Source organism: Mariniphaga anaerophila (assembly GCF_900129025.1).
Lineage (GTDB): Bacteria > Bacteroidota > Bacteroidia > Bacteroidales > Prolixibacteraceae > Mariniphaga > Mariniphaga anaerophila.
In genome coordinates, this window is the sequence record NZ_FQUM01000013.1 from 1 (window position 1) to 57,671 (window position 57,671).

General features: G+C 36.7%; 28 protein-coding genes and 2 pseudogenes (1 of these 30 running past the window's edge). All 30 read left to right on the forward strand.

Going from position 1 to position 57,671, the window contains the following annotated elements; all coding sequences use genetic code 11:
- The coding region (locus tag BUB08_RS18065; protein ID WP_139249790.1) for a transposase at window positions 1–606 on the forward strand (606 nt) is incomplete at its 5' end.
- Window positions 607–677: 71 nt separating this feature from the next.
- On the forward strand, window positions 678–2,780 hold the full coding sequence (locus BUB08_RS18070) for a hypothetical protein (RefSeq protein ID WP_217651654.1): 2,103 nt from the start codon (window positions 678–680) through the stop codon (window positions 2,778–2,780).
- Window positions 2,781–2,994: 214 nt separating this feature from the next.
- Entirely contained in the window at window positions 2,995–5,313 is a 2,319-nt protein-coding gene (locus tag BUB08_RS18075; protein WP_083570853.1) for a discoidin domain-containing protein, read from the forward strand.
- Between the two features lies 1 nt (window position 5,314).
- A complete protein-coding gene (locus BUB08_RS18080; RefSeq protein ID WP_073003330.1) occupies window positions 5,315–6,862 on the forward strand; it encodes an arylsulfatase in 1,548 nt (515 codons plus the stop codon).
- Window positions 6,863–6,887: 25 nt separating this feature from the next.
- Window positions 6,888–8,330, forward strand: a complete 1,443-nt coding sequence (locus BUB08_RS18085) for a sulfatase-like hydrolase/transferase (protein ID WP_073003331.1) — start codon at window positions 6,888–6,890, stop codon at window positions 8,328–8,330.
- A gap of 175 nt (window positions 8,331–8,505) precedes the next feature.
- The gene (locus BUB08_RS18090) at window positions 8,506–9,042 is read left to right on the forward strand and encodes an RNA polymerase sigma-70 factor (protein WP_073003332.1); all 537 of its coding nucleotides are present in this window, start codon (window positions 8,506–8,508) and stop codon (window positions 9,040–9,042) included.
- A gap of 51 nt (window positions 9,043–9,093) precedes the next feature.
- Window positions 9,094–9,435 (forward strand): annotated as a pseudogene (locus BUB08_RS18095) (transposase); the annotation flags it as partial.
- A gap of 86 nt (window positions 9,436–9,521) precedes the next feature.
- Entirely contained in the window at window positions 9,522–12,032 is a 2,511-nt protein-coding gene (locus tag BUB08_RS18100; protein WP_073003333.1) for an outer membrane protein assembly factor BamD, read from the forward strand.
- A 272-nt stretch (window positions 12,033–12,304) separates the two neighbouring features.
- Complete coding sequence (locus tag BUB08_RS18105) at window positions 12,305–15,394, forward strand: SusC/RagA family TonB-linked outer membrane protein (RefSeq protein WP_073003334.1); 3,090 nt, start codon at window positions 12,305–12,307, stop codon at window positions 15,392–15,394.
- A 19-nt stretch (window positions 15,395–15,413) separates the two neighbouring features.
- Window positions 15,414–17,216: a RagB/SusD family nutrient uptake outer membrane protein gene (locus BUB08_RS18110; RefSeq protein ID WP_083570854.1), complete on the forward strand. Its 1,803-nt coding sequence runs from the start codon at window positions 15,414–15,416 to the stop codon at window positions 17,214–17,216.
- 17 nt (window positions 17,217–17,233) lie between these two features.
- Complete coding sequence (locus BUB08_RS18115; RefSeq protein WP_073003336.1) at window positions 17,234–18,739, forward strand: DNRLRE domain-containing protein; 1,506 nt, start codon at window positions 17,234–17,236, stop codon at window positions 18,737–18,739.
- 226 nt (window positions 18,740–18,965) lie between these two features.
- Window positions 18,966–20,915, forward strand: a complete 1,950-nt coding sequence (locus BUB08_RS18120) for an alpha-L-arabinofuranosidase C-terminal domain-containing protein (protein WP_073003337.1) — start codon at window positions 18,966–18,968, stop codon at window positions 20,913–20,915.
- A gap of 26 nt (window positions 20,916–20,941) precedes the next feature.
- On the forward strand, window positions 20,942–24,139 hold the full coding sequence (locus tag BUB08_RS18125) for a beta-galactosidase, LacZ type (protein ID WP_073003338.1): 3,198 nt from the start codon (window positions 20,942–20,944) through the stop codon (window positions 24,137–24,139).
- Between the two features lie 88 nt (window positions 24,140–24,227).
- Window positions 24,228–26,858, forward strand: coding sequence for a glycosyl hydrolase 115 family protein (locus BUB08_RS18130; protein WP_073003339.1), 2,631 nt, complete (start codon window positions 24,228–24,230; stop codon window positions 26,856–26,858).
- Window positions 26,859–26,871: 13 nt separating this feature from the next.
- Complete coding sequence (locus BUB08_RS18135) at window positions 26,872–29,181, forward strand: GH92 family glycosyl hydrolase (RefSeq protein ID WP_073003340.1); 2,310 nt, start codon at window positions 26,872–26,874, stop codon at window positions 29,179–29,181.
- 296 nt (window positions 29,182–29,477) lie between these two features.
- A complete protein-coding gene (locus tag BUB08_RS18140; RefSeq protein ID WP_073003341.1) occupies window positions 29,478–32,828 on the forward strand; it encodes a glycoside hydrolase family 2 protein in 3,351 nt (1,116 codons plus the stop codon).
- Between the two features lies 1 nt (window position 32,829).
- Window positions 32,830–34,143, forward strand: a complete 1,314-nt coding sequence (locus BUB08_RS18145) for a glycoside hydrolase family 99 protein (RefSeq protein WP_073003342.1) — start codon at window positions 32,830–32,832, stop codon at window positions 34,141–34,143.
- Between the two features lie 745 nt (window positions 34,144–34,888).
- Window positions 34,889–35,095 carry an IS66 family insertion sequence element accessory protein TnpA gene (tnpA, locus tag BUB08_RS18150; RefSeq protein ID WP_073003343.1) on the forward strand — a complete coding sequence of 69 codons (207 nt, stop codon included), beginning with the start codon at window positions 34,889–34,891 and terminating at the stop codon, window positions 35,093–35,095.
- Window positions 35,096–35,169: 74 nt separating this feature from the next.
- Complete coding sequence (gene tnpA / locus BUB08_RS18155; RefSeq protein WP_073003344.1) at window positions 35,170–35,523, forward strand: IS66 family insertion sequence element accessory protein TnpA; 354 nt, start codon at window positions 35,170–35,172, stop codon at window positions 35,521–35,523.
- Window positions 35,516–35,866 carry an IS66 family insertion sequence element accessory protein TnpB gene (tnpB, locus tag BUB08_RS18160; protein WP_073003345.1) on the forward strand — a complete coding sequence of 117 codons (351 nt, stop codon included), beginning with the start codon at window positions 35,516–35,518 and terminating at the stop codon, window positions 35,864–35,866. Before tnpA (BUB08_RS18155) ends, tnpB (BUB08_RS18160) begins: the two co-directional genes overlap by 8 nt.
- 78 nt (window positions 35,867–35,944) lie before the next feature.
- The gene (gene tnpC, locus BUB08_RS18165) at window positions 35,945–37,582 is read left to right on the forward strand and encodes an IS66 family transposase (RefSeq protein WP_073003346.1); all 1,638 of its coding nucleotides are present in this window, start codon (window positions 35,945–35,947) and stop codon (window positions 37,580–37,582) included.
- Window positions 37,583–37,829: 247 nt separating this feature from the next.
- On the forward strand, window positions 37,830–38,180 hold the full coding sequence (tnpB, locus tag BUB08_RS18170; RefSeq protein WP_073003347.1) for an IS66 family insertion sequence element accessory protein TnpB: 351 nt from the start codon (window positions 37,830–37,832) through the stop codon (window positions 38,178–38,180).
- A 69-nt stretch (window positions 38,181–38,249) separates the two neighbouring features.
- Window positions 38,250–39,887: an IS66 family transposase gene (gene tnpC, locus BUB08_RS18175; protein WP_073003348.1), complete on the forward strand. Its 1,638-nt coding sequence runs from the start codon at window positions 38,250–38,252 to the stop codon at window positions 39,885–39,887.
- A 781-nt stretch (window positions 39,888–40,668) separates the two neighbouring features.
- The gene (locus BUB08_RS18180) at window positions 40,669–43,818 is read left to right on the forward strand and encodes a beta-L-arabinofuranosidase domain-containing protein (protein WP_217651655.1); all 3,150 of its coding nucleotides are present in this window, start codon (window positions 40,669–40,671) and stop codon (window positions 43,816–43,818) included.
- Between the two features lie 48 nt (window positions 43,819–43,866).
- Window positions 43,867–45,840, forward strand: a complete 1,974-nt coding sequence (locus BUB08_RS18185; protein ID WP_217651656.1) for a glycoside hydrolase family 97 protein — start codon at window positions 43,867–43,869, stop codon at window positions 45,838–45,840.
- Window positions 45,841–45,966: 126 nt separating this feature from the next.
- Window positions 45,967–49,992 carry a hybrid sensor histidine kinase/response regulator transcription factor gene (locus BUB08_RS18190; RefSeq protein WP_073003350.1) on the forward strand — a complete coding sequence of 1,342 codons (4,026 nt, stop codon included), beginning with the start codon at window positions 45,967–45,969 and terminating at the stop codon, window positions 49,990–49,992.
- A 146-nt stretch (window positions 49,993–50,138) separates the two neighbouring features.
- A pseudogene (locus BUB08_RS18195) lies at window positions 50,139–51,178 on the forward strand (IS5 family transposase).
- A 402-nt stretch (window positions 51,179–51,580) separates the two neighbouring features.
- A complete protein-coding gene (locus tag BUB08_RS18200) occupies window positions 51,581–54,541 on the forward strand; it encodes a SusC/RagA family TonB-linked outer membrane protein (protein WP_073003351.1) in 2,961 nt (986 codons plus the stop codon).
- A 30-nt stretch (window positions 54,542–54,571) separates the two neighbouring features.
- On the forward strand, window positions 54,572–56,167 hold the full coding sequence (locus BUB08_RS18205) for a RagB/SusD family nutrient uptake outer membrane protein (protein WP_073003352.1): 1,596 nt from the start codon (window positions 54,572–54,574) through the stop codon (window positions 56,165–56,167).
- 164 nt (window positions 56,168–56,331) lie between these two features.
- Window positions 56,332–57,671, forward strand: the start of a protein-coding gene (locus tag BUB08_RS18210) for a DUF6055 domain-containing protein (RefSeq protein WP_073003353.1). Its footprint extends 2,596 nt past the window's final position; 1,340 of the gene's 3,936 nt are visible here — the first part of the coding sequence; its start codon is at window positions 56,332–56,334; its stop codon lies beyond the right edge, outside the window.

Consider the following 57,671-nt stretch of genomic DNA (forward strand, 5'->3'; position numbering starts at 1 on the left):
AAAGGGGTTGGGCGTATTCCCAAAGGAGATGGCAAAAAGAAAGGTGGGCTAAAAGTCCACACGCTTATCGATGTAGTGCAATCTGTAGGTCGGTTCGTAAAAATAACGGCAGCAAAAGTACTCTGTGACGCGGTTATTGAACTCACCTATCATCCCGAAGATGAGAATGGGGAAAGACAATTGAAGGTTTTCAAAAAAATCCGTTTGCGTAAGGTTTGCTACCAAGATGAAAAGAACAGGTACTTTGAATTTTTGACCAATAATTTTGAGATTAGTGCAGAAGAAGTAGCCTTTCTTTATAAAAAACGTTGGGGTATAGAATTGCTTTTCAATAAAATGAAGCAAAACTTCCAGTTGCATTATTTCTATGAAGAAAACGAAAATGTAATACGCTCACAGGTTCGGTGTACATTAATTGCTCAATTATTAATGACTGTTATTCAAAAAATAGCACAAACCAAGAAGGCATTTTCAGTAGTAGCTTCATTAGTAAGGATACACCCGATAAGTATGCTCGATATGGTAGAAATGCTTAGAAGTACCAACCGGGCATATAAAGTTCAGGTTGGCGAACCTCCGGGTCAACTGCAATTAAAGTTAATATAAATGGGGTCTGTTTCGAGAATGAAATAAAAGTGCCTATTAAATAGGCTTTTGAAACAATAAAAATTAATAAAATGAAATACTTAAAATTTGTAGTGATTTGTGTATTAGGCATGATATTTTGGAGAGCTGAGGCACAAAACGATATTGATTCTAAGACGAAAAGTGCTCCTCCCAAAACTTATTTAAAAGATAAGCGAGAATCTCCTATATTGGTAAACCAGATGGGATATAATCTCGGCGAAGGTAAACGGTTTGTAATGTGGGGTATTCCGGATGGTACTGATTTTGGTATCTATCTTGCCAATGATTCAGTTAATAATTCTGCAAATCCGTTATTTACAGGAAAAACTTCTGAATTTTCTGGAGACTTTAGTGATTTTAATCCTTCTCCATCGGCGCACGAATACATTATAAAGATTGCGGGTAAAGGCTATTCTGTACCATTCTGGATAGCAGACAAATTGTTCGAGACCAGGTCATCTAAGTTGGCTTATGAATATTTTATTGATGCAAGAGGAGGTGAGGATCCCAAAATGAGTCCTGCTTGCATTACCGGAGGTGGTCCATCTCGAGATGGTGGAGGCCAAACACTTGAAGCATTATTTGAGGTATTATTGTATTCTGCCAATCCTGCATTGTTTAATAAGTGGACGACAGAATTGAGAGGAATGGATACACCGGATTTAATTGATTTAATCCTGTGGCACGGAGAATTTGCTTATAATGCTGTATTTCACCGGGGAGGTTCCAGCAGTCACCACGTTAAACACAGAGATTATAACACGGTTCGTGTCTTTGGCTATGAAGGAGAGGAGGTTCAGGAGTTCGATTATCAGAATTATCTGGATCAGCTTGCTGCTATTTGTGCTGCTTATAATCCTTTTTTAAAGCCCTATTTGGACGAAGATACTTATAGTAAATACCGGAATCTATGCTTGGAGCGCTGGGAAACATTTGACAGGCATAAAGAGGTAAGGTATTGGGTTGTAAGTAAGAAATGGATTGATAAAGGAAGAAATGAGTTTAACGAACAGGGAAGTGCTTTTGGGCAAGGATTGTTTCGAAATACGATGATGTATTTATGCGAGAAGAATGAACCCAATGGTCACCCAGAAAGATTTTTTAAATATGCTCAGAACTGTGCCCAGGATATCATAGAAAATTGGGATTTTAATAATGAATGGCATATGTGGGCATTAAGGAATGCCGAACATATCACGCCGCAGGCTTTAGGTTATTTCGTTTTAGTGTCTCCAACAGAGGTGCCAGGCGCTATTGAAAAATTAGATGAATATAGAAAATATGTGCTTACCAGAACAGATAATCCCTGGAAATACCGAACACATAATGATAAAGAATGGGCTCATCCTAAAAGTAAAGAATTAGGAACAGTACCAGGTTTAGCGGGGTCATTCTTTGTTACGGGGCATTTGTTAAACGATCAATTTATGAGAGGTTTAGGATGGGCACAAATAGATTTTATATTTGGATTAAATCCTGCTGGTGCACATTTAAGTCATAAAGATAAAGTTAGAGTAAGTAGGAACGGTTATTGGCCGGGGGTAGAAAATGGATGGCCTTTTCATCAAGCACATGGTACGGGAGAATTAGGAAACGTAAGAGGTTGTTTAGATGGCTCTCCGCACAATGGATGTTTCCCATATAATCCGGAAGCATTATATGATAAGAGCGTAAATACATGGTATCATACAGAAGGTTGGCCAGTTTCAAACCGACCAGTTTTATCGGCAATTGCTTTTGCTGAATTGGGTTCAACTCAATTAAAAATATTTGATAATGGTTATGAAAAAGAAATTGAGAAAGTTTCAGTAGAAAAAATGCTTGGCGATTTAGGACCGGGTGTTACAGAAAAGGAATGGATTGATAAAGTAAATGTTGGTGATATTGTCACTATCGAATTGCAAGCTCCTTTGAATGTTGATTGGAATAAAAGAGATGCAGGGTGGGTAGATGTGAAGGTTAATCAATCTGCGCCGTTTAAAGTTCAGGTGTTCGAAACAGGTGTAAATACGGGAATATTCACAGGTAAGCTAAAGCTTGATTATCCTAAGAAATCAAAAATAACAGTATCATATGGATATTTAGGATTTGAAAAAGAGCGTATACTAAAGCTACCTGCCAAAAGGGTCAAAGATGATTTCGACATTTTCTAATTATATTGGTATTGTTCCTTTTAACAAAGCTTGTTCATGGCAATTGCCTTTATAACAAATTAATATCTTTTAAGGCTAACTCTCTTTGAATTTGAACACGACAAGGTGAATGTATGGCAACCTGCCTTTTTTGCCAATTGGCGTAAAGCCGATGCTCAGGATAGTCGAGCAGATACGATTAATTCCGATACTATAAAAACAATAAAACTACAAAATGAAAAACTTAAGAACCAAACTTATAACCACATTTTTTATAATGGTTACCGCGATTCCCCTTTCTTTTTGTCAGGAGATTACCATAAACATCGACGAAAAACAACAGCAATTTTACGGTGGTGGTGGAACGTTTGACAACTGGAATTACCTGTGGCTAAGTATGAGTCCGGATAACCGGGATAAAGCAGCCAAAATGATTGCAGGCGATCTAAATATAGACTACGCCAAAATCTATATTAACGGCACTCCTGAAACCGTTGAGAAATCGTACGACGATTTTGTTAGCATTGTTAACGATGTGAAGACGTACAAGCCAAATATTAAAATTCAAGTGAGTTGTAATGACTTTCCGGATAATCTGGAAGAACAGGATAATGAAGGGCAACCTCAAAAAGGGAAATACGACCCAAATATTGCCAATATTTACCAGAAAATTGCAGATTACTATTTTGCGATTTTGAAAGGATTTTCGGACCGGGGCCTGGTTGTTGATGAACTGGATTTATTAAATGAAGCCGGGGGGATTAGCAATGATAATGCCATTTACTACGGCAGATTATTTTCCGAGGCTATTCCACTGTTAAAGGAAAAGTTGAATGATGCCATTCAAAATCCCTCTGGTATTATAATGCCTAAGGTTGCAGGGATAAGTAACTGGAGCGTTGGTGGAACAGTAAAATGGTTTAACGAATGGAAAACAAAACTTCCGGGAGCTTATGAAAACCTTGATATTGTAACAACGCATGGTTACAGTCTTGGGTGGATTGAGGATGAGTACACAGCGATTTACGATTATATTGAGGGCAAGCCTTTTCAGAATAATGAGCAGACCGGAAAATTGCAGGATGGTGATGGATTAAAAGAAATATTCGGGAACGAGGAGCCTGATTATATAGGAGATGTATCGATAGCTTTGCGAATTAGCGATGCGGTTAATGGCGGTGTAAACCACTTTTTTTGTTTCAATATGAATAATAGCTCGGGGAACAATGCTGCATTGCTTGGAACTCCTAATGGTGGTCAGCCGTTTAAATCAAAAATATACGATGGCTATAAACAGCTCACTTCCCTGCAACCCGATTCGTCGTTTGTGGTCGGAAAAAAATTAAGCGCAACATTTGGTAATCGGGTATTATGTTTACGAAAGGAAACGCAAGATACCGTTTACCTGCACTATACAAACATTACAGCGACACCAGAGTTGGTAACAATTGATGTTGCTGGTGCTCCAGCAACAAATGGTATAAAAAGTTTTGATGTCTGGGTAAGCAACGAAAAGCATGATGGTGAAAATACTTTAAGGCAGACCTACAATAAAGCTGTTGAGCAAATTAAGTTTAATGCTTCTCCATTCAGCGTGAATTCGTTAAAAATTGCCATACACGAAGAGGGAAGTGAAACTACATTGGCCGATCAAACCATTGATTTTTCCTCTATTCCAGACCAGGAAGTGGGTGCAGAACTGGTCTTAACTGCCTTTTCAAGTTCAGGTTTGCCAGTTGAGTTTTTTGTTAGTTCCGGGCAGGCAAGTATCGAGAATAATACCTTAAGTATTGATGGTGCCGGCGAAATAACGGTTGTTGCCCAACAAGCAGGAAATAACGAATACTTTGCGGCAAAGGATGTTTACCAAACCTTTTCATCAAAAAGTATATCAAAAAATATTGCATTGAATAAAACAGTTACGGTAAGTTCAATTTATAAAACCGATACGGGTTACACAGGCGATAAAGCGGTTGATGGGGATAAAACAAGCAACTCAAGCCGATGGTTATCCGATAAAAACGGAGATTATCCACATTGGATTGAAGTTGATTTTGGTGAAGAGTATGCAATCAATTCCATGGCCTTTTTTGTGGGGCATAGTGGTTATAACAAACCTATAGCGAATTTTGAGTTTCAACGTTGGGATGGCTCGGAATGGGTGAAAATCTTTGATGAAACCGGCAATGAACAAGCAGAATATAGCAAAACTTACGAACCGATAAAAACTTCGAAAGTGCGTTTGTACATGACAGCAGGAAATAACCCGGTGCGGATGTTTGAAATAGAGGTTTATGGTTCAGAGGTGGTGACCGGGATTCATGAACATCGATTCGAGCGTTCATTTAAAGTTTTCCCTAATCCGGCAAGTGATCAATTAAATGTTGAACTCGAGCAATTTAAATCTGTCTCGGTTTATTCGCTGTCAGGATTAGAACTGATAACTTCCGAGGTTAAAACAATTAATTTGGCCGGTTTTAGTAAGGGCGTTTATATTGTGAAGGTGCGAAATAATAAAGGAGAAGTTTTTCAACAAAAAATAAATTTACTATAAAATGAAACGTGTAATATATTTAAATTTACTGGTTTTAATTATTTTGCTTACAGCTTGTACTTCAAGGACAAAAATTGAAAAGCCCAACATCATAGTAATTCTTGTTGACGATATGGGCTATTCTGACCTTGGATGTACAGGTTCGGAGATAGAAACCCCAAATCTTGATAAAATGGCCTCGGAGGGTGTATTGTTTACCAACTTTTACAATGCCTCTCGTTGCTGCCCAACAAGAGCAAGTATACTTACCGGACAATACCAGTGGGACGCAGGAATGGGACATATGGATTACACCAGGTCAACGATTCCCGAATACCAGGGGTATTTAAATAAACAAAGTGTAACCATTGCCGAGGTGCTAAAAGATAATGGCTACCAAACCTTTATGAGTGGCAAATGGCATGTTGGTCATGAACAGCGTGATTGGTGGCCCGATCGCCGCGGCTTTGAACAGTTTTACGGAACACCGGCTGGGGGTGGTATTTACTTTTATCCATCAAAGTTTTACGACAGGCCCGTGTTTTGGAATGGAGAACAGCAACATCCCGATTCAACATGGTATTCAACCGATGCCTTTACCGACTATTCCATCGATTACATTAAAAACCGTCGTGAAAAGGATAAACCTTTTTTTATGTACTTAGCATACATTGCCCCGCATTTCCCTCTTCAGGCCAAAAAGGAAGATATAGAAAAATACCGTGAAACCTATAAGGTGGGGTATGATGTAATTCGTAAAGCACGCTTCGAAAAACAAAAAAAAATGGGGATTGTACATGACGATTTACCGGCCTCTGAACCGGTCTATCCTGACTGGGATTCAGTAGAAAATAAAGATGTCGAAGCGATGGAAATGGCAGTTTACGCTGCTATGGTGGATTGTCTTGATCAAAACATTGGGAAATTATTCAATAGCCTCAAGGAAGAAAGTATAGATGAAAATACTGTGGTGATGTTCTTATCGGACAACGGTGCTTGTCAAACTGCCTGGAACAAAACACCCGATGCAGAACTGGGGAGCCGCAATTGTAATGCCGGATATGGTATTTGGTACAACGTAAGCAATACACCTTACCGTATGCGCAAATCGCAAGAACATGAAGGCGGAAACATTACCCCGCTTATTATGCGCTGGCCGGCAGGATTGGACAAAAAAGGTGAATACATCAGGGAGCACGCCCATATCACCGATATTATGCCTGCCTGTTTGGAGCTTGCTGGAGCAGATTATCCCAAAACTTACAACGGGCAGGAACTGGATAAGCCTGATGGTAAATCTTTTCTTCCTTTATTAAGCGGGCAAGAACAAGATGATTCACGTGCCTTTTTCTGGGAACATGAGGGCAATACAGCGGTTAGGGTAGGCGATTGGAAACTGGTAAGCTTGCACAAAAAAGACTGGGAACTTTATAATTTGGCAGATGATCCTTATGAATTGAATGATTTGGTAGCGCAATACCCTGACAAAGCTGAAAAATTATTGGGAAAATATCAAGATTGGGCGAATAAACATGGCGTGCAGGCATGGCCTTTGAAAAAGAAAAAATAGATATTCAATTATAAAAAATTATACTATGAAACGATATAAAATGATATTCGTTCTTATCGCAATATTTTGTTTTGCACAAACAAATGCACAAACAAATTTCGAACCAGAATCTAAAAAGAAACCCAATATTCTCTTGATTTTAACCGATGATATGGGCTATGCTGATTTAAGTGTGAACGGCTCTAAACAAGTGGCCACACCTAGCATTGACAGAATTGCCGATGCGGGGGTAACTTTTACACAGGCTTATGTTACTGGCCCGGTTTGTGGCCCGTCGCGTTGCGGCTTGTTAAGCGGAATGTACCAAAACCGCTTTGGTGCCGAACACAATTGGAACGATTTTCCGGAGCATTACAAAGAAGAGTATGTTGGCATAGACCCAACGCTTAATATTATGAGCGATTATATAAAAGGGAACGGTTATTCCACAGCAATGATTGGTAAATGGCATGTTGGTGAAACAAAAGACATGATGCCCAATGCCCGTGGTTTCGATTATTCATTTTGGATGGGCGGGCACCATTCGTATTTCCCCAAAGCTGATAAGAATAAGCTCCATAGAAACGACGGCCCCGTAACCGAAATAAAAGTTCCATACCTTACCGATTGGTTTACCGAAGAAGCCATTGATTGGATAAACAAAAACCATGAAACGAATCCGTGGTTTGTTTATTTGGCATATAATACGCCGCATACACCACTTCAGGCAAAGGAAGAAGACCTCGCAAAATATGCCCATATCAAAGACAAAAAGAGACAGACTTATTTGGCCATGCAGGATTGCTTAAATCAAAGTATTGGACGCATTTTTGAAACGTTGGAATCTACCGGCCAATTAGACAATACAATCATCATTTTTACTAACGATAACGGAGGGCCGTGTGGGGCAAATGCATCAATCAATGCACCGTACCGTGGAGAGAAGTCGACTTATCTGGAAGGAGGAGTAAGGGTTCCTCTTTTCATATCGTGGCCAGGAAAAATAAAGCCCGGTTCGAAATATGAAGTGCCAGTTACCTTAATGGATTTAACACCAACACTGCTCGCAGCCATCGAATCTACAGAAGAACCGGAAACATATGAGATTGAGAGAACCTACCCTGATGGTGTTTTTGATGGAGTGAATCTTTTCCCATTTATTTATGGAAATAAACCTGAAAAGGCCCGACCGCACCAAACATTATATTGGCGAACAGCATTTCGTGGAAAAGCCATTCGCGATGGAGATTGGAAACTGATCGTAACACCCCACGATTTGCCGATGCTTTACAACCTGGCAGAAGACGTACAGGAAATGAACAATCTGACTTTAACCATGCCTGAAAAAGCCCGTGAATTAAAATCAAAGCTAGCAAATTGGGAAGCATCGTTGGAGTCATCCCCCCGGTTTTTCACAAAAAACCATTGGCTTAAAGAAAAGTATAAGCAATACGAAAAGGATTATATTCTGATACAACCAGAAAGATAAATTCAATTGACTATATTTTGGGATTATGATTCCCCAAAAACCTACAAACTGTTTTTTAAAATTACTGGTTAATATTTAGGATAACACATGAATTAAGCGGTTGCTAATTCATAATAGTTGGTTCGACACAAGTTTAAAGTAGTTGAGGTAAAACATTCTGAGAAGATTGATTTGAATGAAGATAAATAGTATAGAAAGAGAAACATCTGGACGTCTGCATAATACATTCGATTTATTATATAAAAAGTATTATGCAGAGCTATCTTACTTTGTCACTAGCATATTGAGAAGTGGAGAGCAAGCCGAGGATGTTGTACAAGAAATATTTTTAACAATATGGTTAAAAGGAGACATGGGATTTTTGAAGGGATCGATAAAAAACTACTTGTATTCTTCTGCAAGGAATCGGAGTATTGATTTCTTGAAACATCAAAAAGTACGGGAGAAATATATGAATTATTCTTTTGAAATCGTATCAAATGCTACTCCGGAGAATTGGGTTTACAAAGGTGAAATTGACGATATATTGAAAGAGTCACTTCATTGTATGTCTCCTCGTTGTAGAGAAGTGTTTGAATTGAGTCGGATTAAAGGAATGAAAAATCAAGAAATTGCAGAGGGGCTTGGTTTATCAAGAAGAACCGTTGAGCACCATATATCATCAGCCCTGAAAAGTATAAGAAATAATCTCGCGTTATACATAAATAATTGATCAGAGATGTTACGTTTTGTTGAACTCACTAATTAGTATCATTATCACAAGATATTTGGGAAACTAATTGGTGACAAAGGTTACATCTCTGAAACATTGTTTGACGAACTTTTTATCGATGGTATCCACCTAATTACCAAAATCAGAAAAAACATGAAGAATTCTTTGATGCTGACCCAGGATAAAATATTGTTACGGAAAAGGGCCTTGATTGAATCGGTAAACGATGAATTAAAAAACATGTGTCAGATAGAACATACAAGGCATCGTTGCTTCGGAAACTTCCTAACCAACCTGCTCTCAGGATTGATCGCCTATTCGTACATGCCCAAAAAACCTACCTTGAATCTGGATGAAAATGTTGAAAACAACAAAATTTGTACTTTCGCTTAAGCCGAACTCACGTTATTATTATTATTATTATTATTATTATTATTATTGACTTTAACTTTATCATTTTTAGTATATAATTTCTGTCAATGAGTGCCCATAAAGTTTTGTTATCTGTTTTTTTACTAGCAATAATTCTCGTATATACCAACGAGGTATATAGTAACGATGAAAAAGTTAGAGGATTAAGATTTTATTCACAGGAAAAACCTGTTGAGGAACGTACATCTTTAGTTCTGTTTCCGGAACCTATCAATATAAAACAGAAATTAGAGCTGGAATTTGAGTTCAAGATATATAACAAAAATAAGTTTGGATATATTTTTAGTATTCAAGGAGGACATAGTAAAAAAAGAATGGAGCCATTGGCGCAGTTTGTTTTTCATCCAGAATCAAGCTCAGGAGAAGGTGGTTATATTTTTAATTTTAATGGAAAAACACAGCCAATAATATTTTCGATGGAAAAAGAAAACAAGAATTGGATAAAATGCAACCTTAAAATAAATCAGGACACTGGACTTGGCCAAATTTCTGTTTCGGGACAGAATTATCAGTTTCAATATAACAACCAAAATATAAAGTTTCTTAGTATAAAGTTTGGACAGCTTGACTTCTTAAATGGAGACGTAGCAGCATTTGATATTCGTGACATAAAGTGTTCTATTGGAAATAGGAAAAGGTATTATTGGCTATTAGAGCAGGATTCAGGGACTGAGGCTATAGATAGTATTAACGGAAAAAAGGCATTCGTCAATAATCCATTTTGGTTGATTCATAAGCACTTTTTGTGGGAAGAAGTTCACTCTGGTTGCTATGATAAGATGAATGGTGTCAGTTTTGATTCCTTAAATCAAGATATTTTATTAGTAAACAAGGATTCACTAAGTCGTTTTAATACTAACAAGAATCACCTGAAAATAGAACATTATACACATTCGCGTCCATTTTACACAGATCAAAACTTTTCCCTTTATAATCAAAAAATAGAAGAGCTCATTTCATTCGATTTTCATTTTTTTAAAAGCAATGGTCAGAAGGCATTTTCATCTTATATCCCAGATGATAAAAAATGGACGGCAATAGAAAAGGTTTCTGAAGTTGAAGAGAATTACAATGCACTTTTATTATGGAATAGAGATGCTACTCGCCTTATTAAATTCGGGGGGTATGCCCACTACAAATACTTTAATAAACTACAGTTATTTAATTTTGATAGTTTAAAATGGGAAGATTTGAGCTTAAAAGGAGATTTCGTTAGTCCCCGAACATATGCTAGTGGTGGTTTATTCCCGAAAACAAATAAACTATTTATTTATGGGGGAATGGGAAATGAATCTGGATTACAAGCCTTAGGTATCCGCAAATTTTATGATTTGTATGAGATTAATTTAGACACGAAGACTGTTGTGAAGAAATGGGAAATAACAGATGATGAATTTGATTTTTTACCAGGTTCTGAAATGATAATAAATCCTGATGACAGTTGCGCTTATATTTTAGGTGTTGATTCCAAAAGTGATTTAATTCTTTATCGTTTCTCATTGGTTGACGGTAGATATGATGTGGTAAGTAATGCCTTACCTGTGAAGGCAGAAGGACTAGAAGGAGACAGTTATCTATTTTACGATTCTAAAGAGCAAGCATTATTTGCAGTAGTTAGAGAATCCTTTGAGAAGGAAACATATTCAAAAATATCTATTTTTCGATTGAACTATCCACCAATTGGAGTCTTAACCAAATGTAAGCAAGATAAAAAGTTATCGTTATTTCAAGAAATTATTTGGTTGGCTTTATGTGCTGGTGCGGTGTTAATTGTATTTTTTATTGTAATAAGAAGACAGAGGGCGAAAAATATTCAACCTGATGTTAAAGAACCAACAAGAATAAGAAAACAGAATTCTGTACTTTTAATTGGTGGTTTCCATGTGTTTGATAAGAACGGAACGGAAATCACCTATCGCTTTTCAAATAAACTGAGACAATTATTTTGTACAATATATTTGCATAACTTTTTTGATGTTGATATTACAAATGATAAATTGGCATCCATCTTTTGGCAAGGAATGGATAAACAAAAAATCACAAATAACCGTGGTGTAAGTTTTAATCATCTTCGAAATATTTTTAAAGAATTGGATGGTCTATCTCTAATTCGGAAAGGAGATCAATTGATAATTGATGTTGGGGAATCTCTTTATATCGACATGGAATCTCTTTATTCCAACCTAAAAAACTCTCATTATAATCACCCTGAAAATATACTTAGTTTTTATCAATTGGGAAATTTATTAGCTAATGAAAGCTTTCCAGGGATTGATATATTTAAGGAAAATTTCGAGTCGAAAGCAATCGAAACAATACTGCAAATAGGTAGGAACTATTATTCCCAAAGAAAACATCTTTCGGTAATTGAGACAATGGATATTATACTTAACCAGTTCGATACTATTAATGAAAAGGCATTAAAAGTAAAGATAAAATCTCTATATAAACTGAAACAATATAAAAAGGCTAAAAGCGAGTACGTAAGATTTTGCAATGAATATTCTGAAATAATGAATTCTGAATATCCGAAACAATTCTCTGAATTATTAAAGTAGGATTGTAAGTTCCCTCTAAATATAGTTTTATATCGTAATTGACCTAACTTTTCAATCTTGAATATAACACACATCCTTTTTTAGAACTAAATCGCAATGTGTTGATTATCTGGGCCTAAATTCCTGTTAATAAAAAATAGATAGTCATTAATAGCTTTATTAAGTAATTAATTAGCACCGTCAAATATATGTTTGCCATAGATTTTTAGTATGGTTTAAAACCTGAAAAAATCTGCCGGCAAAATATTTTTTAACTGATTAAATTAAACTTTATGAACAAAAAATTACTGATTCTTTATGTCCTGCTTATTGCAAGTACCAGTTTATTTGGACAGAATCATTTAGTAAGAGGAATTGTCTTTGATTCCGATTCTTTACCAATGGTTGGTGTAAGCATATTGGAAAAGGGGACCTTAAACGGGACAGTGACCGATGTGGACGGGAACTATGAATTAGCCGTTTCTTCGAAGGATGCTGTTATCACTTTTTCATTTATTGGTTTTCAAAAGACAGAGAAGAACCTGAATGGAAATTCCATCTTAAATGTAAAACTTTTTGAAGCGGTTATTGGTTTAGATGAACTTGTTGTTGTTGGGTATGGAACTCAGAAAAAGGAGAGTCTTACAGGCGCCATTTCCACAGTAAAGGGACAAGAGATGGCAAAAACTACAGCTATGGATGTAAGCAATACGCTTACCGGTAGAGCTGCTGGTGTAAGGGTGGTACAATTGTCGAGTGAGCCAGGGGCTTATGATACTCAAATAGATATTCGTGGTTTTGGTGACCCACTATTTATTATTGACGGTGTAGAGCAAGATAAAGCTGTATTTAGTCGCCTTAATCCCAATGAAATTGAGAGTGTTAGTGTTTTAAAAGACGGTTCGGCTGCTATTTATGGAGTACAAGCTGCAAATGGTGTAATTTTAGTGGAAACCAAAAGAGGAGAAGAAGGAAGCATTAAGGTAGGGTATTCCGGTAAATTTGGGATGAACACAATAACCCAGTATCCCAGACTCTCTAATGCCTATCAATATTCAGTTTTAAAGACTGAGTCGCAGGTTAATCAAAAAATAAGCGCACATCAACTTGATAACATTACTACCACATATACTCCCGAAGAAGTGGAAATGTACAGAACGGGAGAACTACCAAGTACCAATTATTTAGACCTTATTCTAGATGACCGGGCGAAACAGCAAAATCACAATATGTCGATACGAGGTGGCTCTAAAGATATAAAGTATTTCAGCTCTTTTGGTTTTTTTACAGAAGATGGTTTGTGGAGTAGTGGGGATCTAAGCGCCCAGAAGATTAACTATAGATCCAATATTGACGCAAAATTATCTAGAAGTCTGACTTTAACGGCTAATCTTGGATATATAAATTCCAGAAGTGATAAGCAACGACACAGCAACATGGATATATTAAGGTCAGCATGGAGAATGAATCCAGCCGAAAATGCCTACGCAAATAATAATGAAGCTTACATTGCAGAGTACAAGCATATGCCTGGGCGTACCAATCCTGTTTCTTTGATATATTCTGAAAATACTGGATTTGTAAAGACCGAAAATCAATATATTCAATCGAAATTTGATTTGAGGTATGTAGTTCCGGGAATAAAAGGATTATCCTCAAAGTTCACCTACGCATACAACTTAAGTAGTTCTAGAAATAGGGTATTCACAAAAACCTGGGATCAATATCTTTTTGATGAGAATACTGAAAATTATGTACCTTATGTTCATGGAGGACCAAATTCCTTTAGTGAAGCAAGAGCACGTGAAGCAAAAGAAGGCCTTAGATTCGCAATAAATTACAAACGCAATTTTAAAGGACATGATTTAAATGCTTTGCTTGTTGCAGAACAACAAAAAACGAAGTATGATTATATTAGTGGCTCAACCCAGTTAATACTTGTTTCTCCCGATTTAAATTCAGGAGAAGCCAAGAAGGAAGATGTTTCTTCCAGATTCTCAGACAGAAGAAGAAGAGCTTTAGTAGGACGACTAAATTATGTTTTTAAGAGTAAGTATTTGGCTGAGTTTAGTTTCCGATATGATGGTTCTTCCAGATTCCCTGAAGGTAGTAGATGGGGGTTCTTCCCGGGGATATCTGCAGGATGGGTAATTTCGGAAGAAAACTTTATCGATAAGGAATCCTCAGTATTAAGTTTTTTGAAGCTAAGAGCATCATACGGTAAATTGGGAGATGATGGAGCAGTGCAGGATTTTGCATACTTACAGGGCTATAGATATCCCAGTGGTGGTTATTATTTTGGAGACAGTCATTATGCAGGAGTGGGAATTCAAAACTCAGTAAATGAAGATTTAACCTGGTATGTATCAAGAACATACAATATTGGATTAGATGCACGGCTATGGAGAAATTTGTTGAGTGTTGAACTTGATGTATTTAGAAAAGACCGAAGAGGTCTTTTAAAAACACGTAATGCCACTTTACCTGCAACATACGGAATTACATTGCCCCAGGAGAATCTGGAATCAGATCGATATAAAGGATTTGAAATCGTATTGGGGCATCATAATAAAATAGGAAAAGCCAGGTATAACATTTCAGGTAATATTTCTTATACACGATCGGAGTACAATTACATTGAAGAAAATCCTCCGGGAAATTCGTGGGACGATTATTATTATAGTAAGACGGGACGTTACAAAGGAGTTGTATTGGGCTATGTCTCCGACGGTCAGTTTCAGAACTTCGAAGAAATTTATGCTGCGCCTGTTATTGATGGAGCTGGTAACAAATCGTTACTACCCGGAGATATTCGATATAAAGACTTAAATAATGATGGTATTATAAACGAATACGATAGAAAGGTTATAGCAATTGACAGAGGAAAACCAACAATTTATTTTGGTTGTAATTTCGATTTTAATTGGAAGAACATTGATTTTTCGATGTTGTTTCAAGGAGCAACAATGCATCGAATGAAATATCCTGAGCAACTGAGTCAACCTCTTTTCTGGGGTGATGCAAATCCAATTACCGAGTTTTGGGATAGATGGCACAGGGAAGATGTTTTTGACCCTAATAGTGCCTGGATTAAAGGTAGATACCCATCTACCGGGGAACGGTACAATTATGCCAATTCCGATTATTGGTGGAGGGACGTTACCTATGTGCGACTTAAAAGTGTAGAAATTGGTTATACTTTCCCGAAATCAATATTGCAAAAGGTTGGAGTTGAGAAGCTCAGAGTTTTTGCAAATGGTTACAACCTTTTTACTATTACCAATGGTCTTGATTTTGTTGATCCTGAGCTAAATAGCCGTGATTATGGATATAATTATCCAATTACAATGAACACAAACCTTGGGGTACAACTTGAATTTTAATCTGATAAAATAAAAATTTATGAAACGATATATATGTTTACTCATACTTTTGGTGGTCGGGGTGAGTGCTTGTAACGATAATTTTCTCAATACTGAACCAACCGACATGCTTTCAACAGAGCAGCTGGTAAAAGATCCTAACGCCGTAAAAGCATATTTTGCCACATTATATGATTTAATGCCTATTGAAGACTTTAATTTCTGCAATGGAAGATTCAATCAGTTTCCCGGTGATGGATTTGGATATCTGTCAAATTATGTGGATGAAACAATTACATCCAATAAATATTATGGATCGGAATTTGGAGAGAACTGGAAAGAGATTTACAAATTGATAAGAAATGTAAATGATTTTATTGTAGAAATTAATAAAGTTGAGGAGATTCTTGCACCTGATGTATTAAATACATACTTGGGCGAAGCTCGTTTTATCCGAGCTTATGCATACTTTTCGCTTGTTAAAAGATTTGGAGGTGTGCCAGTTCTTTTGGAACCCCAAGTTGTTGTTGACGGAGATGTAGAGAAACTGAACATTCCCAGAAATACTGAAGATGAAGTATGGATGGCTATTCGTGACGACTTTGAATTTGCTGTTCAGAATATGACCGGTGCTTCTGAGTATGGAAGGGCAAATAAATATGTGGCAGCGGCTTATCTTTCAAGGGCGATGCTTTACGCAGGTTCAATAGCCAAATATGGCAAGCTTGAATACGATGGTTTGGTTGGAGTTCCTGCATCAAAAGCCAATGAATATTTTCAAACAAGTTTTAATGCCGCAAAACTTGTGTATGAAGAAGGTGGCTATGAGCTGTTTAATAAAGTACAAGATAAATCTAAGAACTTTTCAGAGTTATTTTTAGAATATGAATCAAATCCGGAGATAATTTTGGCTAAAGGTTTTGATTACGATGCTACAAAAAGCACACACTCTTATGATATTCTATGCACTCCTGTGTATTTTATTCCTGGTGGTTATGCTGGGAGACAAGCACCTACTGTGGATATTCTTGAGAAGTTTGAATATTTGGATGGAACTGTGGGACCAATTTTAACATTGAATGATGATGGAACCAGGAAATTATATGAACATCCATTGGACCTGTTTAGGGATAGGGATCCGCGATTGTTAGGTTCTGTTATTGCACCATTTTCTCAATTTAGGGGTGAAGAAATATCAATCCAAAAGGGGATTCATGTCGATGGTTCTTTTAAGAAAGGGAATTATTATAATCAATATTATCATTCCGATACAAAAGAAATTAATACAACGATAAGCTCGGTTAGGGCAACAGGAAAGTATGGCGGTTCATTTAGGTCATGCTTATCAGGCGTTTATATGAGAAAATATATTGATCCGAACACAGATCCAAAATTACTAGGAGTATGGAAGTCCCGGACTCATTGGATTGACATGCGTTTTGCTGAAATTTTATTAAATATGGCGGAAGCAGCTCAAGAACTTGGAACCGATAGAACTTTGGCTTTAACTGCAATAAATATGGTAAGAGAAAGGGCTGGTATAAGATTATTGGATGATGAAGAACTAACAATTGAAAGAATCCGACATGAACGAGAAGTGGAGTTAGCATTTGAAGGGCATTTGTTCTGGGACTTAAAGAGAACCAGAAACCTGGTAGAAAGATTTCAGATTTGGCAACCTCGAAGAATGGATTTATACTATTCTTTAGATTTTAATGGCTATTTCGTCAGTTTTAGTATTACGGATGGCCCTAAAACATACGAGAACAAGCAATATTATAATAGAATTCCACAGGATGAGATAAATATTAATCCACTGTTGAAACAAAATCCTGGTTATTAATCATAAAAAAGATTGAGATGAAAAAGTTAATATTTATATACATTGTTTGCTTGCTGACTTTAAACTCATGTCTGAATGACAACTATGAACAGCCTGATCAAACTATTTATGGTAACCTAATTGATCCTCTTACAGGAGAAAATGTGCAATCGAAAAGTAAAGGTCAATTGGTTATTCGATTACTGGAGCAGATACCAGATAATCCCAATCCAGAACCATTGGACATACAGGTACAGAAAGATGGAACATTTCGTTCCGATAGAATATTCACAGGAACTTATAAGGCGTTTCCTTATCGTGGTGCATTTGTTTACACAGGAGATACCGTTGAAATAAATACCGCAATTAACGGGGGAAGGATAGATTTTGAATTAACTCCTCTTATACGAATTGATGTTAGTGTTCGGAACCGGGATATTACATACAAGTTGAATGCAACAGAGGCAACGGGAGACCTAGCATTAAAAGGTGTTGCTGCTATGTATAATTCTTATGATGAGGTAGACGAGACTTCTTGTTCTGCCAGTCGTACAGGGTCATATAATAGTCTTACCTCGCAAAGCCAGATTGGTGTTGAGAATACGGTTACTTTATCGAAGATGCCAGTAGGTGAAAATTATATTAGGGTTGGTGCGCGACTATCTGATACCTGGAATTACAGCAAAATAATAAAAGCAGTAATTACAGAAAAAGACTCTTTACCTCCTGCTGTAAAATTTGTTGGAAATAATAATTTTAGCCCTGCAAATGATTCTGCTTCGTTTATAGTAGCGGTATTTCAGGGAGAGCCTCCTTTTGATTTAGTGTATTCGGATGGTGAAAAAGAATATACAAAAGAAAATATCAATACTAAAAGAGATACTCTATTTGTAAAACCAGAATATACAACATCTTACTTTCCTGTATCTGTCTCAAATTTTGTTGGGAATGGTGAAGTTTCGTCGGAGTTGGCAACAGTAAATGTTTTTGCAATAAAAGATGAATTTGCCAACAGTTTTGATGCATATATCCATGAACACAACTCTTCAAGTATTTATGATACAGAACCTGTTGTCGCTTTTAAGAGTTCTACTGATGGATATCAACGAAGAGCGTTTATTGCTTTTGACCTCACAAATTCTGATTTGAACGATTCTTCTGAAGATGAGTTCTTTATTTCATATTCATTGGTTTATTCACACCATGACCTGGCCAATTCTTTTGTTTTGGAAGGTACTGAAGAGCTAGTGGATAATTCATTATGCTGGAAGAACCAACCTGCTGAAGAATCTTACAGTCATATTCACACAACGATAAATCAGGCTTATGGTATAGATAAAGATGAAAATACTCTTATCAGGAAGTTTGATATAAATGCAACAGATTTCGTAAAAGAGTTGCTTGACAAGGGTGTGAAAAAGTTTTCATTGAGACTGACTTGTCTGGAAAAGAATGCTTACTATGTTAAAATTGGTTCAATGAGGCATGATAACGAAGATTTCAGACCTAAGTTGATGATAAAAGGGCAAGTTTATAAGGAATAGAATGCTAACAGTATGAATAATACAGTATAAGATGATATCTGAAAAATAGATTACTCTGATAAAATAAGTAAAGTCACAGACGCGATTTTTAGAATTGCATCGAAGTTGTTCTATTGTTTGTGACTTTACTTCTTAACTGCAATATTTCAATCCATAATTATTAATCGGCTTACCTATGTTTTAGAAAGAAATACAGGTCGGTTGCGTAGTAAAATTAAAATTTCAAATGATGAAAGGCTATGGTGTAATGCTATTGATTTTTGCATGTATTTTTAGTGTTAAAGGGCAAAATAACATTAAGGTCGATGTTAATTTAGATAGTGTCTGTAAGACATTGAGTCCAACAATGTGGGGAGTCTTTTTTGAAGATATCAATTTTGCAGTAGATGGAGGATTAAATCCTGAGTTAGTAAAGAATGGTTCTTTTGAGTTTCCTGATTCATATATGGGCTGGCAGTTTGGTAAACCATGTGAAAGCAAAATAAAATATTCAAAAAACGCGAACTATCTATCTATATCGAACAACTCATTAAATAATACTGTAATTCTAGAAAATGAGGGATATCGTGGAATTGGTGTAAGAAAAGATGCAAGCTATCAATTTTCTATCAGTGCAAAGACCAAAGGAAGATCTAGATTGAAATGTAAGGTGCAGCTTATTGCTCAAGGAGGAGACGTAATAGCAGAAAAGAGAATATTTGTTTGTGGGTATAAATGGAAAAAACAGAATACATACTTAAAGTCTAAGCAAACCTGCTTAAATGCAAAACTAAGACTCATTTTTGAAGGAAATGGGAATTTTTGTTTAGATAATGTCTCTCTAACACCAAATGATGTTTATAAAATTGGTAACAGTATCTTCAGAAAAGACCTTGTTGAAACAATTGCAGATTTACAACCTGGTTTTTTTAGATTTCCTGGTGGGTGTGTTGTTGAGGGGTATAGTTTGCAGGAAAGATACCAATGGAAACAGACAGTTGGTCCTAAATCAGAACGTTCAAACATGATTAGTAGATGGAATCGTGGATTTGGTGAACGTTTAACTCCTGATTATTATCAAACCTTTGCAATAGGTTTTTATGAATACTTTCTATTGTCTGAAGAACTTAAATCAGAACCAGTACCAATTATAAACTGTGGAATGTCATGCCAGTTTAATACAGCAGAGCTGATTGCTTTAGAAAGAATGGGGCCTTTTGTTCAGGACGCATTAGATTTAATAGAATTTGCAAATGGCAAAGTTGACACTTATTGGGGAAGAATACGTTCAGAACTAGGACACCCAAAACCTTTTAATCTTAAATATATCGGAATAGGAAATGAACAGTGGGGACCGGATTATATTCCTCGGTTTAATCGTATTGCAAAGGCGATTAAAAATAAATATCCAGAGATTAAGATTATATCTGGCTCTGGTCCATGGGCTGATGGAAAAGAATTCCATTACCTATGGAATGCGTTTGAGCATAGCAATTATTCTGACTTGGTGGACGAACATTATTATAAACCTCCAGAGTGGTTTCTATCAAATACAGAAAGGTATGATAGTTATAATCGACATGGGCAAAAAGTTTTTGTTGGAGAATTTGCTGCACATACATTAACATTGAAGGATTCTTTAAAAAGAAATACGTGGGAAGCTGCTCTATCTGAAGCCGCATATATGACGGGATTGGAACGAAATTGCGATATTGTTGAGATGGCTGCGTATGCTCCTTTATTGGGACATGTTAAGGCCTGGCAATGGAGTCCAAATCTAATTTGGTTCGATAATTTAAATGTGCTTCGAACTGCAAATTATTATATTCATAAACTGTTTTCTTTAAATAGCGGAACTCACGTTATTCCGGTAAGCTTGAAAGAAGGAGAAGAATTAGATAGATCAAAGATATTTGTTAGTGCATGTGTTGATTCTGTGACCAATAACATTAATGTTAAACTGGTCAATACTTCAAATCAAAACAAGAATTTGTCTGTATCTATTTTAACCAAAGAAAAGATGAGGAAAAAGGTTATTGCCACCGTTTTGTCTGGTTCTGAGGCTTCTGTCTATAATAGTTTTAGGGAACCCGAAAGAATAGTTCCATATAATATTGAATTAGAACAAAATAGCAATACCATAGATTTAAACCTGGATTCAAAATCGCTTACAGTATTAAACTTTAAATGTAAGTAGGTATTGAATCTTCAAATGTTATAACAATGACAGACTCTAGAATATTAGTAACTATCCTCTCCCTAATACTTACATGGGGAGGGACAACTCAACTAACCAGTGCACAACAAACAGATTGGGAGAATCAGCATATTTTTAGGATAAATAAAGAAGAACCTCATGCAACATTAATGCCTTTCCCCACTGAGGAAATGGCTCAAACGAAGGAAAGGTTAGAATCTCCATATTGCAGGTTACTAAATGGCCAATGGAAATTTTGTTATGTTGGGAATCCTGATGAGGCAGTTAACGGTTTTGAAGAAACTTTATTTGATGATGGTGGTTGGGACAACATAACAGTTCCTTCAAACTGGCAAATAGAAGGCTATGGTGTTCCACTGTATACAAATACTGATTATCCTTTTCATGTTGATCCTCCAAAGGTAATGGGTACTCCGAGGAAAGACTTTACGAATTATTCTGAAGACGCAAGAAATCCGGTAGGGATGTACAGACGATTTTTTGATATTCCTCGTGATTGGGATGGAAGAGAAGTACTGCTTACATTCAATGGTGTAAAAAGCGCTTTTTATCTTTGGATAAATGGAAAATTTATAGGTTATTCCCAAGACAGTAGAACTCCTGCAGAATTTAACATTACAAAAGCACTAAAAGCAGGAAGAAACCTAATTGCTGTAAAAGTATTTCAAAACTGTGATGGGTCGTATTTAGAAGATCAGGATACATGGAGATTACATGGAATCTTCAGAGATGTCGTTCTATGGTCTTCTGCGCCAGCCGATATTAAAGACATATTCATTCGCCCCACATTAAAAAATAACTACAAAGATGGAATATTAGACGTTGAACTCGAAATTCTTAATAGAACTAACAAAAAGGAGAATATCTATGTGGAGGCAGAAATATCTGGATATGGTTATCAACAAACTCTTCAAACACAATATCATCAAATTAACGCTTTGAAAAAAGAACGACTATTACTAAAATTTCAGGATATTCAGGATGTTAAGCAATGGTCAGCAGAGATTCCAAATTTGTATGGTTTAACCATAAACCTTCGTGACAGAAAAAAGAACCTAATTGGTAGTTATTACAAGAAAATTGGATTTAGAACAAGTGAAATTCAAAAAGGTCAACTTTTAATAAACGGACAACCAATACTGATAAAGGGCATTAATCGACACGATCATAACATGCATACGGGGTATTATGTGAGCGAGAAGCAAATGTTAGAAGAAATAAAGTTGATGAAGCAAATTAACATAAATGCAGTTCGAACTTCGCACTATCCTAACGACCCTCGTTTTATAGAGCTTTGCGATGAATATGGATTATATGTTTGGGATGAGGCTAATATTGAGTCCCATGGAATGGGATATGGCAAAAGCTCTTTAGCAAAGGATACTACATGGAAAGCTGCACATATTGATAGAATTAGGAACCTTATTGAAAGAGATAAAAATAATCCATCCGTTGTGGTTTGGTCAATGGGGAACGAGGCTGGAGATGGTATCAATTTCCAAGAAGCTAGCAAATGGATTAAGGAACGTGATCCTTCTCGACCTGTTCACTACGAAATTGCACGAAAGGGACATAGTCCTGAGTCCCATGTGGATATGTTGTCTGAAATGTATATGACACCATGGGATTTAAAAGATTATTGCGGAACCGTAAAAGATTTACCAGAGCATGAACGTAAACCGGCTATTTTATGTGAATATAGTTTTGCTCGAGGAAATTCTAATGGTAATTTGAAAGAATATTGGGAGATTTTTAACACGGAAAAATATGCACAAGGCGGATTTATATGGGATTGGGCAGATAAATCTCTAGTAAAAACTCAAATCAATCAAGGAAATATATCAAGTTATTACACGATTGGTGGTGATTATGGAGATATTCCAAATTCTTCTGGATTCGCAATGTGCGGGATATTAATGCCCGATTTTTCCTGGACACCTAAGGTTCCTGAAGTATTCAAAGTTTATCAAAATGTAGAACTTAAGGATTACAGCTACACAGATGGTGTATTATTTCTTGATATTAAAAACAATTTCTTTTTTAAAGACCTGGTTGGATTGTTAATGAACTGGCAACTAACTGAAAATGGAAAAGAAATTGCCACCGGTGTGTTGGAAATGCCTTCTATACAACCTAGTTCTGTTAAAACACTCCAACTGGCTTTGCAAAAACTAAAAATTAAATCTAGCGCAGAGTATCACTTTAGAATGGAGTGGTGCTTATCAGAAGATACTCCCTGGGCATCATCCAAGCATGTGATTGCTTGGGAGCAAGTTGAGTTAGATTGGTCTGAAAGGAATTTTATGCGGGCAGAACAATCAAAAAATCGTGATCTCACTATCTCTCAAACAGATAAAGAATTGAGCATATCAACTGGAGAAATCGACTATGTTTTTGATAAATTGAGTGGACATATTTCTTCCATAAAAGCGAATAAATTGGAACTTTTATCATCTCCAATACATTTACACTTTTGGCGTCCGGGAACATCAAATGATGAAGGGATGGGAGATGTTCATAAAAAAATGGAAGTATGGAAAAAGGCAGGGGAAAGATCTACGGTCAATCATTTCGATATTTCAGAGTTAAATAACGGAATAAAACTAATAATGGATGTTTCTATTCCAGTTGGTAATACAAAAGCAATCATTGAATATATAGTTTATGAAACAGGAGAACTTCTGATCAACCTAAATCTTGATGTTGAGAATGATTTGCCGATGCTGGCATGTGCTGGCTTTCAGGGAGATATGGCAAATAAGTATCATGATTGGTCTTGGTTTGGGAAAGGCCCCCATGAGAATTATTGGGATAGAAAAGAAGGAGCTTGGATCGGGATATTTAGAGGAACGGTTGATGAATCGTTTTTTAATTATTTAGAACCTCAGGAAAGTGGAAATAGGTGTGATATCCGTTGGGCGTCATTTACGAATACAGATAGTTTAAATACAGGATTACGTTTTGATGCAGTAAATCAAAAATTGTTAGAAGTTAGTGCTTCTCCTTATTCTTCCGATAATATTGAAAATGCCCGACATCCTCATGAATTAAAAAAGAGGGATTGTTTTACTTTTAATATCTCTCTTCATCAAATGGGGCTTGGTGGAATTGCAGGATGGGGACCACAACCACTTGAAAAATACAGGTTGAAATCGGGTAAAAATTACGTTATGTCATTTTTATTAAGTCCTATCTCGGATTAAATAAAAGTCATTATGAACTTTATCATTAAGCATATATTAGTTAATTCTTCAATAATTTAAAATTTCATAATTTTAAAAAAAAGACAAAATGCATAGAAAAGTACTACTGCTTATCATAGTTATGCAGGCTTTAATTGGTTCAAATGAAGCTTCACCATTAGGTCGAAATAGTTTTACAATAGTTTCTCCATCGGAAAATTGTGAAATCTACATAAATAAGAAAGAAGCAAAGGTTGTTCAAATTGCCGCTGAACTTCTGGTCAAAGATATTTATCGAATTACTGGGAGTGAAGTTTCTATACTTAATAACGACTCATTTAGCAGTGAACTTCCAGTTATTGCAGGGACAATAGGTAACAGTGAATGGATAAATCAGCTGGTTGACAAGAATGAACTTGATATTTCTGATATAGTAGGAAGATGGGAGTCCTATTCAATTCAGCTCGTTGAAAGACCTATCGAAGGGGTGGATAAAGCACTTGTCATTCTGGGAAGTGATCGTAGAGGAACAGCATATGGAATTATGGAATTATCTCGAATGATTGGTGTATCTCCTTGGGAATGGTGGGCTGATGTAAAACCTGAGAAGAAAGATAATATTGAGTTATATATTCAGAAAAGAATATATGGTTCTCCTACAGTGAAATACCGAGGAATTTTTTTGAATGATGAGGACTGGGGGCTGGAACGTTGGGCTACTCTAAATTTTGAACCAGAAACCGGCAGTATTGGACCAAAAACTTATTCAAAGATTTTTGAGCTGATGCTACGCTTAAGAGCTAATACCATATGGCCAGCAATGCATTCTTGTACAAAGGCATTTTATTCATTTTCAGATAACAAAAAAGTAGCCGATGATTACGCAATCATTATTGGGACCTCGCATTGTGAACCAGTGCTTTGCAATGTTAATGCTGAGTGGGATAAAAAAACGATGGGAGAGTGGAGATATGATACCAATTCAGCTAACATAAAAGCATTTTTTAAGGAGAGAGTTGAAGAAAGTAATGGGTTTGAAAGTATCTATACCGTTGGAATGCGTGGTGAACATGATTCTCCCATGAATACAGGAGGTGCAGATATAAATGCTCAGATTAACTTACTTGAAGATGTAATTAATGCTCAGAGACATATTCTTGAATCTGTTACAAAGAAGAATAAAGAAGATATTCCTCAGGTATTTATTCCTTATAAAGAAGTTTTGACGGCATATACAAATGGATTGACTTTGCCTGAAGATATAAGTTTAATGTGGACGGATGACAATTATGGATACATTCGTCAATTATGCAAACCAGATGAGCAAAAAAGAAAAGGAGGCTCAGGTATCTATTATCATACATCTTATTGGGGCAAACCACACGATTATCTATGGTTGAATTCTACAAATCCGGTTTTAATGTGGGAAGAAATGTTTAAGGCATATCAATTTAATTCAAGACAATATTGGATATTAAATGTAGGGGATATAAAACCTCATGAATACAATACCGAGTTATTCATGGATATGGCCTGGAATATGGACAGCTTTCAGTCAGATAAGGACGTGAAGAACCATATGTTGATGTGGGCAGAAAGGGAATTTGGTAAAACCGTAGCGAAATTGGTTGTAGAATTGATGTACGAATATAATCGACTTGCATTTATACGGCGACCCGAGTTTATGGCATGGACCCGAGTTGAGCCGGTTACTCAGGTGGGTGAAACAGAGTTATTTATCAATGAGAGTGTGGATGAGATCCAGAAGAGAATAGAAGAATATGAAAACCTGGTACAAAAGGTTGAAGTTGTTGCTAAAGGAATTGATAATTATCGTAAAGATGCATTTTATGAATTAGTATACTATCCGGTAATTGGAACAGCTAATTTGAACTACAAGTGGTTGTATTTCTTTAAATATAAAACCACCTTAAAGAATGACGGGGTGGATATGGAGTATTATGCCCGAAAATCAAATGAAGCATATCAAAGACTAAGAAAGGAAACCATTTATTACAATAAAGAACTATGCAATGGTAAGTGGGATCAAATAATGAATATGCGACCTCGCCACCTGCCGGTTTTTCTGGAACCAAAATTTAGTTTGGCCCGTTCGAAATCGGATACTCTTATAAAAAGTAATAATGAGACTTGTGCTGAAGAATCCATAGAAGGTAATATTTCAAAAGAATATCGGAAGTTTAAAGGATTTGTTGAACAAAATCATATTGTATCAATAAATGCAGAGAATTATACCAGAAAGTTCGATGGAAAGGAAGCTGATTGGAAAGTTATTGAAGGAATTGGTTATACTGGTAAAGTTGTTTCATCTTTTCCTTTTAAAGCTAAGCTACGTACCAGTATAGAAGATATTGTTGAAAATAGTCCAGTCTTAGAATATGAATTTTATTCTAACTCCATTGGAGACTGCGAAATCAACCTTCAGGCAATACCAACTCATCCTTTTTTTAAAGGGAGAGGAGTTCGATGTGCAGTTGCTATAGATGATAACCAACCAGTAATACTTGATTTTGTGACCGAAGGAAGAAGTGAAGAATGGAAACAAAATGTATTAAAGAATGCAACGTATAAATCAGCCAAACAGGATGTATATGCAAAAGGTGTTCATCAGTTAAAATTATGGATGGTTGACCCCGGAGTTATGGTAGATCGAATATTGCTTGATTTTGGAGGACATAAAGGGAGTTATACGTTTCCTGTAGAAACCGTAAAAAAATAATAGGAGGATTCTAATGATTAAATTTCAATTAAAGAATAGTAAGACATTTGTTAAATGCATTTTTATAGGGAGCATATTAGTGAGTTTGTATCTGGTTGTAAACAAAACTTTATATAGAGGCAATCAGCCCATTGATTATGTCAATCCTTATATGGGGAATATTAGTCATTTATTAGTTCCTACTTTTCCAACAATTCATTTACCGAATAGCATGTTGCGTGTAATACCTGCAAGAGAGGATTATACAACCGATCATTTAAATGGTTTGCCCATCGTAACCACCAGTCATCGCGGGAGTTCGGCTTTTAATTTAAGCCCTTACCAAGGACCCAAATCAAAGATGAATCCTGTTGTTAATTATAGTTACGATCACGAGAGTATAAAACCCTATTGTTACGAAGTATATCTGGATGATGCTGAAATACAGGTTAGGTATGGAGTTTCGCATCAAGCGGGTATGTACCGGATTGATTTTACCAAGAACGAGCCCCCTTACCTTTTAATAAATAATAGAAAAGGAGAGATTAAAATTAGTAATGGGGTAGTTAGTGGTTATCAAACAATTTCCAATAACATACGCAAAAAAGAACAAACAAATATTTTTGTATACTTTGAAACAGACCAAGAACCCATTGAAACAGGATTACTTCACGATGGCGAGTTAATAAAGAGCCAGTCTGGTGAAGGAAAGAACCAATGTGCTGTTCTTAAATTTGCTGATAACATAAAACAGGTTAATATTCGTTATGGTATCTCTTTTATTAGCGAAGAGCAGGCTCAGAATAATTTGTATCGGGAGATTGAAGGCTTTAATATGGAGGCTGTTCTAGAAAAAGGTGAGCAAAGCTGGAACAAGGCTTTGAATAAGATCAAAGTTAAAGGAGGAAGTGAAGACGAAAAAACTGTTTTTTATACTTCAGTCTACCGCACATACGAACGCCCAGTCTGCATTTCAGAAGATGGAAGATATTTCAGTGCGTTTGATGGAATGGTTCATGAAGATAATGGTGCTCCTTTTTATACGGATGATTGGATCTGGGACACTTATCGTGCAACTCATCCACTGCGTGTGCTAACCGAAAAAAAGATGGAAACCGATATTATAAAATCATTTATTCGGATGGCTGAACAAATGCCAGATTTTTGGATGCCAACATTTCCCGAAATTACAGGAGATAGCCGACGGATGAATTCGAATCATGGAGTCGCTACCGTTCTAGATGCTTATGTAAAAGGTATAGAGGATTTTGATTTGGGGAATGCATATTTAGCTTGTAAAAATGCAATAACGGAAAAAACTCTTGCTCCGTGGTCAGGTGAACCTGTTGGAGACTTAGATGAATTTTATCGGACCTTTGGATATTTCCCAGCGCTACGAGAAGACCAGAAAGAATATTCTCCATTGATTCATAGTTTTGAAAACCGTCAACCAGTTGCTGTAACACTGGGAACTGTATATGACGAATGGTGCTTATCTGAGATTGCTAAAATTCTGGGTAAAGAAGAAGAGCATAAGTATTTTTTCGCACGTTCATACAATTATCGTAAAATTTATAATTCAGATACAGGATTTTTTCATCCAAAAGATGATAGACAAGAGTTTATTTACCCATTTGACTATAAGTTTTCAGGAGGAATGGGAGCTAGAAAATATTATGGCGAAAATAATGGATGGATTTATCGTTGGGATGTCCCACACAATCCAGCCGACTTAATTCAGCTAATGGGAGGACGTAATACCTTCATTTGTAATCTGGATCAAACATTTAACGAATCATTAGGAAGAAACAAATTTAGTTTTTATGCCCAATTACCTGATCATACGGGTAATGTGGGGCAGTTCTCAATGGCTAACGAACCATCCTTACACATTCCTTATTTGTATAATTACGCAGGGCAACCATGGAAAACACAAAAGCGAATAAAATCACTTATAAATATGTGGTTCCGTAACGATTTGATGGGAGTGCCGGGTGATGAAGACGGAGGTGGAATGTCTGCTTTTGTTGTTTTTTCACAAATGGGATTTTATCCTGTAACTCCAGGTTCGCCAACTTATAATATAGGTAGTCCGTTTTTTGAAAGAACTACAATTGATTTAGGCGACGGGAAGGTGTTTGAAATAATTGCAAATAATTTAAGCGAAAAGAATAAATACATACAATCAGCAACTCTTAATGGTGAAGATTTGAATAAACCGTGGTTTTATCATAGCGATATTATGAATGGAGGAATATTAAAACTTGAAATGGGACCAAAAGCTAATAAGATATGGGGTAGTAGTGAGGAAGCTGCTCCCCCGTCTGCAAAAAACATTTTTTAACATTGGTTAGATGTTAAGTGTCTAAACGGTTGTTTTAGTGATGATTGAAATAACAGAAGAGTACATAGAATTTAAAAATCCAGAAAGAATAGAGTGTAATACTGATTTTGATACAAGCGGAGTATGTTTCTTTAAAAGCATCTAGCCACAGAAAAGATTCAATACGAAGAACATTATAGGGATCGAAGAGTATATAATGGAAGTTAATTATAAAATGGTGGTATAGTTGTTTGTAGCTCCAAGTGACTTTAAGTAATTATTTCCAATAAAACCTACAAGACTACATAAAAATTATAATGAAGAAAAGATTATTACTAATAGCATTAACACTATCGACGAGCGTATTTTCGCAAACTACTTTTAATCGAGATTTTGCACCACAAGAGGGATTAGTGAAGAAAGTAGAAAAACCATTTAAAGATGAAATATGCTTAAATGGAAGTTGGCAGTTTATGCCAATTGAGGTTGCTGACGATATTACATTAGATGAAATAAAAACTCCTGAATTACCTGATATTGAAGGTTGGGAAACAACACCCTATAAAGTGCCATCTCCATGGAATGTAAATGGTTTTACCAATGGTAAAGGAGGCGATTTTGTGGCTTTCCCCAGTTATCCCAGGGAATGGAATGATGTTAAAGCAGGTTGGCTTAAGAAAACTCTAACCGTGCCATCCTCTTGGACAGGCAACAGGTTTATTTTGCATTTTGAAGCAGTTGCAGGATATGCCAAAGTATTTGTAAATGGAAATGAAGTGGGTGAACATTTTGATTCATTTCTACCATTTAACTTTGATGTTACTAAGTTTGTAGAAGCCGGTGAAGAATTGGAAGTATTGGTGTGGATTGCTCATGGTAGCTTATTGAATGATCCTGGAAAGTACGGAAGAAGAAATTATGTGGCCGGTTCCTTTTGGGGAATTTATATTGCAGGGATCTGGCAGGATGTTTTTTTGCAAAAAGTTCCGAATGTATACGTGACAGATACGTATGTTAAACCTTGGGTTAGTAGGGATGAGTTGGAGCTCGAAATAACCGTCAAAAACACAACCACGGAAAGGATTAAATTTGATATTAATGCGGTTGTAAAACGATGGATTAATAAAAGTGGAAGATCCATCCTTGAAACTCCAGAGTTAAAATGGACTTTGGGAGAAACATTACTCGAATTGGATCAGTCAAAACATACTATTGAGCCTAATTCTGAATATACATATACGTTAAAAACCAAGGTAAAAGGGGCCTTAGACCTTTGGTCTCCTGAAAGTCCTAATTTATATGGATTAGTGGTTTCGTTAAAACAAAGGAAAGAGGTAATTGAAAAAGATTATACCCGTTTTGGATGGCGTCAATTTGATATTAAAGGAGACGTCCTTACCCTAAATGGAGAACCGTTTGTAGTAAAAGGAGACTCCTGGCACTTTATGGGTGTTCCTCAAATGACACGTCGCTATGCCTATGCCTGGTACCAGATGTTATTAGATGGAAATGCTAACGGGTTACGTCTGCACGCACAAATATTTCCACGTTTTTATTTGGAAATGGCTGATGAAATGGGAATTTGCGTATTGGACGAAACAGCAATCTGGTCGAGTGATGGTGGACCGAAAATTGACTCGGAACTGTATTGGAAAGCATGTAAAGAGCATGTAAAGGGTTTGGTATTAAGGGATAGGAATTATCCTTCAGTGTTTGGATGGAGTGTTTGTAACGAAACATTGCCGGTAACTCAACATGTTTTTCATGCCCCTCAAGATTTAATTGACAGGAATGTACAAGAAATAAATAATTGGGTAGCCATTACTCGTGAGTTTGATCCTACCCGTACCTGGATTTCGGGAGATGGAGAAACGCAGGCAGAGACAGATTTACCTACAGTTATCGGTCACTATGGTGGCAACGGTGCCATGGATAAATGGTCGCAGGAAGGAAAACCATGGGGAATAGGAGAAACCGGAATGGCTTATTATGGAACTCCGCTTCAGGTCTCTAAAATAAATGGTGACAAAGCATTTGAGTCTCAATTGGGGAGAATGGAAGGGTTAGCGGGAGAAGCTTTTGATAACATCTCGCGACAACGTAGTTTGAATGCTTCATATACAAGTGTCTTTAATTTGGCTTGGTATGGACACAAACCACTTCCAATTGGATTATCAGATGTTTCGAGAGCAGCAAGGTTAACAGATGGGGTATTCTTTGAAAAATTCGTTGAAGGAAAGCCTGGTTACCAGCCCGAAAGGCTCGGCCCATATACTTCAACATTTAACCCCGGATACGATCCAGCACTTCCATTGTATGAACCATGGCCATTATTTGAAGCAGTAAAAGCGGCTTTCGGCCCTAATTATTCTTCACTGGTTAATCGATGGAAGAATAAATTGAATAACACTGTCTTTTGTAATGTTGGGAAAATTAAAGAAAGCATAGCATGGTTATCTGCACAGGAAAACGACTCTTTAAAAGTTAAGTTCGAGGACTTGGGAGTTAAATTTGATATGCTAAATGATAATCAAATACAGTTGATATTAATTGATGGAGTTAATCCTCCTGAAATTACGAATGATTTAATTAAGAAGATTAGGTTAGGGGTACGAAAAGGAAGTTCTGTTCTGATATGGGGAGCATGTCTCAAGTCTGAAGAACTTATTGAGCGTCTCACAAAGAATGAAGTCTCTTTTTATGAAAGAACGGCAACAAGTTATCTCTTAAAGGATAATCATCCATTATTAAATGGTCAAAGTAATAGAAGTCTCTACTTCTCAGAGATGACAAAGAACAAAATCTCCACACTATCAATTGGAGGTGAATGGGTACAAAACTCGAGAGTGCTTTTAGAAGCATGCAATACCGAGTGGCAGGAGTGGAACTACCAGGGTGAAGATGTTAAAACAGCGCAGGTCATACGTAATGAACGGGAAGCCAAAAATCCTTCAAGTGTAATTGTCTTTGATAGAATAGGGAATGGAGAAATAATTGTCTCAACAATCGATTTCTTTATGCTTGGAAATCAGGCACGGAATCTTGTGCGAAATGTTTTGAGTAATCTTGGTGGCGACTTTAAAGGATTGGGAAATAATATCAATGCACATGCATTAAATAATGAATATATTCTTGAAAATGCATTATTCTGTGGTTCCTTTGCTTCTGCAAGCGAAAACATTCTCCATGTATTTGAGCGTTCACCAATATCAGAAAAAGAATTTATAAAGGTAAAAATAGGGACAAAAACGGGTAGTAACTTTTGGGACATGGCCTCTGCTTCAGAAAATGGTATATGGGATTTTAAAGGAATGAACTTGATGCATAAAGAAAATGCAGTTGTTTATTTAAGCTTTTGGTTGTATAGCCCACGTTCTCTTACCGATTTGCTTATTGAACCCAACATACCGCGACTCGATTTGCATTTTGGCGTTGATGATGCTTTGGCATTTAGCGTGAATGGAAAGGTGATTAAAGAATATCTGCGCTTGGGAGGAATGCAGGAAGACCAGTTTGTTTATGAGGGTGTTCCTTTGGAAAAAGGATGGAACCATATGCTAATTAAAGTAGGTCAGGGTAGTGCAGATTGGAAAACAAAGATTCGTTTTTCTTGCACAGATGTTGAGTTTTTAAAACAAATAGAAAGTAAAGTAAATAAGCAAGACTAAGATGAAACAAATGTATAAAAATAGAAAAGTGATAAAGGGAATTATTATCCTGAATCTAATTCTGGTTATTGCAATGAGCAATGGGATGGCGCAAGATGATGTCTTATATAAATCATATAAAGGGCTTGTAATGTGTGGCTATCAAGGTTGGTTTCGTGCAATAGGTGATAACGCAAATGTAGGTTGGGGACATTTTGGAAATAAAGGAAAGTTCGATCCTGAACATTTAACAATTGATATTTACCCTGATATGTCGGAATATGAGAAAACTTATTCAACAGCGTTCGTAAATAAAGATGGAAGTACAGCTCATATTTTTAGCTCGGTAGATGAAAGTACTACAGACCTGCATTTTAAATGGATGAAAGAATATGGAATCGATGGTGTCTTTATGCAACGTTTCTTTGACTATACAAGAAATAAGGATTCAAGAAAGATTCCTGATTTAGTCTTAAAAAATGCACAAACTGCATCTCAAAAATACGAAAGAGCATTTGCGGTAATGTACGACCTTTCGGGACTGAATCCCGATACAGATGATTGCTCCACAATAATTGAAGATTGGAAGCATCTTGTTGACCAATTACAGATAACAAATTTTGGAGAGAAGAATAATTATTTACATCATAATGAAAAACCTCTGGTGGCCATTTGGGGGATTGGATTTCCTGATCGCCCATACAATATACGTAATATTAAATTGGAAAGACTAATCGACTTTTTGAAACATGACCCCGTTTATGGTGGATGTAGTATTATGTTGGGTGTTCCGACATACTTTAGGCAATTGGATTCAGATTGTGTAAGTGATGATTATTTGCACTATTTAATTCGTAAAGCTGATATCGTTATGCCTTGGATGGTAGGACGATTTACTTTAGATGTTTTTTCAGGAATGAATTTTTACAGGGCACATGTTAAAAAAGATTTAAAATGGAGTAAGGAAAATGGTGTTGATTATGTACCCTGTGTCTATCCTGGATTTAGTTGGGGTAATTTAAGCAGAGTGGAATTTGATGGGAAATTTGATTACGAGCAAATTCCGCGTTATGGAGGTAAATTTTTCTGGAACCAAATATATAATGTATTAGACGCAGGAGCAAAAATGATTTATGTTGCCATGTTTGACGAAGTAGATGAAGCAACAGCGATCTTTAAATGCACGGACTCTCCTCCGGTTAATGCCAGATTTATTAACATGGATGGTTTCCCTTCCGATCATTACTTAAAACTAACAGGTAAGGCAAGCAAGATTTTGAAAGAAAAGCAGCTTTTAAAAAAGAATATTGAGGAATTGAATAAACCCTGTAATTAAATATAACGTTGAAAAGAAGCTGTATGAAAACTAGGGCGTTATTGATGCTTGTATCGGTTGTATTAATTGCTGGGGCTTGCGAGAAGGATAAAGAAATAGAAACGGATAAAAAGTATTGTTCTATAAACATTAATATTATTCCGGAGGACGGTGGCAATGTTGTAGTCTTAAATTGTTGCTGATAATTCAACTATTGTAGAGCTTGACTCAATAGAAAAAGGCACAAGAGTCAAACTATTACATAAGGTTAAAGATGGATTTTACCATCTGGAATTTTGGGAAAGTGGAATTCATCTTAAGGATAAAAATCCAATCTTAGCTATTGAAAGAGATAATTTCGTTGATGCTGTTTTCAGAATGAAAGACCCCAATCTAAACGTTACAATCTCGAACTTACATTGGTCTTTCGGATTTCGATTCTTTCGCATATTATAGTTTAGTTTGTAAGGGTATCTCTTTTTTTGGGAGATGCCCTTTTGTTTTTTCTAACAAAAATGGAGGTGGGCTAATTGCTTTGTTGCGATATTTTCATTGTCTACACCTATATTCTTTAAGGATATACTATTTTATGGTTTAAATTGCTATTTGTTTGCTTAGAACTAGTAATTATAATACTAACCACTATATGCAAAAGTATTTCGATACATTTATATGCAGAGCCTGACATTATGTGTTTCATCGTAAGCATTCGGCCTGATACATATTGCTTCCCTTTTTCTTGCGAGCTATTTTTGAGGCAAAAACAATGCAAATAATTGAATCCAGTTTTCGCGAGTTGTATCAGGAATATTTATCATCAGGTTTAACGGTCCGTGATTTTTGTGCCAACCAGGATTTTGCCGTATCAACTTTTTATCGCTGGCAAAAGATTTTAAGGGAAAAGGAGGCTCCCAAAGAGTTTGTTCCCTTATTGATCGGCAAGCAACCGGTTACAAACACAGATAACCAGTAAGCAATCGGTAAAACCCGTTCCCAAATTTTTATCGCGTTAGCTAAGTTTGCTTTTTAATTTCAAAAACAAACTATATGCTTAACGCGAATAAATTCCGTACCATTTATGACGATTTTCTGGCCTCGGGCTTAACAGTCCGCGATTTTTGCAGTAACCAGAACATGCACGAGGCAAAGTTTTACTATTGGCAAAATAAGTTGAAAGGGATTTTACCCCCTAAAAAAGGGTTTGTTCCTGTGGTTTTCGAAAACAGCCAACCACTGGGCGAAACAACCGGAGTTGAGAGGCTCCAACATTCAAGCGGTGACGGCAGTGCCATTCCCTGCGAAATTACTTACCCCAATGGTGTTTGTTTAAAACTGGAAAAAATGCCAGGGCTTGATGTGCTGCAGTCGCTGTTGTTATTAAATCCCGGCCAGCATGTTTAGCCTCACACCATCAATGCGGTATTACCTGTATTCCCATCCTACCGATATGCGCCGCAGTTTCTATACCCTTAGCGGGATGGTGACCAACCAGATGGGACGCGATATCCAGGATGGCGATGTATATATTTTTATCAACCGGGGGCTGACCATTATGAAAATCCTTCACATGGAATGCGGGGGATTGGTCATTTATCACATGAAGCTGGAATCGGGCCATTTTCATTTGCCTGTTTTGGCCCCTGATAATAACACTTTTCAAACAAGTTGGCAGGAACTGGTAACAATGGTACAAGGTGTTTGTTCAGATAAAAAAGCGAACAAAAAAGTTGGAAAAAACCTTTAAAACAGCCGTAAATAAAGGGTTTCGGCTTTGGTTTTCTGGCAAATAATTACTTTCTTTATGTAAAGAACGTAAGCAAAAATGACCAAAGAAGAGGAGCTTTTCATACAACAAATACTGGAAGAACGCGACCAGCTATACCGCGAAACGTCCAAGCTCCGTACCCAGTTGTCAGGGTACCAGGATTTCGCCTCAGAGAGGGCTTCTTTTCAACAAAAGCTTAACGATAAAGACAATACAATAAACAAGCTGAAACAACAAATAGAGGCATTGCAGCGGAAAATATGGGGCAAATCGAGCGAACGTTATATAAAAGAAGACCCCATGCAACGCAGTTTTGATTTTGACGGGCTTGACCTGCTTGAAGAAGAAAAAAAGCTGGCAACCAGTGCCAAAGAAGAAATAGAACAATACAAAACCAAACGGGTAGTTGTAAAAGAACGAAAACACCCGGTACGCAAGCCATTACCTGAAAACCTTCCACGCGAGGAACACCACATTTACCCACAAAACATTGATACAGAAAACTGGACAGAACTCGCCCCGGAAATTACAGAGGTGTTGGAACGCGACCCCGCCAGATGGTATGTACGCCGGATTATCCGCCACAAATATGTACAAAAGGATCAAAAACAGGATATAGAAAAGCCAATTATAACAGCGCCAATGCCAGCTTTGCCCATTGCCAGGAGTTATGCAGGAGCTAGTTTGTTAGCCGATATTACTATAAACAAATACGTTGACCATCTTCCGTTTTACCGCCAGGTACAAATGTTTAAGCAGCAGGGAATATCCATTCCCCCTACTACCATAAACGATTGGTTTAAAGATATAGCCGACCTTATGCGGCCTACATGGTACAGGTTAAAAGAATTGGTACTGGAATCGGATTACGTTCAGTGCGACGAAACCACCATCCCGATTATTAATAGCGAAAAGCATAAAACAATAAAAGGGTACCTCTGGATGGTACGAGCGGTTATGCCCGGCCTGGTCTTTTTTCATTACGACCAGGGTTCACGGGCACAAAAAGTAGCATTGCAATTATTTAAACATTACCAAGGGGTACTACAAACCGATGGTTACGCGGTATACGATATTTACGAAAACAAAAAAGGTGTGTTGCCCCTTGGATGCTGGGCCCATGCCCGGCGCAAATTCGACGAAGCTTTAAAGGAAGACAAGACCAGGGCAGAATACGCACTGGAGCAAATTGGCCTGCTTTACGATGTAGAACGCCAGGCCGACCAGGAAAACCTTTCTTATGAACAACGTGCAGAGTTGCGCTCACGTTTGTCGTATCCCATAATGGTAGCTTTTGAAAAATGGCTGCTTGCCGAGTACCCCAAGGTATTGGCCAAAGGAAGGATTGGAAAAGCCATACGGTATACTTACAATATTTTCCATAAGCTAACCCGCTACCATTTAGATGGACGATGGAAAATGGACAATAACCTGGCCGAAAATGAAATCCGCCCAATAGCTCTTGGAAGAAAAAACTGGTTGTTTTGCGGAAACCACGAGGCTGCCGAAAATGCTGCGATTATTTATTCTATGTTGGGCTGTTGCAAAGCCTGCGGGGTAAACTTCCGCGAATGGATGACTTTCTTCCTGGAAAATATCCACAACTACGACAACGATTACAGCAAAGATCTGGCAGAACTGTTACCACATAATTTTAAACAGCAGAATACAAGTGGGCACACAGAAATCTCTTAGAACAATAAAAATTCTCCGAATAATTTAGAGAAACTTTGATAAATACATTATTCTTATCAAGTATTCAATACGGAGTTGACCGAATGCTTACGATAACCATGCGGTTGTTCCAACAGAAAGGGACAAGTTCACATCAGAAGAAAAGGGACTTGAGTTTATTTTCCCCAACGGCACACGGTTGCAGGTCAAAGGGCATGTTGATCCGGCTTTTCTAAAGACCATCGTTCATTTATATTGACTATAGCCTATGTTTCATTTACATGGGAAGTTACGGTACTTCCTTTACCCGGCCCCGGTCGATATGCGTAAAAGTTTCTATACCCTAAGTGGCATTGTAACTTCAGTAATGAAGCGCAATGTGCAGGATGGGGAGGTGTTTATTTTTATCAACCGCAACCTGACCATTATGAAGGTACTCCACCTGGAACATGGTGGTTTGGTTATTTATCACAAAAAGCTTGAGAATGGTGTTTTTAAGCTGCCAACCTTTGATGAAACCATTACGTCGCAGCCCATATCCTGGCAAGATCTGATGGCGATTGTAAGCAATGTAAAACCGATAAACAGGCGTTTGAAAAAACGTCGGAAAAGCACTTAAAACCAAAGGTGTATTTTTGGCTAAAACCCTTGATTTTAGTATCTTTGAGATATATTCAGAAGGGGATAGATGAGCCAAAATACCGATAACGAAAAACTGATCCAACAGCTGCTTCAGGAGCGTGATGAGATGTACTGTGAACTATCTCGTTTACGACAGGCCGATGATGGTTACCTGGAGGTTCTTAAGGCTCAAAATACGGAACAAGAAGCACTCATCAATAAACAGAAAGCGAGGCTCCAAAAACAGGAAGAGCAACTTAATAAAATGGCAGATCAGCTAGCTTGGTACCGTCGCCGTTTCTGGAAAGCATCAAGTGAGCGATATATCCCTTCCGACCCCAATCAGCGAAAGATAGACTTTGATGGCCTGGATTTGTTGCCCGAAGAAGAAAACCTGGCACAGGATGCAGACAAGGAGCTGTTGGCCTACAAACGCAAACAGCCGCAAAAACAAAAAAAGAAACCGGTCCGCTTACCATTGCCCGAGGACCTCCGCCGTGAAGAAGAAACCATCGAGCCGGAAGGTATCGATGACAACTGGACGCGCATTGGAGAAGAAGTAACCGAAGTATTGGAGCATAAACCCGGCGAGTTATACGTCCGGCGTATCATCCGGCCCAAATATGCAGCAAAGCCAACGCAGCAGGAGCAGGAAGTGCCAGCCGTGCAAATAGCATCACTGCCTCCATTGCCATTACCGCGCAGCAATGCGGGGGCTTCGCTTTTAGCAGAACTGTTAATTAATAAATACCAACACCATTTACCTTTTCATCGTCAAATAACCATATTTAAACAGATTGGTGTAAGCCTACCGGCTTCAACCATCAACGGTTGGTTCCAGGGGAGTTGCGATCTGCTCCGGGCTTTATACTTCCGGTTGCGGGAGGTCGTGATAAAATCGGATTACATCCAGGTAGATGAAAGCACTGTCCCGGTTGTGAACAACGAAAAAAACAAAACAGTAAAGGCTTATCTGTGGATGGTGCGGTCGGTAATGAAAAACCTGGTCTTCTTTCATTACGACAAAGGCTCACGGGCACAAAAAGTAGTGGTAGGACTGCTGCACGGTTTCCAGGGGGCCATTCAAACCGACGGTTACGAAGCTTACTCCATTTACGAGCAAAAGAAAGGTGTTTTGCTGCTGGGATGCTGGGCGCACGCACGCCGTAAATTTGAAGAAAGCCTTGCAGAAGATAAAGCCGGGGCCGGCTATGCTTTGGCACAAATTGCCAAACTCTACCAGGTAGAAACCATGGCCACCGAACAGGATATGGACAATATGCAAAGGGCCGAGCTGCGCAAACGCCTGGCTTACCCGATTATGGTGGCCTTTGAAAAATGGATTGTAAACTATTACCCCAAGGTATTGCCCAAAAGCAAGATGGGCAGGGCGCTGTCGTACACCTACTCACTTTTCCATCGTTTATCGCGGTACCATCTTGATGGACGATATAAAATAGATAACAACCTGGCCGAAAATGCCATAAGGCCGTTAGCGCTTGGACGAAAGAATTACCTGTTTTGCGGAAATCACGATGCAGCTGAAAATGCAGCTGTTATTTATTCTTTGCTTGGCTGTTGTAAAGCTGCCGATGTCAACCCCAGGGAATGGCTAACCGATGTGCTAACAAAGATTCCGGTTTACAATAACGACTACTCATTAGATTTGGCCGACCTTTTACCACACAACTGGAAGAACTCTTAGAATAGTGGGAATTGTCCATGGATTCTATGTGAAGTGGGAATGTCTCGCTTCGATGAAAATCATTGAACTTTTATGGCGTGCAAGGCCGAATGCTTACGTTTCATCCCTAGATGGTGAAAACCATCGGCTACGTTAAACTATTTTTGTATTTGATGATTCTTATGAATGGATGATAATAATTGTTATGCAACCTAGTGTCATTGTGTAAACTTTGTACTTTTCGTTAGGTCTTGAAAACTGGTAGTTTATTCCTGAAAAAGTGATGGAGCGAACGGTATTTCCAAACTGTTTGTTTTCTAGTCTATCTCCGTCATTGGGCATATAATTCATAATGTTGTTCTATCGGGACATACAATAATTAGCTGGGGAGCCAATGAAAAATATAGAAATAAGCTATAAGGAAAAAACGGAACAAAGACAATTATTTTTTCTATAAATAATAATTCAATCAGGATATTAAATAAAACATGATTGTCAAGTATACTTGAAAAGGGTGTTCTGATAAAAATAAAATAAGCTCAGAACCTCTTATTTGCAAAATGCATCCATTTAAACCCATTTTTATTGCGCATGATTTGGTTATTGACTTTTTATTAAGGGAACTAGTTTTGAGGTTAATACAGTCATACTATATCATTGTTGTTTCATAATCTATGAAATATGTAAAAAAAACAACTTTCAACATTTGTACAAGTCTTAAGAACATCTGTAGTGTCGTCTTAGCATAAAAGAATAGAAATTTGAAGCCATATTAAATTTTTGAATTAAAGACGAAATATCAATGAATAAGCTATTGTCAAGAATTATGCAGATACAGGTGGTTCAGACTAAAATCTATAGTTTAGACTCTTCACAGATATATAAGATTCTAAAGCAAACAAAGATAAATAAACTGATGCTTTTTATTGTCGCAATTTTCTTTATTTGGACTCCAACTTTAGTTTTTGCCCAAAACGGAGATCAGATATTAGATGGTATTGGAGAAACTGCGTTGATCTGTCGGTATAAGTTTGATGGAAATACGAAAGATTGGTCGCGTAATAATTTGCATGGAAGTGTAAAGGGCGATTTCGAATTTGTAGCCGACAACCAGTTTGGGAAGGTTCTTTCTCTGCCAGGAAATATAGATTCATATGTTTCAATCCCTGCGGAGACATTGAGAGAGTTAGAAACGATGAGTATTAGTGGTTGGATTTATCTGCGTTCACAGGAAAGAGGACAGGTCCTTTTGGATTTCGGCAAGAATGATCAACAACATTTTTGGATTGCGCCCAATGGTACGAAAGAAACTCGAAGTTTCTTAGCTCAAATAACAGCACCGGTACGCAATTATCAAACAAGTAATACGGCATTGGCTCCGTACGTTTGGAGTCACCTGGCTGTTGTTATTGATATTCATGGAAAAAGCTTGCGTACATATGTTAATGGTACACTTGTAAGCGAAACGAATAATGTGGAGATGGAGCTTAATAATTTATTCGATAACACTTCAATTAAAAACAATAAGCTATATATAGGGAAATCAATATCAGCTGAAAGTTCGTATTTAAATGCCAAATTACATGATCTTCGTATTTACAGAATTGCCTTAACCCAAAATCAGGTTTCAGGAATATACAATAATGCACTAAGAATTGAAGATACTTCAGTTAGAACAAGGATTGAACCCGAACGTGGTGTATCAAAATTTTCGGAAGATACTCCACAGTTATACACTACTTTGTTATCTGAGGTGCCAGATATTGAGGTAGAAACAGTTGTAGGTGTACTTCCGCGTTTACCCCGTTTTGTGCAAGGAATTTACAAGAACAATTTTAAAGGACCTGAAGTAAGGGTTGTTTGGCCGGCACCTAAGGATAACAGTGCTGTATTAAGCCCAGGAAAGTATATTCTATCAGGTCGGATTTCAGGTACGGACATTCAGCCAAATGCTATTGTTACTGTTAAGAATGCAAAACAAAAGAGGGCGCCTGAGCGTACTTTGGAAATATTTGACCTAAATCAGGTTACATTAGAACCTGATTGTGATAACCACAAAACAAAGTTTATAGAAAATCGTGATAAGTTTATTCTTGGTCTTTCTAAAACCAATCCTGACGATTTCCTCTACATGTTTCGAAATACCTTTGGACAAAAACAACCCGAGGGGGCAGAACCTTTAGGCGTATGGGATAGCCAGGAAACAAAACTACGTGGTCATGCAACTGGCCATTATTTGAGTGGTATTGCCCAAGCGTATGCAAGTACCGGTTATGATACCGTTCTTCGGGCTAATTTTGGCAATAAGATGGAATATATGGTGAATACTTTGTACGAATTAGCACAACTGTCTGGGCAGCCTAAAATGACCGGTGGCGAATCAATAGCTGATCCTGTGGCAGTACCTCCGGGGCCAGGTAAAACAGGCTTTAATTCGGATTTAAGTGAAGAAGGTATTCGCACAGATTACTGGAACTGGGGTAATGGTTATATAAGCGCTTATCCTCCAGACCAGTTTATTATGCTGGAAGGAGGGGCAAAATACGGAACAGATAACGATAAAGTATGGGCTCCTTATTATACCCTACATAAAATTTTAGCAGGATTAATGGATATTTATGAAGTAAGTGACAATAAAAAAGCACTTGACATATCTTCTGGCATGGGTGACTGGGTGCATGCTCGATTGAGTCAGCTTCCTACTCAAACCCTAATAAACATGTGGAACAGTTACATTGCTGGGGAGTTTGGAGGCATGAACGAAGCTATGGCCAGACTTTCTCGTTTAAGTGGTAAAGCTAAATATATGGAAACTGCAAGGTTGTTTGATAATATCCAAATGTTTTATGGAGATGCAGAACATTCTCATGGTCTCGTGAAAAATGTTGATATGTTTCGCGGATTGCATGCGAACCAGCATATTCCACAAATAATTGGTGCACTTGAAGTTTATCGTGATTTAAAAACCCCAGAATACTATCATATTGCCGATAATTTTTGGGATATGACCACCAATGATTATATGTACAGTATTGGTGGTGTGGCCGGAGCTTCACACCCGGCCAATGCAGAATGTTTTACCAGTCAGCCATCAACACTATTTGAGAATGGTTTTTCCGCCGGAGGCCAAAATGAAACTTGTGCTACCTATAATATGCTTAAATTGACTCGAAATCTATTTCTTTTTGACCATCGTGCTGATTTTATGGATTACTACGAACGAGGGCTTTATAATCATATTCTGGCTTCAGTAGCTGAAGATTCTCCAGCAAATACTTATCATGTTCCTTTGAATCCAGGGGCAATAAAACATTTTGGCAATGCCCATATGGATGGATTTACTTGTTGTAATGGTACCGCATTGGAGAGCAGCACAAAACTTCAAAATTCCATTTATTTTAAAAGTGCTGACAATAAGGCTTTGTATATAAATTTGTACATACCATCAACTTTAAACTGGACAGAAAAGAATATATCAGTATCTCAAAAAACAGCTTATCCAAAACAAGACTTCACCGTATTAACCATTAAAGGGAATGCGAAGTTTGCCATGAAAGTACGTGTGCCCAAATGGGCAACCAAGGGTTTCTTTGTAAAGATTAACGGGATAGAGGAAGATGTAATTGTGGAACCTGGAAGTTATCTTACCTTAAAACGAAAATGGAAAGATGGGGATACCGTTGAGTTACGTATGCCGTTTTCTTTTTATTTAGAGCCTGTGATGGATCAGCAAAATATTGCCAGTTTGTTTTATGGTCCTGTTTTGTTGGCAGCACAGGAAGAAGGACCACGAAAAGATTGGCGTAAGGTAACATTATATGCCAACGATATCAGCAAATCGATATCTGGGAATCCTGAAAAGTTGATGTTCAATATTGACGGCGTTGTTTTTAAACCTTTTTATGAAACATATGGACGTCATTCCGTTTATCTTGATGTTACTCTAAAATAGTGTTGTGTGTGATTTTAAAAGAAATCATTATAATAAATAATGAACAGCATGAAACGGATAGTGATAATAATCTGCGTAAATTTATTACCGTATATAGGTTGGGCTGATACAATAAAGCTGTTTTCGCCAGATAAGAAAACGAAAGTTGAGATTCATTGCAATAAAGAAATATATTATTCCATCTACCATTTAGATAGAGAAATATTGGATAATTCAAAAATTGGCTTAGTCGGATTTAGAGAAAGTTTAAATGGTGATAGTCTAGATTTTTTAACCAGAAAGAATGATATAAATGAGCAAATAGACTCTCCCTTTTACAGGTTTGCATCATACAAGGTAAGTTATAATGAATTGCAATTAACATTCAAACAAAACTATTTACTGCAATTTCGAGTTTATAACGGAGGAGGAGTTGCCTATAGGTTTGTATTAAACAGAAATAGAAATGCCATCGTTAAAAATGAAATTGCAGAATTCAATTTTGATAATGATTACAAGGTCTATGCTGCTCATACAACCGGAAAAAACGATCCTTTTGCTACTTCATTTCAAAATACCTATCAGGTTAGTGAAATCTCACGTATGGATACAAGTTTAATTTTTTTGCCTGTAGTCGTCGATATTGAAGATGAGTGGAAAGTAACAATCACCGAATCGGATTTAGAGGATTACCCTGGAATGTTTCTAAAATTAACTGAAAGTAAAAAAGGATTTAATGGAGTTTATGCACCTTATCCCGCAAAAGTGGATTGCTACCCTTGGCGAAAGCAGGAATATGTAACAAAGCGTGAGCCATATATCGCAAAAGTGAATAAAAAGCAGCGACTTCCATGGCGAATTATTACTATCTCAGAAAAAGATACAGAGATGCCTGTCAATAATATGGTTTATGCTTTGGCTTCTCCAAACCGAATAGGAGATTATAGTTGGGCAAAGCCGGGAAAATCAGCCTGGGAATGGTGGAATGATTGGGGAATTCACAGTGTGGATTTTATGGCTGGCATAAACATGGATACGTACAAGTATTATATTGATTTTGCTTCCAAATATGGTTTGGAATATGTCATTCTTGATGAAGGTTGGTATGACGGTAAAAAAGGTAATTTATTTCAGGTTATTCCTGAATTAGATCTGCAAGAATTAGTGAGTTATGCAAAAGACAGGAATATTGGAGTAATTCTTTGGGCTGTTTTTAATGTTCTGGATAGTCAGCTTGATGAAGCATGCAAGTATTATTCTGAAATGGGAATAAAAGGATTTAAAGTGGATTTCCTTGATCGTGATGATCAGGAAGCTGTAAAAATGGTATATAGAATAGCTGAAACTACAGCCAAATACAAATTGATATTGGATTTGCACGGAATCTATAAACCAACGGGACTAAATAGAACCTACCCGCATATTATGAATTTTGAAGGAGTATTTGGTTTGGAAGAAATGAAATGGAGTACCCCAGAAGTTAATATGCCGGAATATAATGTGACTTTTCCATTTATTCGACTTATGGCGGGACCTGTGGATTATACCCCAGGTGCTATGAGAAATGCTTCAAAGAAAGACTTTCAACCAATTTACAGTAATCCTTTAAGCCAAGGTACAAGATGTCATCAGTTGGCAACATATGTAGTGTTTGATTCTCCGTTAACAATGCTATGCGACGCACCAACATATTATGAAAAGGAACAAGAATTTACAAACTTTTTGGCATCAATCCCTGTAATTCCAGACGAAACTAAGATCCTTCAGGGACAGCTTGGTGAGTTCATAGTTACAGCAAAGCGATTTGATACGGATTGGTACATTGGGGGATTAAGCAACTGGAATGAGAGAGAGTTGAACTTAGACTTGTCTTTCTTAGAAAATGATGTAGAATATCAAGCTGTTATCTACAACGATGGGATTAATTCAAATAAGCAGGCTTCAGATTATGTTGTAGAAAGAAGAGAAGTAAATGCCAACACAAAATTAAAACTTCATTGTGCTTCTGGAGGTGGAGTTGTGATCAAGCTTTCTCAAAAGTAGACTCCTACTAAAACACATTCCAAAATTCTGCTTTTTAAACAACAGTACAATTGTTGTACACATTTGTTATAGTATAATTTGTAAAGTACATTAGATTTGTAATCTAAGTCTTAATACTTAAACGACATGATTAAGTTACTTTTATTCTTTTGTATATTTCTCTTCTCAATTAATTCATGGTCAAATTCTGATCGCATTAATTTCTTTCATTATACGAATGAAAATGGACTCCCATCATCGTACGCAAAAGATATCACGCAAGATTATTTAGGTTTTATATGGGTAGCAACCCGAAACACAATTTCGCGCTTTGACGGAAAGCACTTTAAAAACTTTACAGCCGTAGATTACCAAGGTAATATAAGTAAAATATGGGGCATGAGATTCGTTTACTCAAACGACACATCGTTAATTATTGAGACTACAAATAATGATTTCTATGCATTTAATTTTGAACTCGAACAGTTTGAACCTTATAACATTTTAAATGAATTACAACCAGGAATTAATGTTCAGGATTCAGATCAAGGATTGTGGATTACAAAAAACAGTTCTATTTCTCATTTTGATATTGTAGGTCAAAAATTTCTAATGTTTAAAGAGAGGATTGAATTTGCAGACATTCCCGAAGAAGTGGTTCTAATGCACGTTCGAGAAAAGAATAACCTCATAGTTGCTTTAACATCCACTCAACATATAATGGTTTTCGATACAGAGCGTAGCCTACAAAGGCAATTTGAGTTGCCAAAGGATATCGTACAAGGAGATATTGGGATCTTATTTCTTGATAAAAACAATAATGCCTGGCTTGGCGAATATGGTAACGGGTTATACCGAATTAACCTTACCAATGGACAAATAAGCCGGTTCTCTTCTGAAGTAAAGGGGAATAGATATATTTTGCATAATATGGTTCATGATATTTGTGAAGATGAGCTGGGGCGAACTTGGATAGGAACAGAAAATGGATTATGTATCTGGTCTCCTTATACAGAGTCATTCTCATACCATCAATATGATATTAACAATCCCCAAGGATTAAATACCAATCCCATTTATAATATTTTTTGTGATAGGGAAGGGAATATGTGGTTAGGGACCTACTTTGGTGGAATAAATTTCTGGGGAAGTAATACAACCTTCTTTAAGTATTGGGAAGCAGGTCAAGCTGCTCATCATATTAGTGGGAATGCGGTTAGCTGTATTACAGAAGATAATAAGGGTAATGTTTGGATAGGGATGGAAGACGCAGGTATAAATTGCATCGATCCTGAGAAAGAAATTATTACAAGAGTGATAGATGAGAGTGTTGGATTATCATACAATAATGTACACGATATTCTCTTCGATACAGAAAATCGAATGTGGATTGCAACATATAGTGGTGGAGTTAATATATTAGATATGTCAACGAACAGGTTTGATTATATTAACACGGTTAATAATCCAGTACTACCTGCAGATAATATTTATAGCCTGCAACAAATGGGCGATTCAATCTTTATTTCAACATCTGCTGGTGTTGCAGTTTACAATTTGAATTCTAAAAACATTTCTCTATTTAATGATGAAGTTTTTGATAACATCCAAGTTGAATCAATGCATAAAGATAAGGACCGAATGTGGTTTTCATCAGCAGTTGGGATTTATTTTACTGACAGAGATGCCATTAATGTGAAAATGTTTGATAAGTTCCCGGATTTGAAGAACATAAATTTTGTAAAAGTTGATTCCAAAGGACGTATCTGGACGGGTGATTACCGCGAAGGTTTGTGGGGGTACGATTATTCAAAGGATACAGTATATCATTATAATGAGAGAAATGGTTTTCCTTTTACATGGATTTTTAGTATGGAAGAAGGGATTGATGGTACTTTTTGGGTAAGTGGAGATAAGGGATTGGTGAAATTTAATCCGGAAATCAATAAGATAAATTGGTTTAACAAAGAGTCGGGCTTGCCTTTTGAGCAGTTTAATTACAGAGCTTCGTTTAGGGATAAAAGCGGCATGATATATTTTGGAGGTAACAATGGCATGGTCTCCTTTAATGAGAAGTGGGAACAGGAAGAAAAGAAGGAAATGAATGTAGTTTTTAGAGGGATGCAATTATTTAATCAGGAACTTAAACCTGGTCAAACTTCAGCTTTAAAAATTTCATTAAATGAACATCCTGAAATCAACCTAAAGTATAAAGAGAATGTTTTCACAATTGAATATTCAGCTCTTAATTTCCAAAACAAAGGGAATTGTCATTATGCTTATTATCTGGAAGGATTTGAGAATGATTGGAATCTTGTAGGTAATCGCGATTTTGCTACTTATACTAATTTGAATCCGGGCACTTATTATTTTCATGTTAAAGCATCAGTCGATAATAACCAATGGGATAATCAATTTAATACGGTGAAAGTTGTTATTGAGCCACCATTTTGGCTCTCATGTTGGGGTTTTGTTATTTATTTTTTATTAATGGTGCTAGCTCTGAGCATCTTTATTGCAGTCTCTAGAAAAATCAGAAAGTCGAGGTTGCAAGTAGAGATTGAACGTCGCGAAAAGATGTACCTAACTGACCTCAATAATTTTAAGCTCGAATTTTTCACCAACGTTTCGCACGAACTGAGAACACCCCTAACATTAATTATTGGTCCTTTGACTAGGATAATTAATGAAGAGAAGCTTACTCCAGCTCTTAACAATAAGATGAAAGGCATTAAGAATAATGCATCTCGTTTATTATTCTTAATTAATCAACTACTTGATTTCAGGAAAACTGAGATTGGTAAAGAAAAACTAACGGTAAGTCAGCAGGAGATAGGCAAATTGATAAAGCAGATAGAAGAATATTTTAGCAATGCGGCAAAAGATAAAGGAATTGAGTTAGAGTTCGTCTATGATAAGTTGAATTCGAAGGTTTGGATTGATAGCAAGAAAATTGAAACTATATTAGTAAATATTATTTCAAATGCTTTAAAATATACAAATGAAGGAGGAACAGTTTCAGTTTATTCAGAATTAGTCTCTGATAATGACGAGGATAGTGTGAATGCTTTTATGTGTACTGTTAAAGATAATGGGGTTGGTATTGAAATTTCTAAGCTGAATAAGATATTTGAGCGTTTTTATCGTGACGATTTGGTAAGTAGTGGCAGAAATGATGAAGGAGGTTCAGGAATAGGTCTAGCACTGGCAAATAATTTGGTGAAGCTGCATAAAGGTAGTATTAACGTAACTAGCGAGAAAGGTAAAGGTTCTGTATTTACAATAAAGATTCCAGTTGCCAGAAAAGAATATAAGGATGATGAAATTATCCTTGCAGAAAAGCAGTATAATATTCAGACGTTAAGTAGGGATAAGGTAACAACAATTTTATCCACAGATAAGGAATTACATAAGATTAGTAAAAAAAGCAATATCTTGGTAATTGATGACAATCGGGAATTGCTGGACTTTATTACTGAAACTTTGGTGAATGATTATTCAGTAACCACAGCAGTTGATGGTGCGCAGGGGATTGAAAAAGTAGGAAATACTAACTTTGACATAATAATAAGTGATGTAATGATGCCATATATCGATGGTTTTGAACTTACCAGAAAGCTAAAAAGTGACATACAGACTTCTCATATTCCAATCATATTATTGACTGCTAAAAGTGGGGATGAAAGTAAATTTGAAGGTTTGCAAACTGGTGCGGATTATTACATCGAAAAGCCGTTTCTTCCACATATTCTTAAACAGCTTATTGAGAATGTCCTTAAAACCAGGCAAAATCTTTTCAAACGTTTTAAATCTGACCTAACTATGTTGCCCAAAGATGTGGCAGTTGTTGATTCGGATATAGAACTGATCGAAAAGATTACAAAACTGGTAGAGGATAATATTGATATTCCCAACCTCGATGTTCAGTTTATTATTGATGAAATTGGAATAAGTCGATCATTGCTACATTTAAAGTTAAAGAAATTGACAGATTGTTCGGCTACTGAATTTGTTCGTTCAATTCGACTTCGAGAGGCCGCCAGATTAATTGCTGAAAGAAAATGTAATATTTCGGAAGCTGCTTACCGAACTGGTTTTTCAACCCCGGCCTATTTCTCTCGTCGTTTTAAAGAATACTTTGGAAAGTCTCCAAAGGATTATTTTAATAATTAATTTTTCTTCATTTCCAGTGGCAGGTAAAAGTTAACTGTGCCCATTTGTCGAGTGGTTCTTTTACGATTTAAGACCGTTGCACGGCATAATTTTAAAATAATTGATTTATTACATTGATATACAGCAATATATGAGTATATTTATTTATGAATAAGAACACTCAACCTACTTTAGCAGACAGTATTTGCGATTTACGGAGTCGAAAGATAAAATCCACCTTTTTTCATCAAATAAATGAATTACTTGACTGGGAATCGCTAACAGCTATCATCAACGCTCATTACACTAAGGGTACTAGTGCCACAGGAACGCCTGCTTATGATGGTTTATTATTGTTTAAAGTTTGTTTACTTCAGACTTGGTATGGTCTGAGTGATTATGAAGTTGAGGATAGAATAAACGATAGTATTTCTTTTTCATACTTCTGCGGAATGCATATTGATCAAGTTTCTCCAGACCATAGTACGATTAGTCGTTTCAGGACATTGATGACCAAAAAAAAGCCTATGAAAAACTTTTCAAAGAAATCAATAGGCAATTAGAACAACACGAAATTATCGTAAAGACGGGGGCAATCATTGATGCGAGTGTTATTGACACACCACTTCGTCCAAAGGGTAAAAACAACTACAAAGTAACTGAAGATAGAGAGGATGAAAAAGAAGTTGAAGTCACAAAGGAATATTCTTCCAATGTAGATAAAGAGGCTAGTTGGTTAAAGAAACGGGGGAAATTCCATTTTGGTTATAAGAAACATCATGTTACCGATGAAGAAGGATTGGTGTTAGGAGTGGTAACAACAAAAGCAAGTGTTAATGAAATTGCAAATTTAGCGGAGGTTTTGGATGCCGCAGATTTACCCGAAGATATTCCATTGAAAGCAGATAAAGGTTACCAATCGGAGAAGAATGCACAAATTCTAAAGTCAAGAAAACTTAAAAATCATATTTTGAAAAAGGCAAAAAAGAATAAGCCTTTAACCCAATGGGAGAAGCGGTTTAATAAACTAATTGGGAAAACTCGATTTAAAGTAGAACGAACTTTTGGAGGGATAAAGAGATGGTTTTCAGGTGGAGTTGCAAGATACAGGGGAATCGAGAAAATGCACTCTCAAAATTTAATGGAGGCATTGTGCTACAATTTGTATCGATCTCCTGGGATAGTTGCGTCTAATTGCAAAAACTAAAGAAAAAGGAAGCTAGAAATAGGTGCGAAAACATAAAATCGCCACCAATTCTAACAATATTTAGATCAAAAATTTTGGGAGCCGTATAGAATAGAATAGTCGCTGATTGCACTTTTGCAACGGTCTTGATTTAGTAGCATTCTCCAAAACATACACTGAAGTTTATCTCTGTTTTTAAGCTTAATATTCAGAAAAGAAATGGAACCGAAGGTAAAGTGCTAAAGGATTGCATGTGTGTCTGTTGCGTGTGTTTTTTCCATGCGTAATTACAATTAATTACACGCCTCTTTGTAATTATACACATTTATACATGTTTTTTAGGCATATGTGATAGTTAATATTTCCTTTTATCCCCAGTTTTGACCTCAGATATATACAAATAATCTAATCAAAATTGAAAGTATGAAAAAACTTAAAACATTAAGAAGAGGTTTAAGTAAGGCTCTTAACAGCCTGTTTACAATCTCATTTTTATTAATTCTGTTATGTACTTCAACCATCGCCTTTTCTCAGGTAAACGTTGAAGGGACTATTTTAGATGAAACAGATACTCCCTTACCAGGTGTTTCTGTTTTTATTAAGGGAACCACAAATGGCACAGTGACCAGTACATCTGGGAACTTTAGTTTGAATGCAGACGAAAATGATGTTGTGATAATGTCATTTGTAGGTTATACAACAGAAGAAATTACGGTGACTCTAGGAATGCAAAAATTAGCTATCTCAATGAAACCAGATTTTATTGGTCTGGATGAGGTTGTTGCAATTGGTTATGGAACGCAGAAAAAGGGAGATGTTACCAGTTCGATTGCGAGTGTAAAAGAAAAAGATTTTACACAAGGTGTAATGAGTGATGCTGGAGGATTAATAAAAGGCAAAGTTGCCGGTTTAACAATTAATAATTCATCGGGTGCACCAGGGTCTGGTTCCGAAATTATCCTACGAGGAACTTCTTCAATATTAGGGAGCTCATCACCTTTAGTATTAGTTAATGGTATTCCAGGCGATCTAAATGTTATTGCTCCTGACGATATCGCATCTTTTGATGTTTTAAAAGATGCTTCCGCTTCGGCTATTTATGGAACAAGAGGAGCTAATGGAGTTATATTAATTACCACCAAAAAAGCCAAAGGCGATGGCAAAGCAACAATTACCTACTCAGGGTATGCATCTGTTTCGCAGTTCCAGAAGAAAGCTGATTTCCTGGATGCTTGGGACTATAAAGTTCTAGGTGGAATTGGAGAAGATTTACCATACCCAGATAGGAGACATGATACCAATTGGTTAGACGAAATAACCCGTACACCGTTTACTCAAAATCATAATATCGCACTACGAGGCGGAACTCAGAAGTTTCAGTATTCGGTAACAGCCAACTATTCTGAGGAAAATGGAATGTTTGAAAGTTCAACCAATGAAGAACAAAAGTACACGGTTGACCTAAGCCAGAAAATGTTTGATGATAAGCTAACGGTTAATTTTAATTTGATTAAAGGGTTAACAAGTGGTGTTGGCTTTAATTCTTACATATACAGACAAGCACTGATACGAAATCCAACAGAACCAATTTACGATGAAAACGGAGACTATTATGACCCCAATATTTTCCAGTATTTAAATCCGGTTGGAATGTTAAAAGAGAAAACTGAAGGTGGAGAAGGCGAATGGACATGGGTAACCGGAGGATTAACCTTAAATCCTGTTAAGGGACTTTTTCTTAAAGGAACTGCTACAACAAAAAGATGGAGTTCTCAAAATGGATATTACGAAAATTCAACATACCCAATCGCCACGCATAATGGTTATGCTTCAAGAGGGGCCTCTTACTCAAAAACAAATTTGTTGGACTTAACCTCCACATATTCAGCAAATATTGAAAAGCATAGAATTTCTGGAGTAGTAGGTTATAACTACGAGGACAATCTTTCGGAAGGATTTAATGCCAACAACGCTGGTTTTCCAACAGATGTTTATACTTATAATAATCTTGGAGAAGGAACCTTCCTGAAAGAAGGTAAGGCAGGTATGAGTAGTTATAAAAACAGCTCAAAACTAATTGCCTTTTTGGGACGTGTTAGTTATGGGTTTGATGACAGGTTTAATCTACTTGCCAGTTTACGTTACGAAGGTTCTTCAAAATTTGGGGTAAATAACAAGTGGGGAGCTTTCCCATCTGTTTCCTTGGGATGGAACTTGCACAAGGAAAGTTTTATGCAAGATGCCTCTATGGTTAATAATTTAAAATTAAGACTTGGTTATGGTGTTACTGGTATTACACCAAATTCATCATACCAATCACTTACCTTGTATAATTATTCAGGTTATTTCAATGATAATGGACGCTGGGTTCCCGGCTTAACTCCTTCAAGTAATCCAAATCCCGATTTACGCTGGGAAAGAACAACGGAATACAATTTAGGTATTGATTTCGGATTATGGGATGGAGTATTATCAGGTAGTATTGACGTGTATGACAGATTAACAGCTGATCTGCTTTATAATTATCAGGTTCCTACTCCTCCTTATTTGTTTGGAAGTCTGCTCACCAATGTTGGAGACATGTCCAATAAAGGAATTGAAGTGGCATTAAATTCAAACATTATAAACAAGACTAATTTTAAATGGACAACAAGCCTGAATTTCTCTTATAATAAAAACGAATTAACCCGCATTTCTAATGAAAAGTTTGAAGTGAAAGATAATCGATTCTTCGCCGGATACACTGGTGATCCAATTCAGAATTCAACTCATATTGTGGAAGAAGGTCAGCCCATAGGAAATATGTGGACCTGGAAAACCGTTGATATTGGCAGAAATGGAGAATGGATTATTGAAACACCAGAAGGTGAACAAAAATACATTTCGGAAGCAACAGAAGATGATAAAATGGTTCTTGGTAATGGTGTTCCAAACTACACAATGGGGTGGGTAAATAACGTTCAGTATAAAAATTTTGATTTGAACTTTGTATTTACAGGAGCATTCGATTACCAGATAATCAACTTTCAGCGTATGTTTTATGAAAATCCTACGATTACGTACAATATGTTAAGTAGTGCTTTTGATAAGGTATATGGGAAAACACGTTTGGATTATACTCAAGAGTATCTAAGTTATTATATCGAAGATGGCGACTATGTTAAATTGCAAAACGTAACATTGGGATATAACTTTAATGTTAGTTCGGTTGATTTTATTCAGTCGGCAAGAATCTATGTGGCAGGAAACAACTTGTTTACCATTACCAAATATAAGGGAATGGATCCTGAAGTAAACAGAACAGGTTTAACTCCTGGTACGGATAACAGAGATAAATATCCAACAGTTAGGACTTTCACGTTTGGTTTAAATTTTACTTTCTAGTTTTTGTAGAACAACTTAAAAATTGTAATCATGATTTTAAAACATTATAAAACACTGCTTTGCATCTTACTAATAACCATCTTCAGCTCTTGTACTGATTTATCTGAAGATGTTTACGATAGAATTATTGCTGAAGAAACAGAACTAACAGCTAAGGATTTAAATAGTATAATTGCTCCGGTATATATTTCATTAAGAAATCAGTATTTTGGCTGGCATGGTTTTTTTGATTCACAGGAGGAATGTGCCGACCTTATTGTAACCCCTGCTCGACCAGCTGGTTGGGTTGATGGGGGCGTTTATCAAAGAGAACATTTACATACATGGGATTTTAGTCAATCTCATCCTGCAAGAATTTGGTCTTCGTGTTTTTCTGGCATTAGTAATGTAAATAGGGCATTGTTTCAGTTAGAAGGGATTGAGCTTGATAATAAGGAGAGTTATATCGCAGAGCTTCGTGGTATGCGTGCACTTTTTTATTATATATTATGTGACAATATTGGTAATGTGCCTATTGAAACCAAATATGAAGTTCCAGAGGGATATTTACCAACTCAAAATACAAGGCAAGAAGTGTTTGACTTTGTCATTTCAGAAATAAACGAAATTCTTGATGTTTTGCCTCAAGGAGTGGACCAATCAACTTATGGTAGATTTACCAAGTGGACAGGGCTTATGCTTTTAGGTAAAATGTATTTGAATGCCGAGGTATATACAGGTACTGCGCAATGGGACAAATGCCTCAATGTGGTTGACGAAATAATTGAATCCGATTTGTTTAGTCTTGAAAGCAGCTACAAAAACAACTTCAAAACCAAAAACGACGGTTCTGCAGAACAGATATTTTCCATTCCATTTGATGAAATTTATGCGGGTTGGTTCCATTATCACTTAAAAACATTACATCCGGTTAGTCAGGATACATATGGGTTGGAAGCCCAACCATGGGGAGGAAGCTGTGCAATCCCTCAGTTTATAGATACTTATGACCCGGATGATTCCAGACTTAAAGATACTTGGATTGCAGGACCTCAATTAACAATTTCGGGCGAACCTTTAATGCTTTCATCGGGTGTGCAGTTAGATTATACTAAATATGTTAACAGTGTATTTGAAACAGAAGAGAATGAGGGTTACCGTTTCGGTAAATACGAAATTGCCATTGGAGCTCTTGGACAGTTAAGTAACGATGTACCGTTTTTTAGGTATGCCGATGCCTTAATGATGAAGGCAGAATGTCTGTTACGTACAGGTGATGCACATGGCGCTGCAACTATAGTTACTCAGGTACGCCAACGTAATTTTGCTTCAAATCCATCCAAAGCGATTGTAAATGGGGCTCAGCTTACCGCTGGGAGTTCATACAACTATGGAGTTAACGAAGGAGGTGTAATGATTACTGAGCAAGGAGGAGACGATATTGAATTTGGTGGCTTTTACGATGAGTTGGCATGGGAATTCGTTGGGGAACACCATCGTCGTCAAGATATGATTCGTTTTGGAACATTTACTACCAAACAGTGGTTCTCACACACTGAAAGCGATGATTTTAGGACATTGTTCCCTGTTCCAAAAACACAAATGGATAAAAACTTAAACCTGGTTCAGAACCCAGGGTATGAATAGTGATGGTTTAGTTAGTTAGATTTCAATTGAAAGAGAGGCAGTTTCTGGAATATAGGAGCCTCTCTTCTCAATTGTTTTTTTGATTAAACAATTAAACGCTCTTAGTTCTAGGTCGTTTTTACAATCCTATATGAAGTTTTGATTCTCATAAATAAACACTTAATATGTTAATATTAAATCTAATTATTGTAGTTAAGAATAAGTGTGAAGTTGTTTCTGGTCATTTCTATGCATTTATCCTTGCTTTCTTTCTTCTATTTTGTGGAATAAGTTCTACTTTATCAGGACAACAAAATATTGCAGTGAAAGCTGATGGAGTTTATACTTCACATGTTTCACCATGGGAAACGTTGGATGCAGTTAATGATGGATTCGAACCATCAGGTTCTGGTGATAAAACTCATGGAGCTTATGGAAATTGGACTGGAAATATAGGCGTATGGAATTGGGTTGAATACAATTGGGAGGACTATTATGTAATCTCTCAATCTGAGGTTTATTGGTGGACCGATGGTGGCGGAATTCAAATTCCAGATTCATCTTTTATTGAATACTGGGATGTTGCAGATAATACTTGGCTTGAAGTACCCAACCACAACGGATATAAACATCTTGAAAATGAATATAGTGTTGTTGCTTTCGATGAAATATATACGAATAAAATTAGACTTCATTGTAAAAGTAATACAGAGGCTACAGGTATACTAGAGTGGAAAGTTGTAGGAGATATGGCGGAAAAATTGCCCGGTCATGTTGATTTAGACATTAGTAATGAGTTAGCTCTTTCAACCACATCAACTGTAACTCTCAGCCTAAAGGATAATGTCGGGAATGCAGTTACAGGATATAACTTTGTATATGATGTTATCATTACCAATAGCTTGAAAAATGTTAATGAAAGTTTTCAGGTAAATGGAGTTAATTATTCTGAATCAGCAGGCAAAGTGAGATTGTTGGAAACAGATGATAATGGTAAAATATCATTTGATATTGTACTGCCTGCCTCTATCGATCCAGGTGATGGAATAAGCATTGAGCTCTTTTATAATAATGGATTGGTTAAAGCTGGATCTGAATTCTCATTTTACCAGCCTGCTATGGATAGTCCTATGATAGTTGCTGACAATACAAACAATTCAGTTGATTTTGATATTGAATTAACATTTGTGGATAACCCGGATTGGAGAAAACAAATATATGAGGTAACAATTAATAACCAGACTTTAGATACAACAGCTTATGACCTTACTAGTGGAAAAATATCGTTAAAACCATCGAGCCTAAATCCCGCTTTAACTGGAATGGGGCTAAAAACGGTAAAGATATTTGCTTATGGGTATGGAACCGTTTCTATTGAGCAACAAATTAATGCAGGTGAACTTTCAACAGAAAGAACCAAAGTGGGAACCTACTTGGTACTCACTAAGAATCAATTTACACAAATATTTTGCGAGGCAAATGACCAATATAACAATCCAATTCCGGGGCTAAAATTTTTATATGA

Coding starts and splice junctions, on each gene's coding strand:
- BUB08_RS18070 (WP_217651654.1), top strand. CDS start 678: ATGAAATACTTAAAATTTGTAGTGATTTGTGTATTAGGCATGATATTT.
- BUB08_RS18075 (WP_083570853.1), top strand. CDS start 2,995: ATGAAAAACTTAAGAACCAAACTTATAACCACATTTTTTATAATGGTT.
- BUB08_RS18080 (WP_073003330.1), top strand. CDS start 5,315: ATGAAACGTGTAATATATTTAAATTTACTGGTTTTAATTATTTTGCTT.
- BUB08_RS18085 (WP_073003331.1), top strand. CDS start 6,888: ATGAAACGATATAAAATGATATTCGTTCTTATCGCAATATTTTGTTTT.
- BUB08_RS18090 (WP_073003332.1), top strand. CDS start 8,506: ATGAAGATAAATAGTATAGAAAGAGAAACATCTGGACGTCTGCATAAT.
- BUB08_RS18100 (WP_073003333.1), top strand. CDS start 9,522: ATGAGTGCCCATAAAGTTTTGTTATCTGTTTTTTTACTAGCAATAATT.
- BUB08_RS18105 (WP_073003334.1), top strand. CDS start 12,305: ATGAACAAAAAATTACTGATTCTTTATGTCCTGCTTATTGCAAGTACC.
- BUB08_RS18110 (WP_083570854.1), top strand. CDS start 15,414: ATGAAACGATATATATGTTTACTCATACTTTTGGTGGTCGGGGTGAGT.
- BUB08_RS18115 (WP_073003336.1), top strand. CDS start 17,234: ATGAAAAAGTTAATATTTATATACATTGTTTGCTTGCTGACTTTAAAC.
- BUB08_RS18120 (WP_073003337.1), top strand. CDS start 18,966: ATGATGAAAGGCTATGGTGTAATGCTATTGATTTTTGCATGTATTTTT.
- BUB08_RS18125 (WP_073003338.1), top strand. CDS start 20,942: ATGACAGACTCTAGAATATTAGTAACTATCCTCTCCCTAATACTTACA.
- BUB08_RS18130 (WP_073003339.1), top strand. CDS start 24,228: ATGCATAGAAAAGTACTACTGCTTATCATAGTTATGCAGGCTTTAATT.
- BUB08_RS18135 (WP_073003340.1), top strand. CDS start 26,872: ATGATTAAATTTCAATTAAAGAATAGTAAGACATTTGTTAAATGCATT.
- BUB08_RS18140 (WP_073003341.1), top strand. CDS start 29,478: ATGAAGAAAAGATTATTACTAATAGCATTAACACTATCGACGAGCGTA.
- BUB08_RS18145 (WP_073003342.1), top strand. CDS start 32,830: ATGAAACAAATGTATAAAAATAGAAAAGTGATAAAGGGAATTATTATC.
- tnpA (WP_073003343.1), top strand. CDS start 34,889: ATGCAAATAATTGAATCCAGTTTTCGCGAGTTGTATCAGGAATATTTA.
- tnpA (WP_073003344.1), top strand. CDS start 35,170: ATGCTTAACGCGAATAAATTCCGTACCATTTATGACGATTTTCTGGCC.
- tnpB (WP_073003345.1), top strand. CDS start 35,516: ATGTTTAGCCTCACACCATCAATGCGGTATTACCTGTATTCCCATCCT.
- tnpC (WP_073003346.1), top strand. CDS start 35,945: ATGACCAAAGAAGAGGAGCTTTTCATACAACAAATACTGGAAGAACGC.
- tnpB (WP_073003347.1), top strand. CDS start 37,830: ATGTTTCATTTACATGGGAAGTTACGGTACTTCCTTTACCCGGCCCCG.
- tnpC (WP_073003348.1), top strand. CDS start 38,250: ATGAGCCAAAATACCGATAACGAAAAACTGATCCAACAGCTGCTTCAG.
- BUB08_RS18180 (WP_217651655.1), top strand. CDS start 40,669: ATGAATAAGCTATTGTCAAGAATTATGCAGATACAGGTGGTTCAGACT.
- BUB08_RS18185 (WP_217651656.1), top strand. CDS start 43,867: ATGAAACGGATAGTGATAATAATCTGCGTAAATTTATTACCGTATATA.
- BUB08_RS18190 (WP_073003350.1), top strand. CDS start 45,967: ATGATTAAGTTACTTTTATTCTTTTGTATATTTCTCTTCTCAATTAAT.
- BUB08_RS18200 (WP_073003351.1), top strand. CDS start 51,581: ATGAAAAAACTTAAAACATTAAGAAGAGGTTTAAGTAAGGCTCTTAAC.
- BUB08_RS18205 (WP_073003352.1), top strand. CDS start 54,572: ATGATTTTAAAACATTATAAAACACTGCTTTGCATCTTACTAATAACC.